Origin of the sequence: Kitasatospora sp. NPDC086009 (genome assembly GCF_044540385.1) — a bacterium.
GTDB lineage: Bacteria > Actinomycetota > Actinomycetes > Streptomycetales > Streptomycetaceae > Kitasatospora.
The window spans coordinates 115,344-170,098 of record NZ_JBITSA010000010.1; the positions used below are offsets into that span (position 1 = coordinate 115,344).

Here is a 54,755-nt window from a genome sequence, read left to right on the forward strand (position 1 = left end):
TACCCCCACCCGCTCGGAGATCGCGGTGAAGTCCCGCAGAACGACGCCCGGCAGCCGGGTGAGCCGCAGCGCGGTGAGGACGGAGGGCGCGTCGGCGTTGGTGAGCCAGAGCCGCCGGCGCGGGCGCCCGGCCGGCCGCCACTCGCCGAGCAGCAGCATCCGCTCCCCGCGGGCCGGCGAGGTCACCACCGGGATCGCCACCGCGGTCGTCGGGCCGTCGCCCGGATTCACCTGCCGGCGCAGCCGAGGGAGCGACTCGGCGAGCTCGCCCGCGGTGTGCTCCCGGCCGCTGTAGCTGGGCAGTTCGGTCCGGTCGAGCCAGAGCTGGGCCTGCGGGCCGACCCGCACCACGAACGCGACGCCCAGGGCCGCCAGGTGCCGGGCGACCGCCACGGCGTCCACCTCCCCGACGTCCACCACGACCGGCCCGCGCAGCACCCCGCCGATTTCCCGGATGTCGGCCACCGCGGCCCGGACGCAGTCCTCGATGGTGGCGACCGCGGCGTCGGCGGGGACGCTCGCCCGTTGCCGCAGCGGATCGGTCAGCCAGCGGTCGGAGAGCCGCAGCTGCCAGTCGACGGGGACGGCGCAGTGTCCGGAGGCCAGCCAGGCCCCCACCGCGTGCTGGCCGTTGACGATCCGTCCGAGCGGCAGCAGTTGCTGGTCGATGCCGACCGAATGGGAGCCGGCCTTGGGTATCAGGATCGGTCTGATCACCCAGGCCTGCGGTGCCAGGGCCCGCTGCACCTCGCGGGCCAGGGCGTGCCGCACCGGCATCCAGTCCCAGGGCGACGCGCTGATGAAGTGGTGGACGCTCTGCTGCGCCGCGGCGCCGTCGAACTGCGCCGCGATGCCGCGCAGGGTCTTGCGCCCCTCCAGCGCGAGCAGGCCGCGGACGTACTGCTCGGCCTTGAGTCGCTGGCCGCTGCGCCGCAGCGAGCCGAACAACTGGGCGCTGAGCTCGGGGTCGAGCGCCGTGTCGGCGGCCGGTTCGCCGTCCGTCGCGCCGACGGATCCGTGCAGGTGCCGCATGGTTGATCCCCCAGTGGTCCGCCACCCCAGCCGACCGGACGGACCGCCGCCCCGCATCGGCGTCGTCCGGGTCGGACTCCCAAAAGAGGACTGCTGTCCTGTTCTCATTTATACAGGCCGGCGCGGACGGTGGCTGCCCCGTCGTGCCGCGTGGACACGGGAATCGCAGGTGCGAATTCCGTGCCGGCCGGCCGGCACGGTCGCCGGGGCGAGGCTGGTCGGGCGGTGGTCCGGACGGTCGGTCAGTCGACGGGGGACGGCGCCCCGGCCCGGCCGGCCTCCTCCAGGAGGCGCTTCGCGCGGTAGGGGGAGGAGTCCAGCCTGGCCAGCACGCCGGCGCTGGCGACATTGGGGAGGACGAGTGCGAACAGGTTCGAGATCTCCTGGGAGAGGGTCCGCTCCGGCAGGGTCTCGGTGATCAGCTGGACCCCGGTCCACGCCCCCACGAACAGCCGGGCGGTCTCGGCCGGGTCGACGTGCGCGAGCAGTTCGCCGCGCTCCTTCGCCTCCGTCAGCAGTCCCTGCCCCACCTCGATCCAGTCGGGCCAGCGGGTGCCGAACAGGCCGCGGGACTTGACGTCCACGGACAGCCGGATCGCGGCGCTCAGCATCGGCTCCCGGGGCAGCCGGTGGGCGAGCAGCAGGGCGAGGTCCACCCACTCCTGCAGCTTGAAGGCCTGCGGGGCCAGCCCCTCCATGGTCACCGCCTCGGCCAGCACGCCGCGGGCGAGCTGCTCCTTGGTGGTGAAGTGGAAGTAGAGGCCACCGCGGGTGAGTTGGATGCGCTCGATGAGGCCGCCGATGGTGGTGGCGTCGTATCCGAGCTCGTTGAACATCTCGGCCGCGGCCTCCAGGATCAGCCGGCGGGTATGGATCGCGCGCTCCTGCCTTGACACTTTATGCCTCCACTGCATTCTCTTTACCATTGCTTGAACTAGACTTGCTCATGGTTCGAAACCGACCGGAGAGCCGGTACTTGAATAGCACAGTCCACTGAGCTGTGCCGACCCGTCAGACCAAGGGGGGGCCTTGCAAGACGTCACGCTCGCACCACGTTCATCCACTCCTTCGCCCGCTCTCGTAGGCGCCTACGCGCACCTGCGGCGGGGCACGTCCGTCCTGGTCACCGGCTGGGAGCGGCTGGGGGCCGACGAGTTCGGGGTCGGCGTCCGGTGGCCGGCCGTGCAGGTGGGCCTGCCGTACGACCCGCGGATACTCGCCCAGACCATCCGGCAGAGCGGCCTGGTCGTCGCGCACGCCGAGTACGGCGTCCCGCTGACCCATCAGACCGTGTTGAGCACCCTGGACTACACGATCGACCCGGACTTCCGCGTGCCACGCGGCCGGAGCGCGAGGCTGGACGTACGGGTCACCGTGGCGGGCGCCGTGCGGAACCGACGGTCCGTCAGCTCGCTGCGGATGGGCATTCTGATCCGCTGTGACGGCGTCGTGGCGGCCCGGGCGGACTCCGAGTTCGGCTGGATCTCCCCCGCCGCCTACCGGCGGGTGCGGGGAGACGGCCTCGGGGTCGGCTGGGGCGCCTGGCCGTTACCGGAGCCGATAGCCGCCGACCTCGTGGCCCGGCCGCGCGCCACCGACGTCGCCCTCGCGCCGGGCGACCGGCCGCACCGCTGGCTGCTGCGCAACGACATCGACAACCACCTGCTCTTCGACCACCCCGTGGACCACGTGCCGGGGCTGGCCCTGCTGGAGGCCGCGGCCCAGGCCGCGCAGGCCCTCCGGGGCCGGTCGTCCTTCCTGCCCCTGCGGGTCACCACCAGCTTCCGGCGGTACGTGGAGTTCGACCGGCCGTGCTGGATCGAGGCGGAGGAGACACCGGCCGGCCACCCCGCCCGGTGCGCCGTCCGGGTCACGGGCACGCAGGGCGGGGAGCCGGCCTTCCGGGTCGAGTTCAACGGTCTGCGGCGGTGACGGTGCCACCACCGGGCGGCCGGGGGCGGCTCACCGGTTGACGAAGCCGCCGTCCACCGGCAGGACGGTGCCGGTCAGGAACGGGCAGCGGTCGCTCAGCAGCCAGGCCGCCGCCTCCGCGATCTCCTCCGGAGCCGCCGTACGCCCCTGCGGCGTCAGCGAGTTGGCCAGATCCTCCAGGCCGGGATTGCGGCCGAACCAGTCGGCCGTGATCTCGCTGCGGGTGGTTCCGGGGGCGACCGCGTTCACCCGGATGCCCTGCTTGGCGTACTCGTCGGCGGCGGCCCTGGTGAAGCCGATGACCGCGTGCTTCGAGGCGATGTAGGGGGCGGCGGCGGGGATCGACACCAGGCCGCCCACACTGCTGTTGTTGACGATGGTGCCCCCGCCGGATTGTTCCAGCATCGCCGTTATCTCGTACCGCAGGCAGTTGAAGACGCCGCGCACATTGGTGTCCATGACGGTGTCGTAGACGTCGTCCGACATCAGGTGCAGCGGGGTGCGGTCGCCGCCGATCCCCGCATTGTTGAAGGCCGAGTCGAGCCGCCCGTATTCGGCCACGGCGAACTCGACCGCCCTCGCGGCATCTCGGGCGACGGATACGTCACCGACCACGTACGCGGCGCGGGCTCCCTTTTCGCGTAGTTCGGCGGTCAGTGCGGCCAGGCGTTCTTCCCGGCGGGCGGTGAGCACCACGGTGGCGCCCTCCCGGGCGAACACGTGGGCCGCCGCGGCGCCGATGCCGCTGCTCGCGCCGGTGATGAGGACGATTCTGCCGGAGAGGAGGTCGCTGTTCATGGCCCGAAGTCTCGCAGGCCCCCGTCCGGACGTCACCAGGTCGGCCTGCCCTCCTGCTGTCAGCATGATTTGACGGCGATTCAGTTCGTCGAGCCGGCATCGGAGCCCCGTCGAACCGGTGCGGCCGCCGGCGGTGCTACGTGCCCGTAGCGACCTGATGGACTATTCGGCACCTGACGGAGTAGCGGTCACCTGACGAAGTGCCGGTCACCTGACGAAGTGCGACGACGAACGTTGGCCGGCACTCCGTTCTGTTCCATGATTTGGGCGGTGGCGGAGGCCGCCGACGGTTCGGCGCCCACCGTCGCGGTGCGGCGGTCCGGCCCGACCTCCGCGCCCACAGCCCTCGTGTTCCATCGACGTTCACCCAGGACGAACGAGAAGTTCCCCGGTCCCGCCGACGGTGCGGCGACCGCGCCCCCGGGCCTGTGTGGATTCGAATTCCGGCTCCGTTGACAGCCGCGCACGACGCTCGCCTGCTCGGCCGTGGGGCGACCGCGCCCATCGCCCGTTCGCGATTTGGAGAAATCGGTGGAAAGTACTCTGCTCGATATCCGGCTGGAAAGCGCGTTGCAGCAACCACCGTGGGAGGACACCGCGCTGGTCCGCCAGGTGCGAAAGGAACTGGCGACCCGCCCCGCACTGGTCGAGGCGGAGGACGTCCGTACCCTGCGCGCGCTGCTGGCCCGGGTCGCCGCGGGCGAAGCCCACGTGGTGCAGGCGGGCGACTGCGCGGAGGACCCGGCCGAGTGCACCCCCGGCTACGTGGCCCGCAAGGTCGGCGTGCTCGACCTGCTCGCGGGCGCGCTCCAACTGGACACCTGCAAGCCGGTGATCCGCGCCGGCCGGATCGCCGGACAGTTCGCCAAGCCCCGCTCCCACCCCACCGAGCGGGTCGGGAACGTCGAACTGCCGGTCTACCGGGGGCACATGGTCAACAGTCCGGAGCCCGACCCGGAGCTGCGGCGCCCCGACCCCTTGAGACTGCTGACGGGCTACCAGACCGCCTACGACGTCATGGGACACCTGGGCTGGCGCAGCCGCGGCGGGCCCCTCTCCATCGGGACGCCCGTCTGGACGAGCCACGAGGCACTGCTGCTCGACTACGAAGTCCCCATGCTGCGCCGGGACGACGAGGGGCGGCTGCTGCTCGCCTCCACCCACTGGCCGTGGATCGGCGAGCGGACCAGGCAGGTCGACGGCGCCCACGTCACCCTGCTCGCCGAGGTGATGAACCCGGTGGCCTGCAAGGTCGGTCCCACCATGGCGGTCGACGACCTGCTGGCCCTGTGCGAGCGGCTCGACCCCCGGCGCGAGCCGGGCCGGCTCACCCTGATCGCCCGGATGGGGGCCGAGGCGGTGGCCGGGCGGCTGCCCGTCCTCGTCGAGGCGGTGAAGGCCGCGGGCCACCCGGTGATCTGGCTCACCGACCCGATGCACGGCAACACCGTCAGCACGCCGGACGGCCTCAAGACCCGGTTCGTGCGGGAGATCTCCCGCGAGGTGCGGGAGTTCCAGCACGCCGTCCGCAACGCCGGCGGCACGGCGGGCGGGCTCCACCTGGAGACCACTCCCGACGACGTGACCGAATGCGTCCAGAGCGAAGCCCGGATCGACGAGGTCGGGGCCAAGTACACGAGCTTCTGCGACCCCCGGCTCAACCCGGGCCAGGCCCTCTCCGTGGTCTCGGCCTGGTGGCTGACCGGCCGGTCGACCCCGGTGGGCGCCGCCGCGGCCCAGGGCTGAGCCCACCCGCCGCCCCGGCGCCGCGTACCCGCGGCGCCACCGTGCCCCGGTCCGGCACCGCGGACGCCACCGCCCCCGGCGGCCGCGGCGCGGACCGGCCCACCGGCGCGGCCGCCCGCACCACCCGCCCGGCGGCCCGTCCGGTCCCGCTCGACACCGCTCGGTCCCACCAGCCCCACCAGCGATTCGACCCAGGAACCCAGGAGAGGAAGGCCATGGCGGGCATACCCCCCATCGCGCCGTACCCGATGCCGACCGCGGCCGACCTGCCCGGCAACACCGCCCGGTGGACCGTGGATCCGGACCGGGCGGTGCTGCTCGTGCACGACATGCAGCGCTACTTCCTGCGGCCGTTCCCGGCGGCCGTCCGCGACCACCTGGTCGGCAACGCCGCCCGGTTGCGCGAGCGCAGCGCCGCCCTGGGGGTCCCGGTCGCCTACACCGCCCAGCCCGGCGGCATGACCGAGGAGGAGCGCGGCCTGCTGAAGGACTTCTGGGGGCCGGGCATGCGGGTCGACCCGGTCGACCGGCAGGTCGTCGAGCCGCTCGAACCGGCCCCGGCCGACTGGGTGTTCACCAAGTGGCGGTACAGCGCCTTCTTCCGCTCCGGCCTGCTGGACCGGATGCGCGAGCAGGGCCGCGACCAGCTCGTCCTCTGCGGCGTCTACGCGCACGTCGGGGTGCTGATGTCCGCGGTCGAGGCGTTCACCAACGACATCCAGCCGTTCCTGGTGGCGGACGCCGTCGCGGACTTCTCCGAGGAGTACCACCGGCTGGCCCTGGACTACGCGGCGCAGCGCTGCGCCGTGGTCGTCACCACCGACGACGTCCTCGCCGGGCTCCGGCCGGCCGCCGTCGCGGCCGGTGGCCCGGGGGAGGCCGGCGCATGACCGGGGCCGGGGCGGCGCCGTACCCCGTGGACCTGCTGGACCGCGTCCTGGGGCTGCGGCCGCCGCCCTTCGCCCTCATCCACCGCCCGGAGTCGACCGGGCCGGACGCGCTGGACGTGCTGGTCGGCACGGTGTCGACGCCGGGGACGCTCGCCGAGCTCCCCGTCCCTGCCGGGGCCGCCGCCGGGGACGCCCGTCACGAGGTGCTGGCGATCGTCCCCTACCGGCAGATCGCCGAGCGCGGCTACGCCTGCGCCGACGACGGCGAGCCGCTGATCGCGATGACCGTCACCGACCAGGGCGTGCTGCCGCTGGCCGAGGTGCTGCGACGGCTCCCGGACGTGCCGATCGAGCTGGCCGGCGGCCACTTCGACATGGACGACGAGACCTACGCCGGGACGGTGCGCAGGGTCGTCGCCGACGAGATCGGCCGGGGCGAGGGCGCGAACTTCGTCATCAAGCGCTCGTTCCTCGCCGACATCACCGGCTACACCACGCACAGCGCGCTGTCGTTCTTCCGGCGGCTGGTGCGGGGCGAGTCGGGCGCCTACTGGACCTTCATCGTGCACACCGGCGCCCGTACGTTCGTCGGCGCCACCCCGGAGCGGCACCTCAGCCTCGCCGGCGGCAAGGCCGTGATGAACCCGATCAGCGGCACCTACCGATACCCGCCGTCCGGCCCCACCCTGCCCGGGGTGATGGACTTCCTGGCCGACCGCAAGGAGGCCGACGAGCTGTACATGGTGGTGGACGAGGAACTCAAGATGATGGCCCGGATCTGCGCGGAGGGCGGCCAGGTGGTGGGCCCGTACCTCAAGGAGATGGCGCGGCTGGCGCACACCGAGTACTTCATCGAGGGGCGCACCGACCGCGATCCGCGGGAGATCCTGCGCGAGACGCTGTTCGCCCCGACCGTCACCGGCAGCCCGCTGGAGAGCGCCTGCCGGGTCATCCGCCGGTACGAGCCGCAGGGCCGCGGCTACTACAGCGGGGTGGTCGCGCTGATCGGGCGCGACGAGCACGGTGGATCCGCGCTGGACTCGTCGATCCTGATCCGCACGGCCGACATCGACGACGCGGGCCGGGTCCGGATCGGGGTGGGTGCCACCCTGGTGCGCCACTCCGACCCCGAGCAGGAGGTGGCCGAGACCCGGGCGAAGGCGGCGGGCCTGCTCGCGGCCCTTCAGGCGGACGGCCCGGCGGCGCCGGCCCCGACCCCGGCCCCGACCCCGACCCCGGCCCCGACCCCGGCCGTCTACGGCGCGCACCCGGACGTCCGGGCCGCGCTGGAGCGGCGCAACGCCGGCATCGCCGACTTCTGGCTGGCACCGGTGTCCGCGCGCTCCCGGCCGACGCCCGCCCTGACCGGTCGCCGGGTGCTCGTGGTGGACGCGGAGGACACCTTCACCGCGATGATCGACCACCAGCTCCGCTCGCTCGGCCTCGCGGTGACGGTCCGCCGGTTCGACGAGCCGTACGCGCCGGACGGGTACGACCTCGTCGTGATGGGCCCCGGCCCGGGAGATCCGCGCGGCGCGGGCCACCCCAAGATCGCGCGGCTGCGGTCGACGATCGACACGCTGCTCCGGGAGCGGCGGCCGTTCTTCGCGGTCTGCCTCAGCCACCAGGTGCTCGGCCTGCGGCTCGGCCTCCCGCTGGTCCGCCGGGAGGCGCCGAACCAGGGCGTGCAGCGGGAGATCGACCTCTTCGGCGTCCGGGAGCGGGTGGGCTTCTACAACACCTTCGCGGCCCGCAGCGTCGAGGCCAAGGTCGAGTGCGAGGGCGTCGGCCTGGTCGAGGTGAGCCGCGACGCGGACACCGGCGAGGTGCACGCGCTGCGCGGCCCGCACTTCGCCTCGCTGCAGTTCCACGCCGAGTCGATCCTCACCGAGGACGGCGTCCGGCTGGTCGGCGGGCTGCTGACCGAGGTACTGGCGGGCTGAGGGGCCGCCGGACGGCTACGGCTCCCCACCGGCGCCCGGGCGCTCCGGGAGGGGGTCCAGACCGGCCGAACGGGCGGCCTCGCGGAGCAGCTCGCGCAGCATGACGGTGCTCAGCCGGCCGGTGTTCGTGTTGCGCGGGCTGACGTGGTAGCACCCGTACAGCTCCAGTGGCGGTCCGCCGTCAGCGGCCGGCAGGGTGACCCGGGCGCCGTGGCCGAAGACCGGCCGGGGCCGGGGCACCTGCCAGCCGGCGGCGGCGACCGCCGGGAGCAGCGCCTGCCAGGCGAAGCCGCCGAGTGCCACGACGGTCCGCACGGTCGGCCGCAGCAGCTCCAGCTCGCGGGTGATCCACGGGCGGCAGGTGTCCCGTTCGGCGGTGGTCGGCTTGTTGTCGGGCGGCGCGCAGCGCACCGGGTCGGTGATCCGGACGCCGTGCAGGCGCAGGCCGTCCCCGTGCCGGACCGACTCGGCGCGGTTCGCCAGCCCGAGCGCGTGGAGCGTGGCGTAGAGCAGGTCGCCGGACGGGTCGCCGGTGAAGATCCGGCCGGTGCGGTTGCCGCCGTGCGCGGCGGGGGCGAGGCCGACCAGGACCAGCGGCGCGTCGGGCGGGCCGAAGCCGGGGATCGGGCGGCCCCAGTAGTCCCAGTCCAGGTAGGCGCGGCGCTTGGTGCGGGCCGTCGCCTCGCGCCACTCGACCAGGCGGGGACAGGCGCGGCAGCCGGTGACGACGGCGTCCAGCGCGGGGACCGTGGCCGTGCGGGCGGCGGCCGCGACGGGGTGGCCCGGGTCCTCGGGGTCGGTGGCCGGGCCGTCGGCTGCGGGCTGGGACATGGGGACGATCTTAGGCGCGGCGGCCGACGGTCGGCGGCCGACGGGCAGCGCGTTCCGGCGGCGCCTCCGCAGGCGTAGCGTGGAATCGGCTGCTCCGGCGGCCCCCGGCCGGGCCGGGGCGGCGACCGCCGGGGCGGTGGTGCGCGCGAGGAGACCGCGATGCTGATATTCGATGCGGTGCTGGCGGCCGTCGTACTGGTGGCCGTGTGGGCCGGGCTGAGCGTCCGGGTCGTGCAGCAGTTCCAGCGGGGCGTGGTGTTCCGCTTCGGCCGGGTGCGCGAGCAGGTGCAGGGCCCCGGGCTGGTGCGGCTGATGCCGGTGGCGGACCGGCTGCGCAAGGTGAACGTCCAGATCGTGACGATGCCGATCCCCGCCCAGGAGGGCATCACCCGCGACAACGTGACCGTCCGGGTGGACGCGGTCGTCTACTTCCGGGTGGAGGACCCGGTGAAGGCGACCGTCAACGTGCAGGACTACAACTTCGCCATCTCGCAGGTCGCCCAGACCTCGCTGCGCTCGATCATCGGCAAGAGCGAGCTGGACGACCTGCTGGCCAACCGGGAGCCGATCAACCAGGGACTGGAGCTGATGATCGACAGCCCGGCGCTGGGCTGGGGCATCGAGATCGACCGGGTCGAGATCAAGGACGTCGCCCTGCCGGAGTCGATGAAGCGCTCGATGTCCCGGCAGGCGGAGGCCGAGCGGGAGCGCCGGGCGAGGATCATCACGGCGGACGGCGAGTACCAGGCCTCGGCGCGGCTGTCGGAGGCCGCGGCGGTGATGAGCGCGACTCCGGCGGCGCTCCAACTGCGGCTGCTGCAGACCGTGGTGGAGGTGGCGGCGGAGAAGAACTCGACGCTGGTGCTGCCGTTCCCGGTCGAGCTGCTGCGGTTCCTGGACAGCGCGGCGGAGGTGAACCGCAGGACGGCGGGCGACGGCGGCGAGCAGGCGGGCGCGGAGCCGCCACCGGCCGAACCGCCGCGGCTGCCGGAGGTGGAGCAGCTTGAACTGCCGCCGCTGGAGGAGGTGCTGGAGCAGTCGCCGGTGGGCCGGCTGAACGGCCCCAACCACCCCGCGCCGGGCCCGGTGGCGGCGCCCCCGGGCCCGGACCACGATGGAGGGACGGGAGTGGCAGGCACGTCAGGAGGCCGATCATGACCAGAGCCAGCGACATCATGCACCCGGGCGCGGCGTGCGTGGGTGAGCACGAGACCCTCGCCTCCGCCGCCCGGATCATGCGGGAACGCGACGTCGGGGCGTTGCCCATCTGCGGTGAGCGGCAGAAGCTGCTCGGCATCGTGACCGACCGCGACATCGTGCTGAAGTGCGTCGCCGAGGGCCGCGACCCCGAACAGGTGACGGCGGGCGAGATCGCCCAGGGCCGGCCGATGACGGTGGAGGCGGACGAGGACGCCGAGCAGGTGCTGCGGATGATGGAGCAGTACCGGGTGCGCCGGCTCCCGGTGATCAACCACCCGGAGCACGAGGTGGTCGGGATGATCAGCGAGGCGGACATCGCGCGCGGCTTGCCGCAGGCCCGGCTGGCGGAGTTCGTCTCGGCGGTCTGCGCGGAGGAGCCGCCGCGGTCGACGGAGGTGCAGGAGCCGCAGGCGGTGTAGGGTCGCGCGCCGCTCCCACCGGGCGGTCAGCGCTGCTCCCGGAGGCCCCGTTGCAGCAGTTCGGCGAGGTGGAGGGCCTGGCGGCCCTCGGCCAGGTGGGCGATCTGGGTGCGGCAGCTGAAGCCGTCGGCCAGCACGACGGTGTCCGGGTCCGCCGCGCGCAGCTCGGGCAGCAGCACGCGTTCGGCGATCGTCACGGACACCTCGAAGTGGCCCCGCTCGAAGCCGAAGCTGCCGGCCAGCCCGCAGCAGCCGGAGTCGAGGACGCGGTTGCGCAGACCGGTGCGGGCCTCCACCCGGCGGTCGGCGGCGGTGCCGAGGACGGCGTGCTGGTGGCAGTGGGTCTGGGTGACGGCGTCCAGCGGGAGCCGGGGGAGCGGGGCGTCCGGCGCGTACTGGTCGATGAACTCGGCGAAGGTGCGCGTCCGTTCGGCGAGCGGGCGGCCGTCGGCGCCGAGCAGGCGGGGCAGGTCCTCGCGCAGGGTGGCGGTACAGCTCGGGTCCATGCCGACCACCGGGGTGTCGGCGGGCAGCCCGGTGGCGGCGAGCGCGCGCAGGCTGCGCCGCATCACCCGCCGGGCGGTGCCCAGCTGGCCGCTGGAGTACCAGGTGAGCCCGCAGCAGACGGGGCCGTCCGGCAGCCGGACGTCGAAGCCCAGGTGGGAGAGCACCTCGACGGCGGCGCGCAGCACGTTCGGCTGGAGGTGGTCGGAGAAGGTGTCCGGCCAGAGCAGGACGGGGCGGGCGCCGGCCGGGGCCGGGTGCGTGGCGCGGTGACGGCGGTACCAGCGGGTGAAGGTCTCGGGCGGGAACACCGGGACCGGTCGGCGCCGGTCCACCCCGCCGAGCCGCTTCAGCGGGCCGGCGGCGGCGGACCGGGCGATCAGGTTGGCCGCGCCGGGGGCGAGTGCGACGGCCCGAAGCCAGAGCGGCAGCCACCCCATCGAGTAGTGCGACAGGGGCCTGGGGCGGTGCCGGTAGTGCTGGTACAGGAACTCTGTCCGGTAGGTGGCCATGTCGACGTGGACCGGGCAGTCGCCGGCGCAGCCCTTGCAGCCGAGGCAGAGGTCCAGCGCCTCCCTGACCTCCGGTGAGCGCCAGCCGTCCGGGATCGCGCCCTCCGCGCCGCGCAGCATCTCGGCGAGCAGCCGGGCGCGGCCCCGGGTGGAGTGGCGCTCCTCGCCGGTGGCCATGTAGCTCGGGCACATCACCCCGGTCTCGGGGTCCACGCACTTGGCCACCCCGACGCAGCGGTGCACGGCCTTGGCGAGGCTGCCGTCGTCCTGCGCGTACGGGAGGGCGAGCGGGAGCGCGCGTACCGGCCCGGCCAGCCGCAGGTCGGCGTCGAGCGGGCGCGGGTCCACCAGGGCACCCGGGTTGAGCAGGTTGTCGGGGTCCCAGATCCGCTTGAACTCGCCGAAGAGCGCGATGATCCTGGGCGGGTACATCCGGGGCAGCAGCTCGGCGCGGGCCTGCCCGTCGCCGTGCTCACCGGAGAGCGAACCGCCGTACGAGACCGCGAGGTCGGCGGCCTGCTCCAGGAACTCCCGGAACACCGCCGGCCCGTGCGGCGCGGTGAGCGGGAAGTCGATCCGCAGGTGGACGCAGCCCTCGCCGAAGTGCCCGTACGGGACGCCGCGCAGGTGGTGGCGGCGCAGCAGCGCCCGCAGGTCGCGCAGGTAGTCGCCGAGCCGCTCCGGCGGGACGGCCGAGTCCTCCCAGCCGGGCCAGGCCTCGCCGCCGTCGGGCAGCCGGGTGACGATCCCCGCGCCGGCCTCGCGCACGCCCCAGAGCTGGCGCTGCTCGCCGGGGTCGGTGACGACGGAGGTGGTGGCGGAGCGCTCCTGGCGAACGGCGTCGGCGAGCCGCCGGGCCGCGTCGAGGGCCTCGGCGGGGGTCGCGCCGGCGGTCTCCAGGAAGAGCCAGCAGGCGCCCTCGGGCAGCCGGTGCAGTGCGGGCGGGCGCGGTCCGGCGGCGAGCAGCGCGGCGATCAGGTCGGCGGCCATGCCCTCGACGGTCAGCGGGCGCAGCGGCAGCAGGGCGGGGACGGCGTCGGCGGCGGCCGTCTCGTCCGGGTAGCCGGCCACCACCAGGGCACGGGCGGGCGGCTCCTCGACCAGCCGGACGGTGGCGCCGAGCAGCAGCGCGCAGGTGCCCTCGGTGCCGGTGAGGGCCCGGGCGAGGTGGTGGCCGCGTTCGGGGAGCAGGGCGTCCAGCGGGTAGCCGGAGGTGCGGCGCGGCAGGTCCGGCATGCCCTGGCGGATCACGGCGAGGTTGCGGTCGGTGAAGTCCTGGAGGTCGCGGTGGAGTCGGCCCGCGCGCCCGGGCAGGGCGCGCAGCGCCGTGCGTTCGGCGGGCCCGAGCGGGCCGCCGACGGTGAGTTCGGTGCCGTCGGCGAGCAGCAGGTCGAGGGACTCCACGTTGTCGGAGGTGCGCCCCCAGACGACGGAGTGGGCGCCGCACGAGTCGTTGCCGATCATGCCGCCGAGGGTGCACCGGCTGTGCGTGGACGGGTCCGGCCCGAAGCGCAGGCCGTGCGGGCGGGCGGCCCGCTGGAGGTGGTCCAGCACGGCGCCCGGCTCGACCCGGGCGGTGCGGCGTTCCGGGTCCACGCCGTGCACCGCGCCCAGGTGGCGCCGGAAGTCCAGGACGACCGCGCCCGGGCCGATCGCCTGCCCGCCGATGCTTGTGCCGGCCCCGCGCGGCACCACCGGTACGCCGTACTGCCGGCAGAGCGCGACGGCCGTCCGGACGTCGTCGAGGTCGGCCGGCTTGACCACGCCGAGCGGTAGGTGGCGGTAGTTGGACGCGTCGTGGCTGTAGACGGTGCGCTCGGCGGCGCCGAAGCGGACGTCGCCGCGCAGGGTCGCGGCGAGCTCCCGGGCGAGGTCGGCGCCGGGGGCGGCGGACGGTCGGCTCACGTGGGTCCTCCCGGGGGTGGGCTCGGCGTACCGCCGCCGATCATCCCAGCCGGACGGCGCGCCCGGTACGGGCCACCCCGGTGTGGGGGCGGCGGGGGGGGGGGCCCCCCCCCCCCCCGGGCGCGCGGGGGGGGGGGGCGGGGGGGGGGCCCCCCCGGGGCGGGGGGGGCGGGGCGGCGGCGTGCGGGGGCCCCCGGGGGGCCCCCGGGGGGGGGGCGCGGGCCCCCCCCCCCCCCCCCCCCCCCCGGGCGGGCGGGCGGGGGGGGCCCCCCGGGGGGGGGGGCCCGCGGGGGGGCCGCCCCCACACCGGCTCCGGCTCTGCCGGACGGACGTCCGGTCTCCTGCCGCCGGGATGCCGTCCCGGTCAGGCCGAGGCCCGGCGGCGGGCCGAGCCGGTGAGGGTGCCCTTGGCGATGTGCGAGAGCTTGGCCATCTCGAAGGCCGGGTAGGCGCCGCCGGCCAGCAGCGAGAACTTCACGCCCTCGCGCCCGCCGGGCCGCCGGTGCCCGGCCGGCTGGAAGCGGCGGTGGTGCTCGGCGGCGCGGTGGAAGAACTGGGGCCGCTCGGCCCGCGCCACGCACCCGGCCAGGTCGAACACGAACAGGTAGTGCCGGACCATCCGGGTGAACAGGGCGTCGCGGACGGCCTCCAGCTCCGGCTGCCGGGCCGCCACCTCGTCCAGCAGGGCGAAGCTGCGCTCGTACTGGTCGAAGATGTCGAACTGGCTGCTGCCGGGCGAGCCGGCCGGGTGGACGGTCTCCCGCCGCCGCAGCTGGACGCAGGCGCGCGGCAGCACGGCGATCCGCCCGGCGGTCAGCATGGCCCGGTGCACGGCCGGGATCTCCTCGTAGCGGCCGTCCGGGAAGGCGAGCGCGCGGCCCTGCCAGAAGTCGCGCCGCAGCAGCCGGTCCCAGATCAGCGCGGGCGCGCCGAGCAGCTCGGGACGGGCGGCCGGCCCGGTGACCTCGGGCCCGGCCTCGGCCAGCACCGCCTCCGCGCCGCCCGGCCAGTCGCGCCCGCCGTGCCGCCGGGTGTGCCCGAACAGCAGCACGTCCACCGGGCCGGTCTGCTCCAGCCGGTCGGCGAGCGAGCGCAGGCCGTCCCGGGGGAGCAGGTGGTCGGCGTCGAGGAAGAGCAGGTACTCGCCGGTCGCCCGGGCGGCGCCCGCGTCCCGGCTGACGCCCACGCCGACGGCGGCGTTGAGGTGCAGCGCCGAGACCTGCGGGTGCCGCGCCGCGTACGCGTCGGCGAGGTCGGCCGAGGTCTCGGGGGAACGGTCCGCGACCAGGATGACCTCGAAGTCGCGGAAGGACTGCGCGAGGAGCGAGTCGAGGCATTCCGCCAGCTGTTTCTGCTGGTCGTAGGCGGGGAGCACGACGCTGATCAGGGGAGAGGGCATGAGGCCGGAGCGTAGGAGCGCGGCCGGAAGGTGGCAAAGCCCTGACGGTCGGTAATTCTGATCAATCCGCGTCAAATCGTACGAGCGTGCGCCATATCTTCACCCGTCATGCCGGGCGTGTCCACGTCGAGCGGCGCCGCCGGCCCGATCCGACGACGGCGCCGGTGCCCGCGCGGACGGGCCGGTCGCGGCGCGGTCCCGGACCTCGCGGTGCGGAAAGGCCGAGGACCCCGCGCGGGTCTGCCGCGCGGGGTCCTTGGGGCTGCTACCGGCCGGGTCGGCTCAGTACCAGTGGTGGCTCTGCCAGAAGGACCAGGCGCCGCAGGGGCTGCCGTACCGGGAGTTCATGTAGTCCAGGCCCCACTTGATCTGGGTGGCGGGGTTGGTGCGCCAGTCGGCGCCGGCCGAGGCCATCTTGGAGCCGGGGAGCGCCTGGACCAGGCCGTAGGCGCCGGAGGAGGCGTTGACGGCGAGGTGGTTCCAGCTGCTCTCGTGGGACACGATGTTGCTGAAGCACTGCAGCTGGCCGGCCGGGACGATCTGGGCGGCGATCTCACGGGCGCTGCCGGAGTAGGTGGGCTTGGCGTTGAGCGCGGCGCGCTCCTGCGAGCGGGAGGCGGCGGCCTCCGCGTCGGCCTTGGCCTTGGCGTCCGCCTGCGCCTTCGCCTCGGCCTGGGCCTGCGCGGCGGCCTGCGCCTGCGCGGCGGCGTCCGCCTCGGCCTGTGCCTGTGCCTGGGCCTGGGCCTGCGCCTGGGCAGCGGCCGCAGCAGCGGCGTCGGCCGCGGCCGGGTCGGCCTGGGCGGCCACCGGCTGCCCGTCCACGGAGACACCGGCCACCGGGGCGGCCGCCTCGGCGACGCTGCCGCCGCTCTGCGGGACGGCGAGGGCGGCGGTGGCCGCACCCGCCACCACGAGGGTGGTGATACCGGTGATCAGCGAGTTGCGGCGGGCATGGCTGAGCTGCATGGAGCGGACGATCCTTTTCCGTCGGGGGCCGTACCGGGGAGCACGGGGGCTCCGGCACGAGGACACGGGCGGACAGGGCCCGCGATGCCGTCCGGGACGGCCATGGCACCCCGGCCGTGACGGCGGGGCGGGCGGGACGCGCGGCGGACGGACCGGTTCGCGCTGCCTGGCGACTGGCCATTCTTCGCAGAGCCCGGCGGGGGCGGCAAAGGCAGTGGCTACTACGGCGGGTAGTGGGTGGGGCGGCCCGAACGGCGAAGCGCCCGGCCGCGGCCGGGCGCTTCGAGGTGGGGGGTCCGATCCCGTCGACCGACGGCCGGTCGACCGCCGGTCCGACGGAGCAGGGGGTGAATCGGCGCGGTGGCCTGCGTTCTTCGCGGTCCGCTCCGGGGCCGGCCACTGGGCCGGCACGGCCGGGCGGCGCCGCTCCGCGGCTGCGTGGGCGGACCGCGGCCCGGCGACAACTATCGAGGGCAGTAGCAGCGCGGAGCCGTGTGGGCGGCTTCACAGCGCGGCGGCCCCGGTGCGACGTGCGGTGACCGGACGGTCACCGCTCCGCGCCCCCGGCCCTCAGCGGGAGGAGTACGGGTCCGGCCCCCCGTACGGCCGGACCGGCTCCGGGCCCGTCGCGTACGGGTTCCCCGGCACCGGCCGCTGCTCGCCGTACCCGGGCCCGTACCCGGGCACCCCGGGTGCCCCGCCCGCGTCGTCCGCCTGGTCCTGCCGGTCCTGCTCGTCCCGCTCGTCCTCGGCGTCCTCCACCGGCACCAGGTCGCGCGCCAGCAGGGTGGCACCGGCCACCGCGCCGGGCATCGCGAGGACGGTCACCAACGGGACGAGGAAGCCCAGGATCAGCGGCACGCCGAAGCCGAACGCCAGCCCGAGCCGGGAGCGCAGCAGCCGGATCCGCTCGCGCTGCGGCACGCCGCGCCGCTGCAGGGCCACCGCCGTCAGCTCGACGGTGAGGAAGAAGCCGGACACCAGGAACCCGGCCACCGGCACCAGCGTCTGCCCGACCACCGGGATGAACCCGCAGGCGAACAGCAGGACGCCGAACCCGGCCACCCGGACCAGCACGTAGAGGCTGTCCCGCGCCGAGACGGCCAGCTCGCGCCAGAGCGGCACGTCCGGCGGGGTGGGCGCGCCGCCCTCGGTCTCGTCGACCTTCTCGCAGAGCGACTCGTAGAACGGCTGGCCGACCAGCAGCGTCACGGCGGTGAAGGTGATGACGGAGATCAGCAGCCCGCCGCCGAAGACGATCGCGGCGAGGGCGGTGCGCAGCAGGCCCTGCCAGGGCGAGCCCCAGCCGTCGGCGAACGGGGTGGCCCACTCGGCGAGCTCCTCCGACCAGCCGCCGAGGAACACCAGCGCCACCACGTACCCGACCAGGGTGATCAGTGCGGGCAGCATCCCGAAGCCCCACCAGCGGCCGTGCCGGCCCACCCACTTCTGGCCCTTGGCCAGGTACCCCAACCCCGCTGCAAGATCTCGCATAGGGGGAAGGGTAGGGGCTGGGCGTCGGCGGGTCATCTCCGTCCCGTCCTGATCCGGTACCGGGGGCGGGCCCGCCGGGCACCGGGCCGGACATCGCACCGCGCGCCGGAGACGGGCCCGGCCCCCGGGCGCCGGGCCGGAAAACGCCACCGGGCCCGGGAGCCTCCGCAACGGCTCCCGGGCCCGGCGTGCGGGCGGCGCGACGGCTCAGGCAGCCGGCGTCACTGCCGCAGCCCGTCGCCTGCGGCCCACCACGGCCGATGCCGTCAGCACGATGGCTGCGGCGACCAGCGACAGGTACATCTGCTTCCGCCCGTCGGCGTCGGTGAACATGTACGCCATCACGAAGCCGATCATGCCGATCGCGGTCCAGGTGAGGTAGGGGTACAGCCACATCCGGACGGTCAGGCGCTCGGGCGTCTCGCGCTCGATGATCTTGCGCATCCTCAACTGGGAGAAGCAGATCACGAGCCAGACGAAGAGCGCCACCGCGCCGGAGGAGTTGAGCAGGAAGGAGAAGACGGTGTCGGGGGAGGTGTAGTTGAAGAACACCGCCACGAAGCCGAAGACCACCGAGACGAGGATCGCGATCCGCGGCACGCCGCGGCTGGTCACCGAGGCGAAGGCCTTGGGGGCGTCGCCGCGCTGGCCCAGCGAGAAGGCCATCCGGGAAGCGGTGTACATCCCCGAGTTGAGGCAGGAGAGCACGGCGGTCAGCACGATCACGTCCATCACCTGGCCGGCGCCCGGGATGCCGACGTGCTCCAGCACGGCGACGTAGGGGCTGCCCTTGACGGCCGCCGAGTCCCACGGGAGCAGGGTCACGACCAGCAGGATCGAACCCAGGTAGAAGATGCCGATGCGCCAGATCACACTGTTGGTGGCCTTGCTGACCGCCTTCTCCGGGTCCTCCGACTCGCCGGCGGCCAGGGTGACGATCTCGCTGCCCATGAAGGCGAAGACCACGGTGAGCATGCCGGTGAAGACCGCGCCCACACCGTGCGGGAGGAAGCCGCCGTGGCCGGTCAGGTTCTCCGTGCCGACCGGGTGGGTGCCGGGCAGCAGCCCGAACGCGGCGAGCGTGCCGATCACCAGGAAGGCGGCGATCGCCACCACCTTGATGCCTGCGAACCAGAACTCGAACTCGCCGTAGGAGGCCACCGAGAAGAGGTTGGTGGCGGTCAGCACCGCCATCACGATCAGTGCGAACGCCCACTGCGGCACGCCGGGCACCCAGTTGTTGAGGATCTTCGCCCCGGCGGTGGCCTCGACGGCCAGCACCACGACCCAGAAGAACCAGTACAGCCAGCCGATCGAGAAGCCGGCCCAGCGGCCGAGCGCCCGGTCGGCGTAGGCCGAGAACGATCCGCTCTGCGGATCGGCCGCCGCCATCTCACCGAGCATCCGCATGACCAGGACGACCAGCACGCCGGCGAGGGTGTAGGAGAGCAGGATGCCGGGGCCGGTGGCCGCGATGCCCGCGCCGGAGCCCACGAACAGGCCGGCGCCGATCACGCCGCCGATCGCGATCATCGACAGGTGGCGGTTCTTGAGCCCGGCCTTCAGGTGCCCGTCGGCGCCCTGACCGTGCTGGAGCTGCTTCTGCTGCTGCGGAGCGGCATCGGCCGGCGGCGAGCCGGCCGAGGTGGTGGTTTCCGCACTCATCGAGGGTGCCCTGTGCCTTTCCCGCGCGGCTGCCCCTCGGCTCGAACGCCGGAGGGTGGGGGACGGACCCGCGCATTGCGGTGCAACTTAACTTCTACCTACGAGTATCGGAACAAGGCCTTCGGAAATGTTCGCTCAGCGGACACAAAGCGCCAGGTCAGAGCGGGTGGACCGGGGTGGTGGAAAGCTCAAATCTGACACAGCGCCAGCCGGTCCGGCGGCCTCGGGGGCCGTCGTCGGCGCCGGCCGGGCGGGCGTTCATACTGGCGGCGTGATGATCGTCCTCGTGGTGATCGGCGTCCTCGCCGTCCTGGCCGTGCTGGCCCTCGCGCACTGGTACCTCTGGCGGCGCCTGGTGCGCGACGTCTCCGCTCCCGGCGGTCGGTGGCGCCGGGCGGGCACCGTGCTGGCCGTCGTGCTGCCGCTGCTCTCGCTGGGCGCGCTGGTCGGCGGGCGGGGGTTGCCGATGTCCGTCGAGCGCTGGCTGGCCTGGCCGGGCTACCTCTGGCTGGCGGTGCTGCTCTACCTGCTGATGGCGGTGGCGGTCGGCGAGGCCCTCCGCCCGCTGCTGCTCCGGCTGCCGCGGCCGCGAGCGGTGACCCCGCCGGAGCCCGTGGCCGCCCCCGCATCCGCGTCCGCCCCCGCATCCGCGTCCGCCCCCGCGGCGGCGGACGGCGACGGAGCCGAGCCGGCCGCCGCCGAGCCGGTGCCGACCACCGCGCCCTCGCCCGGGCGCCGGCTCTTCGTCGCCCGGACGCTCGCGATCGGCGCCTCCGGCGCGGCGGCCGCCGTGGTCGGCACCGGCACCTACGGGGTGCTGCGCGGGCCGCGTCTGAAGCAGGTCACCGTGCCGCTGGCGAAGCTGCCCGCGCGGGCGCACGGCTACCGGATCGCCGTGGTCAGCGACATCCACCTGGGCCCGATCCTCGGGCGCGAGCACACCCGGCGGATCGTCGACACGATCAACGGCGCGCAGCCCGACCTGATCGCGATCGTCGGTGACCTGGTGGACGGCTCGGTCGCCGAACTCGGGCGTGCGGCGGAGCCGCTGGCGCAGCTGCGGGCGCGGGACGGCGCGTACTTCGTCACCGGCAACCACGAGTACTTCTCCGGCGCGGCCCCGTGGGTGGACTTCGTCCGCGAGCTGGGCGTCCACCCGCTGCAGAACGCCCGGGTGGAGCTCGCCGGGTTCGACCTGGCCGGGGTCAACGACATCGCCGGGCGCACCGAGGGCGACGGCCCGGACTTCGACAAGGCGCTCGGCGACCGCGACCGGGCCCGCACCTCGGTGCTGCTCTCGCACCAGCCGGTCACCATCCACGACGCCGTCCGGCACGGCGTCGACCTCCAGCTCTCCGGCCACACCCACGGCGGCCAGCTCTGGCCGGGCAACTACCTGGCCGAACTGGCCAACCCCACCGTCGCCGGCCTGGAGCGGTACGGCGACACCCAGCTGTACGTGACCCGTGGGGCCGGGGCATGGGGCCCGCCGGTCCGGGTCGGCGCGCCGTCCGACATCACCATCGTCACGCTGGCCTCGCTCCAGGCCTGATCCGGGCGGCCCGGCCCGCCCGCCCCGCCACCCTCAGGCCCGCTCGCCCTCGCCCTCGGTGTCGAGGTGCGGGAGCACCCGGTCCAGGAAGCGGGGCGTCCACCAGGCGGCGGGGCCCAGCAGGGTCATCACGGCCGGGACCAGGAGCAGCCGGACCACGGTGGCGTCGATCAGCACGCTGACGGCCAGCCCGAGGCCCATCATCTTGATCACGATGTTGTCGCTCACGATGAAGGCGGCGAACACGCTGACCATGATCAGCGCCGCGCAGGTGATCACCCGGGCGGTGATCTCCAGGGCGTGGGCCACGCTGCCCCGGCTGTCCCCGGTGCTCAGCCAGGCCTCGTGCACCCGGGAGAGCAGGAAGATCTCGTAGTCCATGCTGAGGCCGAAGACGATGGCGAACATCATCATCGGGACGTAGCTCTCGATCGGGACCGTTCCGGCGACCCCCAGTGCGGGCCCGCCCCAGCCCCACTGGAAGACCGCCACCAGGACGCCGTAGGAGGCGGCGATGGAGATCAGGTTGAGCACGGCCGCCTTCACCGCGATCAGCAGGCCCCGGAAGACGGCCAGGATGATCAGGAAGGCCAGGCCGACCACCACCGCGATGATCGGCAGCAGCCGGGCGGCCACGATGTCGGCGAACTCCACCTGGGCGGCCGTCGTGCCGGTCACATAGGTCTTGGCGCCGCTCCCCGCCACGGCCTGCGGCAGGACGGTGCCGGAGAGGTGCCCGACCAGCTGGGTGGTCTGCTCGTCCTGCGGCCGCTGGGCGGGGGTGACGGTGTCGAACAGCACGTCACCGTCGGAGCTGGTCTGGAGCGGGGTGACGCCGGAGGCGTCGGGCGTGCCGGCCAGCGCCTGCTGCACGGAGCTCAGCAGCGCCGGCCGGGCGTCGGCCGCGACGGCGCTCTGGTCGACGACCACGGTGATCGGGCCGTTGGAGCCGGGGCCGAAGGCGTCGGACATCAGGTCGAAGGCGCGCCGGTCGGTGAAGGTGGTCGGGTCGGCCCCGTCGTCGATGTGGCCGAGCTGGATGGAGAAGAGCGGGATGGCGAGGACGCCGACGACGACCACCCCGGCGGCCAGGAACCACCACGGGCGGCGCTCCACCCGCTGGGCGTAGCGGTGCCACGTCCCGGTGATCTCCTCGCCGGGCGCGACCCCGGTCTCGGCGACCGGCGAATGCACCGTCCAGCGGTCCATCCGGCGGCCGATCAGGCCCATCAGGGCCGGGAGCAGGGTGAGTGCGGCGAGGACGGCGGAGATCACCGTCACCCCCGCGGCGGCGCCGAGCTTGGCGATGAAGTTGACCCGGGAGACGACCAGACCGGCCAGCGCGATCACCACGGTGCAGCCGGAGACCAGCACCGCCCGGCCGCTGGTCGCCACGGCGTGCCCGGCGGAGGCCACCGGGTCCTTGCCGTCCATCAGGCCCTGTCGGTGCCGGGTGAGCAGGAAGAGCGCGTAGTCGATGCCGACGCCGATGCCGATCATGGTCGCCAGGGTGGGGGCGACCGTGGCGAAGGTGGTGGCGGCGGCCAGCAGGCCGAGCACCCCGAGGCCGACGACGGCCCCGATCAGGGCGGTGACCAGCGGCAGGCCGGCCGCGATCACGCTGCCGAAGCCGATCAGCAGAACGACGATCGCGACCCCGAAGCCGATCAGCTCGCTGACCCGGTCGTCGGCCACCGGGCGCGCCAGTTCGCCCAGCGGCCCGCCGTACTCGACCTCCACCCCGGCCGCCCGCAACGGGGCGACGGCGGTGTCGACGCCGTCGAGGTAGTCGTCGCCGAGGGTCGTGGGGTTCACGTCGAAGCGGACGGTGAGGTAGCCGGTGAGGCCGTCCGCGGCGAGCGGTCCGCCGGGCGGGGAGGGCTGGCCGGCGGGCGGCAGCGGACTCTGCGCGGACTGCACGTGCGGCAGCGCGCTCAGCGAGCCGACCACCTGGTCGATCTGGCTCTGGAACCCGGTCAGTGACTGGCTGTCGTGGAGCACCACCTGGGAGCTGGTGCCGCCGGCCGCCGGTTCGTGCGCCTGGAGGACGTTGCGGCCCTCCTGCGCCTGGGTGTCCGAGAGCGAGAAGTCGTCCGAGAACGTCCCGCCGACCGCCCGGTCGATCACCTGGACACCGGCCAGGGCGACCAGCCAGAGCACGATCACCAGGACCGAGTGGCGCGCGCACCACTCGCCCAGTCGCCGCAGGGCGCCGCGCCGGGGCGGTTGCGGGGGGCGGGCCGGGCCGGGGATGCGGGCGGGGCCGCCCGAGGACGAGGGCATGAACGCTCCTGGGGCCGGGGGTGACGTTCCGTCACGCCTGGTCGGGCGGGACCACGGAGTCCCGATGCTAGGGAGCGGTGCCGGGCGATCCGGGGCGATCACCCGCTGACACGCCCCGGTGCCTCCGTTCGGCGGGTCCAGCCCGGGCCCGTCGGCCCGCCCCCGCGCCCGGCCGGAGCCTCAGGCCGGGCGCAGCTCCAGCAGGACGATCCGCGCGCCCTCCGGCCGCCCGGTGAGGCGGGCGGCGAGGATCCGCGGGATGTCGCTCTCCTGCGAGTACCCGGGCACCACCGTGACCTCCGCCCGCCGGACCCCGGGCTCCCCGGCCACGGCGTACGACACGACGTACGTGGTCCGCTCGGACGGCGGGGGCGGGCGCGTCCCCGGCATGGCGCCACCTCCTCGGCTCCCGCCCATTGTCCGCCGGTCCGGCCCGGTCCGGCCCGCCGCGTCGGCCCGGACCGGGACCGTGTGGCCGATCGGGGTGAATCCGGGCACAGTGGAAATCTCCGGGAGGGGGACCGTCCGGGAAGGGGCGACACCCCATGCAGACCACCTGGAAGGGGACGATCAGCTTCGGGCTGGTCAGCATCCCCGTCCACCTGTACTCCGCGACCCAGGAGCACGACGTCCCGCTGCACCAGGTGCACGCGAAGGACGGCGGCCGGGTGCGGATGAAGCGGTACTGCGAGCAGGAGGGGAAGGAAGTCCCCTACGCGGAGATCGCCAAGGGCTACGAGTCACCCGACGGGCGGACCGTCACCCTCACCGACGAGGACCTCGCCGAGCTGCCGCTGCCCAGCAAGAAGGTCATCGACGTGCTGGCGTTCGTGGACGCGGCCGAGATCGACCCGCTGATGTTCTCCAAGGCCTACTACGTCGGTGTCGCCGACAAGGCCGCCGCCAAGCCGTACGCGCTGCTGCGCGACGCGCTCACCGAGTCCGGCCGGATCGCGGTCACCAAGATCGCGCTGCGGACCAGGGAGTCGCCGGCCGTGCTGCGGGTGCACGACGGGACGCTGGTGCTGCAGACCTGCATCTGGCCCGACGAGGTCCGCCCGGCGGCCGGGATCGCGCCCGACGAGCAGGTGACCGTGCGGCCGCAGGAGCTGAAGATGGCCCGCTCGCTGATGGACACGCTCTCCGAGGACTTCGACCTCTCCCAGCTCCACGACGACTACCAGCAGGCGCTGCAGCAGGTCATCGAGGCCCGGATCCAGGGCGTCGAGGTGCCGCACGAGGAGGAGTCCGGCGAGGCTCCGGACAACGTCATCGATCTGATGGCGGCGCTGCGCAGCAGTCTCAAGGAGGCCAAGGGCGCCCACCGCGGCCGCCGGGCCGGGCCGGGCGCCGAACCGGAGGCCGGCCCGGCGGTGGAGGAGCCGCCCCCGGTGGTGGCCCCGGCACCCCGCAAGCGCGCGCCCGCCGGGAAGGCGCCGGCCGAAAAGGCGGCGGCCAAGAAGGCGGCGGCTCCCAGGACGGCCACCGGCCGGGCCACCGCGGACCGGGCCGCCACCAGGGCCGCCACCAGGGCCGCGGCCGGCACCGCGAAGCCGGCCGCGGCCGCGAAGAAGACCACCAGCAGGAAGTCCGCAGCTCCCCGCAAGGTCTCGTGAGGCCTTGGTGAGCTGATCACCGGCAGTCCCCGACGTCCGGAGGCGATCCCAGATGGACCTACTGACCTACAAGGCGCTCGACACCGGCCCCGACGCGCCGCGGCACCCGAGCCTGGCGCACCGGGCCTGGCACGGCCTGCTCAGCCTCGGTCCGACGGCCGTGGTGCTGATGCTCGCGCTCTCGCTCGGCCTCGGCGCCGTCGGGTCCCAGGTGACCTCGCTGCCCTGGCTGATCGTCTTCAGCATCGTGTGGGGCGTCACGCTGATCGCGCTGTGCGGCATGGTCGCCCGGTGGATGACGCCCGGCCAGGGCAGGCACCGGATGGCCGCCTGACCCGGGCCGGGGCGGGGCCCGGACGGCCCCGCCCCGGCCGCCGTCAGGCCACCCAGACGGTGGTGATGTTGCAGAACTCCCGGATCCCGTGGCCGCTCAGCTCGCGCCCGAAGCCCGAGCGCTTGACGCCGCCGAACGGCAGGGCCGGGTGCGAGGCGGTCATGCCGTTGAAGAACACCCCGCCGGCCTGGATGTCCCGGACGAAGCGCTCCTGCTCGGCCGGGTCGGTGGTCCAGACGTTGGAGCTGAGCCCGAAGGGCGTGTCGTTGGCCAGCGCCACCGCCTCGTCCAGGTCGGCGGCCTCGTAGACGGTGGCGACCGGGCCGAAGGTCTCCTCCAGATGGATCCGCATCGCCGGGGTGATGCCGGTCAGCACCGTCGGCTCGTAGAACCAGCCGGCCTCCCGGCCCGCGGGGCGGCGGCCGCCGCACTCCACGCCGGCCCCGTGCGCCCGGGCGTCCTCGACCAGCTCCTCCAGGTCGTCCCGCCCCTGGCTGCTGGCCATCGGGCCGACCTCGGTCGCCTCCTCCATCGGATCGCCGACGGTCAGCGCCCGCATGGCCGCGGTGAACGCCTCGGTGAACGGCCGGTACACGGCGGTGTGCACGATGAAGCGCTTGGCGGCGATGCAGGACTGCCCGTTGTTCTGCACCCGGGCCCGGACGGCGGTGGCCACGGCGGCGTCCAGGTCGGCGCTCGGCAGGACCACGAACGGGTCGCTGCCGCCCAGCTCCAGCACGGCCTTCTTCACCTCGTCCGCGGCCGTCGCCGCCACCGCCCGCCCGGCGGGCTCGCTGCCGGTCAGTGTCACCGCCGCCACCCGGCGGTCGCGGATCACGCCCTCCACCGCGCCCGAGCCGATCAGCAGGGTCTGGAAGCAGCCCTCCGGGAACCCGGCCCGGCGGAACAGCTCCTCCAGGGCCACCGCCGTCCGGGGGACGTTGGACGCGTGCTTCAGCAGGCCGACGTTGCCCGCCATCAGGGCCGGCGCGGCGAACCGGATCACCTGCCAGAACGGGAAGTTCCACGGCATCACGGCCAGCACCGCCCCGATCGGGCGGTAGCGGACGTAGGCCCGGGCGGCGCCGGAGTCGGCGACGTCGGCCGGGGCGGGGTGCTCGTCGGCGAGCAGCCCCTCGGCGTTCTCGGCGTACCAGCGCATCGCCTTCGCGCACTTGGCGGCCTCGGCGCGGGCGGCCGCCAGCGGCTTGCCCATCTCCTCGGTCATCGTGCGGGCGACGGACTCCAGGTCCGCGTCCAGCAGGTCGGCGGCGCGGCGCAGCAGCTCGGCGCGGTACGCGAAGGAGGTGGTGCGGTAGGACTGGAACGCCGCCTCGGCGCGGGCCAGCCGCTGCTCGATGCCGGCGGCGTCCAGCGCTTCGAAGGTCTCCAGGGTCTCGCCGGTCGCGGGGTTGACGCTTGCGATGGCCATGCGGTGGGCTCCCAGGTGTCCGTGGGGGATTGCTCCGGAGTCGTTGCTCCACCCTGGCCGACACCCCGCCCCGAGCGCACCACCGCCGCCCGGCGTGTCCCGCCGGACGCCGGCCGCCGCGGCCTCACTCCGGCAGCGACTCCACCCGCGCCGCGGCCTCCCGGGCGCGGGCGCCCGCCCTGGTCCGGCCGGCCGTGACCAGCCGGTTCGGGAACCGGTGCAGGTACTCCGCCTCCAGCTGCCCGGTCCGCAGGGTGTGCCGCTTCAGGGCCTCCTCCGACCCGTACAGGAAGGTCTCGTGCCTGGTCCGGTGCAGCTGCTCCAGCTCGCGCAGCAGGGTGTCGTTGCCCAGGGCGTGCGGGGAGATCCCCGCGGGCCTGGTGTGCGGAGCGTCGTCCGGGTGCCGCATGGTCCACTACCTCCTCGGCGCGAATCCCCCCGTACCCGGGTGCCCCCGACCGCGGCCGGTACACCGGCGTGCCGAGGGGACTCCCGTACCGGCAGTGTCGTCGCCCCCGGGGGCTTTCGCGAGGCGTGCGGCCCGGCCGCCGCCCCACGGGGGCCCGGCGAGGTGGTGATCGGGTGACCGGATCGTACGATGACTATCCCGACGTCCCTTTCTTTCCCTCCCAGAACTCGGAACGATCACCCATGCCGCTGCCCAAGGCCGAACTCCACCTGCACATCGAAGGCACCCTGGAGCCGGAACTCGCCTTCGCGCTCGCCGCGCGCAACGGCGTCACGCTCCCGTACGCCGACACCGAGGAGCTCCGCCGGGCCTACTCCTTCAGCGACCTGCAGTCCTTCCTGGACCTCTACTACGCGCTGATGACGGTGCTGCGCACCGAGGCGGACTTCGCCGACCTCGCCGACGCGTACCTGGCCCGGGCCGCCGGGCAGGGGGTGCGGCACGCCGAGATCTTCTTCGACCCGCAGGCGCACACCGCCCGCGGGGTGCCGCTGGACGTGGTGGTGGAGGGCCTCGGGCGGGCCCTGGACCGCGGCGAGGAGCGGTACGGCGTCAGCACCCGGCTGATCATGTGCTTCCTGCGGGACGAGTCCGCCGAGTCCGCGCTGGAGACCTTCGAGGCCGCCCGGCCGCACTTCGGCCGGATCACCGGGATCGGACTCGACTCGGCGGAGGTCGGGAACCCGCCGGCCAAGTTCCGCGAGGTCTACCGGCGCGCCGCCGAGGCCGGGCTGCACCGGGTCGCCCACGCGGGGGAGGAGGGCCCGGCCTCGTACGTCACCGAGGCCCTGGACGTCCTCGGGGTCGAGCGGATCGACCACGGTCTGCGCTGCCTGGAGGACCCGGCGCTGGTCGACCGCCTGGTCCGCGAGCAGATCCCGCTCACCCTCTGCCCGCTCTCCAACGTGCGCCTGCGCTGCGTCGACACGCTGGCCGACCACCCGCTGCCGGCCATGCTCGCGGCCGGCCTGCTGGTGACCGTCAACTCCGACGACCCGGCGTACTTCGGCGGCTACGTCGACGACAACTTCCGTGCGGTGGCCGGGGCCCTCGCGCTCGCGCCCGAGACGCTGCGCCTGCTCGCCGCCAACTCCTTCCGCGCCTCGTTCCTGGACGAGGACCGCCGGGCGGCGCTGCTGGCCGAGGTGGCGGCCTACGCGTTCGAGCCGGCCGGCGTCTGAGCCCCGACTCCGGGGGCATCGAATCCGGAGGCACCGGCTCCGGGCCGCGACGGGCCCGGAGCCGGTGGGAGGCTCAGACCAGCGTGCGCCAGTAGTACCAGGAGTGACGTGCCGCTGGCGTGACCAGCGGCTAGGTAACGGCGCGTGGCGATGACCTGTGATGACGCGACCGTTGACTGTCAGCGTCGCGCAGTGCTGGGCACCCTCGTACGGCCCACAGACGGCCCAGAATGGGGACACCTCGTTGGGGCCGGTCGTATCCGCCTGCGCGTACGAGTGATCGTCCGCGAGGAGGACACCCGTAGCACTCATGCCCGCAGATCTCACCGGAGAGACCAGGAAACTGGTTCACCACGGAGGGGTTGCCTCACGGCTGTCACTGCGTTGTCACAGCCAAACTCACTGCTCAGGACCTGTGCAGTGACAGAGTGACAGCTGTGACAGTGAGGGTATATAGGGCTGTCACACGGCACCTGCAATCGGCACGGTGTGGCGCTACCGCCATGAGTCGGCTGGCGCTGCGGCCTCCCACCCCGGCCCGGTGTGGAGGGGCCAGCCGGGCTCGAGCCGGGCCGGGGTGGGACGTCATCGGAGTCGGACTCGTCTCTCTATCGCGAACCAAGTTGGGCATTCGGTCGCTCTGGCGAGTAGCACCGCCAATCTGAGTGAACAGTCCCCGAAGGTCCGTGGTTGTCCGCCAGCGGGCGGGGCCGTTGTAGCGCAGTCAGACACTCAGTCCTGTGCCGGGTCTGCTGGAGCTGTCTCCTCGACCTTCGGCGATGTGCCGGGCCAGGTCGTCCATTACGCCCGAGATGACCGGTTCGACGTGCTGGTCTGCCAACGCCTGTACGAGTTGCCTTCGCGCACCGTTAACGGAGCGCGGTAGCAACATCAACCCCTGCTCTACAAGGCTTGGCGTGGGGTACCGGCTCTGACCTGCATAGTGCCTGGCATGCCCGTTCCCCGGCCACCGCACCGCCGACGCCCGAACTGACCGCCGCGTACCGTCCGATCTGGCACGCCTGTGGCACGCCCAGCTAGGAAGGCGAGCAGGGCACAGCAGGGCTCACAACCCTGGTACCACACACCTCTAGCTATGACGCGTACGGCCCTGAGAAGGCCGACTGACCCCGCACAGAGGTGCGACCGCGAGGGCTGCCACCGCCGAGATAGCGGTCGGCAGGAGGTCCGCAGGCACTCGCAGGACGACCAGAACCACGACCACCATCACAACCGCCGGCCAAGCACGAGCAAGTTCGGTTGACAGCGAACGCGAGACAGATGCCAAACTCATGGGGTGCTCCTCTTGGGCATGCGTCGCCCCCATCGGTTACCAGCCACGGGGCGACGCTCTCTTTGTTGAAGACTTGCGGCCTGTTAGCGGCGCGATCTGAACGTTAACGGACCCCAACCCGCTGGCCGCACCCATGCGGTCGTTACAGGCCGCCGCGCGGATTCTCTATTGCGCGCGCAATAGAGAATGCCCAGCTCAGGGGCCCCAGAGGGGCGTTTAAGCTGGTAGCCGCAGCGAAACTGTAACGCCCGAGCACCGCCGTACCAGTACGACGCATTGCGACGCTTCTAGCTATTGCGAGATCCTGCGAGGTGAGACTGGATCGGAATTGGCCTGATCTCGCTGGTTCATCAGAGATGAGAGACGAGCCGCCGCTCAGCGCGCGGGTGGTGGAGTCTCAATGGCTGACGTCAAGCCACGCCGAGCACGCCCTGAGCTTGGGAATCTCATCCACTGCGGCAGCCGACAGCGCCTCCCACGTGCAGTTATGGGCTCGGCGACCCCTCGTAACCAGCATCCGACCGGGCTCACTGTTGACCGCCATCTACCGCCTGCCTCCGCCCCTTAAGACATGGCTGGGGCACGGCAACAGGGTGGCGAGGCGTCGTCAGATCGCGGTCAGGCCGGGAGGGGTAGTCGTCGGGTCGCGGGTCACAAACGGACTCAACGAATCGCTCTTCGCAGGCGCCCGCACAGGGTCACCATGGCTACATATTGCCCGATCGGGGGTGCGGTCGCCGACTTATCCTCGCGGGCAGTTCAGCAGTAAGGCAACAGCTAACATGAGACGGTTTCTATCACGGAGCGCATATAGGCAGCTGCGACAACTGATGCATAGATCTGCCAATCGTCATTCTTAAATGAGTCACAATAGTCGACCACCCCGCGCACCACTAGATATCCAGTGCCGGCCGCCCCGTCGGAAATCCCAGAGGATTCCATTTCTACTGCGCGAATGTCGAGCTCGTCTCGCAATAGATCGCGGACTAGCGGGTCCTTCAACAGGATATTCGACGACGCTATCCGCCCATAATACAGCTTGGGGAATCCAGGTTTCCGAGCCACATCCGTGGGGTGCTGCTGCTTTCGGTAAGGGGATCTGGATCTATGAAGCACATCTTTGAAGATTTCCGGGCGGTCCACCCCAGGAATGTCAGCTGCCCGCTTCATGTGAGCTTCCCAGGGATAGCTGCCAGCCAACCTTCCGGCCTCCAGATAGCTCACAACGGCTAGCAAGGCCTGCGACGGAGGCTGCGACACTCCCCTGAGCTGGACCCCCTTGGAGGTAAGGCTAATATTGTCGTACTGAACTATGCCATAATGACTCGATACGACAATGTCGCCGAGGCGAACATGCTTCCCAGGATCGCGATGATTGGGAACTCCCCCAGCGATCCCCACCATTAGAACGTGCTCCACCGATGGAAAGCTTCTGCGGAGATTTGTTATGGTTGCAGCCGCTATGTTATTGCCAGGCTGCGTCTGAAGCGTCACTGCCGCCAGATGCGTACAGTTCCCAGACAGCGAGGGAATAGCCCCTATCTCATATATATTATGATCCCCAGAGGGTGGGTCTACCCTTCTCGGGCCGTCGAGCATAGATTTTACAGCGGCAAACTCCCTTGGCAGTGCGGTGATGATTCCGAACTTAGGATTATTGGTCACAATGCCCGCATCTATATCCATGGTCGACATCCCGGACTGTCATACGGATAGATACTTCAAAATGAATTGTCCCATGGCGTGATGTGCTATGCGACTCGAAAGCTCGTCGCGACACAATACGCTCGAAGCGCTAGAATTCGCTGATCGGTGTAGCGCGTCACTTCAGGACGGTGAGCGGGCCATGCGGGTGGTGGAGCGGTTTTGGCCGGTGTCCTGTCTGGTCTGGGTCCGAGCATGATCGGGGGGCCGTAAGCTGCTGCGACTCGGTCAGGGCTCTTCGGGCCTGACCGCAATTTGGCCGAGTGGCCCCCCGGTCTTGCTCGGTGCGGGTCCCAGTCCTGGCAGGTGGGTAAAACCGTGGAGCCTCCCGCCCCCAGCCCCGGCCGGGTTCTGGGGTCAGCCCATCTCTGCCGTCCGTCCGCCGGCGCGCCGTGCGCGCCTTGAACGCGTAGAGAAGGTCTATGCGCGTACTGCAGGGTTTAGTCCGCCCTCAGGGTTCGTGGCTGGCCGGCAGTCGGCCCGCAGGCTGGCAGCGACCCCCAGCGATCGTTCATCCTGGCTACGTATCTGCCTAAAGAACGGAGTGGCTAGTGGCTGAGCGGAGCCCGCGTGGTACCTACCTGCGGATCGCCGAGGCGATCGAGAAGGAGATCAACGGCGGCCCAACGGCGATGTTGCTCCCGTCAGAAGCTGAGCTGATGGAAACCCATGGCGTGGCGCGTACCACGGTCCGTCGCGCCTTGGACTCCCTCGCGGCCAAGGGACTCATCAGGTCACGCCCCGGAGCCGGATGGGTCGTTGTGGAGGCCGAGCACAGGCCTTCGGTGCTCGACCAGCTCACCGCCCTGGCGCGAGCACTCGCCGTCGGTGCGGACTTCCCCTCGGAGAAGGAACTCACAGCGAAGACCGGCGCGGCACGGGGCACGGTTCGACGGGCCCTTGCCCAACTGGAGGGCGCCGGCGTTCTCGAAGTGCGCCATGGAAAGGGCCGACGCGTCCGTGCCCTTCCCGCCGATCATGCCTGATCACAACCACCAAGGAGCAGCTGCAACTGTGTGGGCCTACGACCTTGCCGAGTCTCTTCTGTCCGCCGACCTTCCCCGTCGCTGGTCCCACTCGAAGGGGGTGGCGAGCAAGGCGCGCGCTCTCGCTGGCGTTCTCGGCCCGGACGCGGAGCTACTGGAGTCTGCCGCTGTCCTGCACGACGTGGGCTACTCGCCGCGGATCGTCGACACCGGCTTCCACCCGCTCGACGGCGCGCGGTTCCTGCGCGCGGAGAACGTGGACGAGCGTGTCGTGCGACTGGTCGCCCACCACTCGTGCGCGCTGCTTGAAGCAGAGGAGCGAGGTCTGAGGCGCGAGCTGGAGGAGGAGTTCCCGCTTGAGGAGCCGCATCTGGTGGACGCGCTGATCTACTGTGACATGACCACGACGCCGGACGGGATGCCGACGACGACTCCCGCCCGGATCGCTGAGATCGTGGGCCGGTACGGAACTGACAGCGTGGTCGGCCGGTTCATCCGCCGCGCCGAGCCGGAGATCGGGGCGGCCGCGCGACGGGTCGAAGGTCGGTTGCTCCAGGCTCGCATGACGGCCTAACCGATGTAGGGCTGCCCCCGGCCGGGCTCCAAGCCGTGTGTGATCCGCAGCCGCATCGAAGGGTGAATGTCCAGCTCGTTGAGGTCCGCTGGGTCTACCCAGCGGACCTCTTTCGACTCCGAACTCGTCCGCAGCTCACCGCTGACTGGTCGGGCCTTGAAGCAGATGGAGAACTGCTGCCGAACCTCTCCGTCGTCGTACGCCATGACGTGACCCGGGTCCGTGTACAGCCCCACGACGGATTCGACCTCGACCTCGATCCCCGTCTCCTCGCGCACCTCGCGGACTACCGTGTCCGCGACGGATTCCCCGATGTCGTGTCCGCCGCCGGGAAGTGCCCAGAGGTCGTTGTCGGTCTTGTGGATCAGCAACAATCGTCCCCTCTCGTCGGTCACTACTGCGGTGACCGACGGAACGACGGAGTTCGCCGGCGGGGCGGCCGGGTCGTGGAAGTAGTCGGTCCGGCTCATGCGGCGGCGTCACTTTCGAGTTGGGGCGAGGTGATGGTCCGGGATTCCTCCCAGATGCGTTCGATACTCGCCGCGTACGTGCTGAAGAGTTCCCCGCCGGGCACCTGCGAGAGGTGCAGGACCGGGGCCAGGTAGGCGCCCACACCGTAGACGTGTCCATTGACGAGCAGGTCGTCGTCGGCGCGGTAGAGCGAGTTGTAGAGCGTCGTCGAGTGGAGTCGAAACTCGACTCCGGAAATCCCGAACAGTGGCGCGTAGTTGGCCAGCGCGTTCCGGATTTTGCCTGCCATGGCAGGTCCGATTCCCTCCTCCTCGCCGCGCTGGGCAACGCCGGAACTGCTGGGATCGCCAAGCATGAGGCGGACGGGCACTCCGGCCTGGGCCTTCTCGCGGATGAGCCGAAAGAACAGTGGATCCTCGGAAAGCCAGAAGCCGGCATAGACCACCAGGTCGAAGTGCTGCGTGGCCCTCGCATAGAGCGAGGTCCACAGCTCCTTCGGTACAACGGCCCGGTGCGGGTAGAGCGTCACCAACTCGGCCCGACCAGCCTCGGCTGTGGCGCTGCTGGTCTGTTCGTCCGACCACAGATCTGACAGATCCCGCTGCAACAGATTGGCGAGCGCGTACTGGAAGCGCCGGTAGGGCCGGCGCCCGTCCTTGGCCTCCACCCAGCGCTCGACGGTCCGGGGGCTCGTTCCGAGTCGCTCGGCAATCTGCTCCATCGTCAACTTGCTCGCGAGGATCGCCCCTCGCAGCCTTTCGTTCGCCATCGCGTCCTCCCTGGACGACGTTGTGGCACTTGGACGATCTGGGACGACTCGACCGTAGCGAAGTCGGAGCGTAGTCGTCCAGGTGCGCCGTGTTCCGCCAGGCCCGGAGGGCCGAATCTAGTGATGCGCGGTCGGGGGTCTTCGGCCGAATCTCACGGAGGACTTGACGAAGCGTCGGCTTGTCGGCATCGTAAGAGACATGTTCAACATGTCTCGCATGCCGAGGCGAACGAACTGACGACCCTTCTTTGGGTTGCCTGATCTGCGCGAATGCGCCCGGAGGGGTGGCGTGACAGCCCCCTGAAGGCAGCGCCTGTCTGTTGAGAACTGAAGAGTGATCGTGCGGGACCGACGCGAGGGCGGCGGTTTGCGGTAGGCACCTAGGTTGCGTAGGTAGGCCGGGGAGTTGAACCACCGCGACACGTGCTCTCCCCCTACGCAGTGGCGTGCCACCCCTTCAGGGGTGTGGGGAAGTGCAGCGGAGTCCCAACGCACGTGGCGGATATGAGAAGACCGCCCCCGTGGTGACCGGGTGATGTCGCCGGCGGCTGCGAGCCACGCGCCACGCCCCTTGCTGGGGCGTGTGCCGCCCTGCTGGTGCTGAGCAGAGAGAGGCACCGGACCAGGCCCGAGAGACCTGACGCCCGTAGGACGGGCAATCCCCAACCGCTCGCCCCGTCAGGGGCTTTGACGCGAGGAGCCTGCCATGTGCAAGGCCCGAACCCATACCCGGCCCCGCCGCTGAACAGCGCGGTGGGGCTTGCCGAACCTTCGGTCGCATTACCAGCGATCACGGCTCCCGGCGCGCGCCACCCGCCCCGACGGGCGGCGGGTGCGCGTCGGGTTCCGCGGCTGCTCGTCGAGCGCCGATTCCCCATGCGGCTGCGGCCCCGGTGCTGTAACACCGGGGCCGCTCAGGGCCGCCCAGTCCCGTTTCGTCGAAGGGAACCACGACCCATGCGCACTATCGTCGCAGGCCAGCACGCGGCCTCCAAGGAGGAGTTCGCGGAACTGGCGCTCGGTGTCGACACCGAGCTGTTCACCGGTCCCGCCGGCCCCGAGTCCCTGACCGAGCGCGCCGCGCGGCTGGCCGCCGCCGAGGACATCCTCGATGTCCTGCGCCGGGAGGACCCGGAGCTGGCCGCCCACGCCGAGAACCTGATGCTCCACGCCGCCCAGGCGGCCGCCCCGACCGTCGAGCTGGGCCGCCTGCGTCTGGTCGTGGACGGGAACACTCGTTCGGGCAAGTACCTGCCGGCGTCGGTGTTCGGACAGGTGGCGGCATGAGCCTCACCACCGAGCGCGAGCGCGAGATCCGCGCCCTCGCGGACGACGAGTCCCGCACCACCTTCACCCTGGACGACGCCGTCGAGGACCTCCTCGCCGCGCTGGACGCGGTGCGCGACCGAATGCGGTCCATGGCCGCCAAGGTCCGCGCCGTCGCCGACGACATCGAGGCCGGCCGCACCCCCGAGGTCGCCGGCCTGCGCCGCGCCGCCCAGCTGGCCGCGATGGACGGGGTGGAGCGGTGAGCGCCCACATCGTGCGCCGCGGCGTTCGCGGCACCGTCCGTCCCACGCTGACCGGCCGCCCCGCCGAACTGGTCGCCAAGGTCGTGCTCTCGCAGGAGGGCGCTCTGCCGGGCGCCGCTTGCACCGACGTGGACCCGGACCTGTTCTTCCCGGCCGACGACGACGAGTTCTCCGAGCGCCGGGCCCGGCAGATCTGCGCCGGGTGCCCGGTGCGGGAGATGTGCCTGGCGCTGGCGATGAAGCGCCGCGAGCCCCACGGCATCTTCGGCGGCCTCGACGAGACCGAGCGCCAGGCGCTGGCCCGCAGGCAGCGCCGCGCGAGGAGGGCCGCGTGATGGCCCACACCAAGCGCCTCGGCTTCGCGGCGGTGCTGCTCGCCGTGGCCTTCCCGACCGCCGCCAGGTCCGTCCTCGTCTTCGTCTCCTCGCTCGTCGCGCTGCTGCTGGCCCACCCCTCGGCCGTCTGCGCGCTGGGAGCCGGGTTGCTGCTGGCCAGCCTGCTGCCCGCCCTGCGCCGGCGCGTCTCCCGTGCCCGCCGCCGCCGGGCGCTGCGTGGCGTGATGTCCACGATCCGTTTCGACCTCGCCGGAGGTACCCGATGAGCGTCACCGAGTTGCGGCCCAACGGCCGCTCGCGTCCGCCGGCGAAGTCGGCGTCGAAGGAGGCGGCCGAGGCCGAGGCCCTGCGGGCCAAGACCGAGGCCGCCAGGGCCGCCGCCGAGATCGGCAACCAGCTGAAGGCCGCGAAGGCGGCCGCCGAGATCGCCAGGGGCGAGGCCGAGGCCGAGGAGATCCGGCGCCAAAGCGCCGAGCGCGCCGCCGAGACCGCTCGCCGACAGGCCGAGGCCGAGGCCGCCCGCGAGAAGGCCCGCCACTCCGCCGAGCAGTGGAGGAAGTACGCGAGGGCCATCGCGATCACCTGCGTGATCGTGTCGCTGCCGCTCCAGCTGATGGCGTTCTGGTCGCCGGACGCCCCGTTCCTGCTGGCCGCGCCGCTGGTCCTGGAGGGTCTCGCGTGGGCGCTCCTCAAGGGCGCCGAGGCCGCCATCGACGAGGCCCGCCCGTCCTGGCACTACCGGGCGCTGGCGGGTGCGGTCGCGCTGTTCGCCGCCGCCGTCAACTACATGCACGGATCCGCCGAGTTCGGCCTCGGTACCGGGCTGGGCGGGGCGTTCTGCTCGCTGGCCGGCCCGATGGTGTGGGACCTGCACGAGCACGGCCGCATCCTCAAGCGCGACGGCCGCAAGTCCCGCCGCGAACGCCGAGAGGAGGCCCGCCGCCTCGCGGCCGAGGCCATCGAGAGGAAGGCCGCCGAGCAGCGCGAGGCCGACGACCGCGAGGCCCGCGAGGTGAACCGCTCCGTGCAGTGGCCGCAGGTGTGGGAGCGCGCGGTCGCCCTCGCCGCCGCGCTCGGCGAACTCCACCCCAGCGACGCCACCTGGAAGCGCGCGTGGGACGACGTCGAGGGCGCCACCCTCGGCGACACCGCCGCTTCCATCGCCACCCGCGTGGCCGCCAAGGCCGCCGTGAAGGACGCCGCTAACGACCCGGCAAAGCAGACCGAAAGGGTCGAAAAGCCGCAGGTCGAATCCCAGGTGGTCACCCCCGCGAAGAGCACGCGCGTGCGGACGCCGGACGGGCGCCGCAACAACGGCGGGACCCCGCCGGTGCGCCGCGCCGGCGACACCCTCGGCTACTCGCCCGTCGCCCGCCGCGCCATGTCCCTGGCCGCCCGCAACCAGCGGCAGACCCGCGCCGCCGGCTGACCTCCGCCACCACCCGAACGCGACCGACCAGGAGACCACCCGTGTCCGACCGCGCCGCCCGCTTCGCCGCCTCCTACGCCCTGATCCGCGCCGCCGCCGACGTCGCGGACCACTGGATCCAGACCGACCACCAGGCCACCACCAAGGGCCAGCACGACCACAACGACGGGCAGTCCAGCGCGGTCGGACGCCGCGCCTGCGCCGCCCACGTCGCCGCCTACACCGCCGCCCAGGGCGCCGTCTTGCTCGCCGGGACCCGCCTGCTCGGCATCCGGCTCCGCCCGATCCCGGTCGCCGCCGCCCTCGCCCTGTCCGCCGTGACGCACTACGTCGCCGACCGGCGCGAGCCCCTGCGGACGCTGGCCGACGCCACCGGCAAGAGCCGGTTCGTGCGCCTCGCCGACCACGGTATGAACGGCGCCTACGCCCTCGACCAGGCCTGGCACCACGCCTTCGAGACGTGCGCCGCCCTCATCGCCACCGCCTGACCAGCCATCGAAGGAGTCACACCATGACGTTCGCCGCCGGCGACGAGGTCTTGATCGTGTCCTGTGAGGACGACCCCCGGGCGGTCGGGCGGACCGGCCGGATCGTGGACGAGGTGCCCCCGGGCCCGCTCACCAACGGCCGGTGGACCGTCAACCGGATTAGTTGGCTGATCGCCCCGGTGCTCTGCCACGCCCACGAGCTGCGGCCCACCGGCAACTAGCAGCCTGCTCCGCCCGGGACGGCCGTCCAGCCGCCAAGCATCGGCGGCCGTCCCGGGCCCCTTCACCCGCGCAACTACCGCTGTGAGGAAGGACCGCCAGTGAACCACGAGGAGCACACCCCCGACCTGCCCGAACCCGAGACGGCCCCGGTCGTCGAGGGCGGCGAAGCGAAGATCCTCCCCTTCGACCGCCTCACCAAGACCGCCCCGCCTGCCACCCCCGCCCTGCCGCCCCAGACCGTCCCGGTGGCGCCGGACGAGTCGGTCTACCTGACCGATGACAGCCCGGCCGAGACCGTGGCGGACGTCCCCGCGGTGGTCTCGGCGGCCGCGCGGGAGGATCTGGCCGGGGACCGGCCGCTGATCCCGGGATGGATCCGCACCAGCGAGGGCCGGCGCACCCTGGCCCGTGCACGCGCCAAGCAGACGCGCCGCGCCGCCCGCCGCTGGGCCTCCCGGCAGGCCACCCCCCGCGGGCACGCCGCCCAGGCCTGGCGCGGGATACGGCGTTCGGCCCAGTGGACGGCCGGGTTCGAGGGCGCCCACGTGCAGGCCGCCGCCCACCAGGCCCACATCGCCACCCGCGAGGCCCGCGACCTGGCCCGCCGCGCCCGCTTCACCCTGCTGCCCGGCGAGCGGGCCCTCGCCCAGAAGAACAGCGCCGCCGCCGTCGCCGTCGCGGTGGCGGCGGTCGCCGCGCACAAGAAGGCCAAGTCCAACCGGCGCCGCGTGCGCTTCCTGCGCGCCTTGGTCGCCTACGGGATCCCGATCGCCGCCGTCCTGACCGCCTACATCGCCCTCGGCGCCACCGGCCTGGCCCTCGGCGCGCTGACGGTGTTCTCCGTCGAGGCGTTCCTCGGCCGTCACCCGGACCGCGAGACCGAGTGGGACGCCGACGTGCGCTCGCTGTCGGACGGCGACCCGATGACCGAGACCATGCTCGACCGGGCGTTCAAGGCCGCCAAGGTCATCGGCGAGTCCCAGCGCCTCACGATGGTCACTCCGTGCGCCGTCGACCCGGCCGTGCCCGACGCCTGGCACGCCGTCATCGACCTGCCCGACGTCACCGTCAAGAAGGCCCGGGACAAGGTCGACGAGATCGCCGCCGCGATGGGCATCGACCGCACCAACCTCGACATCCGCCAGGTCGGCTCCAACGGACGGCGCATGGCCGTCTGGGCCTGCGGCCAGGACCCGTTCCTGGCCACCCGCCGCAACCCGCTCGTCGCCACCGGCGCGAAGTCCGTGAACACCTGGCGCGACGGCTTCCCGCTCTCCTTCGACAAGCGCGGCACGATCCTGCGCCCGACCCTGTCGGACTACTCGTTCCTGTTCGCCGGCGCCACCCGCTCCGGCAAGGGCATGGGACTGGCGAACCTGCTCGCCGCCGCGATGCTCGACCCGCGCGTGCGGATCCGGCTGTTCGACGGCAAGGGCGCCGGCGAGTACGTCCCCCACGCCCGGGTGCTGGCCACCTTCGTGCGGCGCAACCCCAAGCGCCTGGTGAAGTTCCTTCGCCTCATGGCCGAGGAGATGAACCGCCGCACCGAGATCCTCGTCGAGGCGGCCCTGTCCAAGGCCAGCGAGTCCCTGATCGACAAGCTCGGCGGCATCGAGCTGGTCATCATCGACGAACTCGCCACCTACACCGCGAAGAACGGCCCCAGCGGCAAGTACGCGGAGGAGATCACCGAACTCCTCGCCCAGATCGCCGCCGTCGGCGCCTCCGTCGGCATCGTCCTCGCGCTCGCCACCCAGTACCCCGAGGCCGAGATCGTCACCCCGCGCCTGCGGGGCAACCTGGCCGCCCGCATGGCCATGCGCGTGGAGTCCCCCGGCGCCTCCAACGTCATCCTGGGCGACGGCATGGTCGGCCAGGGCTACGACGCCTCGAAGATCCCGATCGAGAAGACCAGCCGCGGTCGCGGCTGGCTGACCACCCCGGACACCGGCGTCATCGAGGTCCGCTCCCTGTTCATCGACGAAGCAGCCGGGGAGATCCTGCCGCTCATCGAGCAGGGCGTGAAGCTCCGCGCGGCGGCCGGATGCCTGCCCGGCCACTACGACGACCCGGTCGAGGCCGCCATGACCGTCCTCACCGGCGTGAGCGCCGCCGCCGGCGGCGAGGACGGCCTCGGCACCGTCATCCGCCGCACCGTCCTCGACCACATGCTCACCGCAGCCGAGGCCACCGGCCACGGCTGCGTCTCCAGCTCCGACCTCCTCGCCCACCTCGCCACCGTCGACCCCACCCGCTACGGACGCGGCCCCACCGAGACCGACGCCGCCTGGCTCTCCCGCACCGGCAAGACCCTCAAGGCCGACCTCGCCGACCTCGGCACCCCCGTCGAGGCCACCCGGATCACCCTGCCGGACGGCTCCCGCCCCAGCGGCTTCGACCTCGCCACCCTGCGCACGGCCGCCGCCACCCTCGACGACGACTAGCCGAAACGCCCGATTCGCCCCGCATCACACCCCCGACAGACCCCTGCCGCCGCCGGGAAACCCGCAGGTCACAGCCCTGCGACCCCGGGCGTGACCCCTGCCCGCCCCTGCCACCCGGAGCACGATCCGGGCAGGGGTCGGCAGGGGTCCGCCACCAACCGGCACCCCTGTGACCTGCGGTTTTCCAAGCCCGGCAAGGGTCCGTCAAGGCGCCCCACGCCCCCCGAACCACCCCAAACCACCCACTCCGCAAGGGAGTCGCCCCGTGCTGCTCACCGTCTCCGCCGCCGCGTTCTTCGGCGCCGTCCTCGTCGTGATGCTGCGCCAGAAGGCCGTCGGTGTCGGCGGCGCGCTCGTCGCCGCGCTGTTCGGCTTCTACCTCGCCTCCACCGGCGTCGCGCCCGCCGTCAACGACGCCATCGCCAACCTCTTCCACGCGCTTCCCGGCGCTCACTGACCCGGACGGAGAATCCGCGATGACCACCACTCTCGCCGGACTGCTCGCGATGCCGGACCTGGCGTTCGTGGCCGACGGCGGCGTCCTCGTCCGCGAGGTCGAGCACTACCTCGCCACCCTCCCCGGACCCGCCCGCCCGATCGCCGTCCCGCCGATCTGCGCGCTCGGCCAGGCGCCCATCACCTGGGACCTCGGCATGCCCCGCCCCCACGCCACCCTGCTGGACCGCGCCAGGCGTCGCCCGCCGGCACCGGTGGCCATCGACACCGCCACCCACCTGCGCCTGCTCTCCCGCTACCTCACCGTCCACGGCTGGTGCCAGGGCGCACTGTGGGACGAACGCGGCCGCCGCTGCCTCCTCGGCGCCCAATTCGCCGTCCTGACAGCCGGATACGGCACCCAGGCCACCGTCATGGACGCCCGCCGCCACCTCATGGAGCAGTTCACCGCCCTCGACCGGTCGGTGCGCTCCGTCGACCAGTGGAACGACACCCCCGGCCGCACCCCGGCCCAGGTCCACCGCCAACTCGACATCGCCGCCGCCCGCGCAACCCACCGCTGACTCAAACCCGAAAGGCCGCCCATGGACGACGACTTCGTCGCACTCGACTACGCCGACCAGCCGTCCCGCGAGGAAGAGAAGGGCGCCGAGATCGCCCTCGACCTCGCCGAGGAACAGCGCCACCTTGAGGAGGAGCAAGCCAACCCTCGGCCCGGCCACACCGAGTTGTGCGAGGGCTGCCACGGCACCGGCGGTGGCTACGAGGACGAAGCCTGGGACGACGAGGCCCAGGACTACGTCCCCATCGACTACGACAACTGCCCCGAGTGCGGCGGCTGCGGCTACTACGACTGCGACGGCACCTGCGACTTCGCCCAGAACCCCAACGAGATCTGATCCGGCCTGTGCCGACCGCCGTGCCCCCCGGGCCGCCGCCGCTGACGGTGGCAGCGGCCCGGGTGGTGCGGGGGACGGGCAGACCCCGCTCCCGACACCCCACCGCCTTGGAGGCACCGTGTCCGTGGGAGAGACCCCGATCACCGTCGTCGGCAACCTCACCGACGACCCCGAACTGCGCTTCACCAACACCGGCGTGGCGATGGCCCGCTTCACCATCGCCTCCACCCCCCGCAGCTACGACAAGACCAGCGGGCAGTGGAAGGACGGCACCGCGCTGTTCCTGCGCGCCACCGCCTGGCGCGAGGTCGCCGAGCACGCCACCGAGACCCTGACCAAGGGCATGCGCGTGGTCGTCACCGGCCGTCTCGTCCAGCACAACTGGCAGACCCCGGAGGGCGAGAACCGCTCCATGCTCGGCCTCGACGTCGACGACATCGGACCCAGCCTCAAGTTCGCCACCGCCAAGGTCACCAAGACCCAGCGCACCGGCACCGCCCCCGGCGCCCAGACCGACCCGTGGTCCACCGCCACCCCCGGCGGCGCTCCCGCCGCTCCCGCCTCGACCGGCGCGGGCACCTGGAGCGGTGCCCCGGTGGGCGCCTCGCCCGAGCCCCCGTTCTAGCCACGCGCCACGCGCAGCACGAAGCCCCGCAGCAGACGGCCATCCCGGCAAGGTCGTCCGGCTGCTGCGGGGCCTCTTCGATCCCATCTCAGAGATCAGGACTTCAGCATGCCCGAGTTCGACCACAACACGCTCGCCGTCATCGACGAAATCCGCGACCGGGAGCAGGCCTCCGACGGCCACTCCCGGTACGGCGCCTACCTCGCCAAGAGCGCCGACTGCTTCCACTACGACGGCGAGCCGCTGCCCGCCGCCCAGTTCGCCGTCATCGCGTGGCGCACCGCGGCCGCCCCGGTCATGGCCCCCGGCTACGTGAGCGTGCGCCCCGACCTCCTCGACCTCGGCCCCGTCACCGGCCCGGACGGCGGCCTGAGCCTGCGCGCGCGTGTCGCCCTGCACCACCGCCACCTCGCCCAGCGCCCCGCGGGGCTCGCAGGCCGGCAGCTCAACCCCTGGCACGACCACGAGCACCGGCCGGTCCTTGGCGCCCCGGACGCCACCGAGAAGCCCGTCCTGCTGGTCACCGCCGAGGTCTTCGTCCCGGTGCCCTCGCACCTCCTCGCCCGGCCGAGCACGGCGCGGCCGGGCCGCACCCTCACCTACGAGGCCAAGGCGGCCGTCGCCACCCTGACCTGGCAGGCCAACCGGCACCTCGCCCCGCTCCTCGACGAGCTGCTCGGCGGTGCCCGGTGACCGCGCTGCCGCGTGTGGTCGGCCCCGAACGCGCCGCCGCCCACACCCTGGGCCTCGCCCGCCACATCGCCGCCCTCGACCACCTGGCCCCGGCCGCCGCCCTTCGGCTGGCCCGCGACCGGGTCGAGGCCGGCGACCCGCTCGCCCTCGCCGCTCCCGGCCAGATCTGGGCCCTGCGCCCCGACGTCGAGGAGGACGACGCCCCGGCGTGCGCGCTCGGCATCCTCGCCCGCCACGCCGAGCCGCCCGCCCTCCTCGCGCAGGACGAGCACGGCACCGTCGAGACCCTACCCCTGGACGTCCTCGACCTGTTCCACCTCACCACCTGGACGGAGGAACCGTGGGCCTGACCTACATCGACTTCTTCTGCGGCGCCGGCGGCAGCAGCACCGGCGCCGCCGCCGTCCCCGGCGTGACCCCCGTCCTCGCGGCGAACCACTGGGACAAGGCCATCGCCTCCCACTCCGCGAACTTCCCCCAGGCCGACCACTTCCTCGGCGACCTCCACGACGCCGACGTCGCCAGCTTCCCCGCCGCCGACCTGTTCTGGGCCTCCCCGGAATGCCCGAAGTGGTCCAACGCCCGCGGCAAGAAGCGCGACTTCGACAAGCAGCCCGACCTGTTCGGCGAGACCCTCCCCGACGCCGCGACCGACCGCTCCCGCGCCCTCATGTGGGACGTGCCGCGCTACCTGGAGGCCATGGCCGCGCGCGGCAGGCCGGTGCTCGCCGGTGTCGTCGAGAACGTCATCGACGTCCGCGCCTGGGACCTCTGGTCGGCCTGGGTCGGCGACATCCGGGCCCTCGGCTACCGCACCCGCCTCATCGCCCTGAACTCCATGCACGCCCGCCCCGCCACCACCCCCGTCGCCCCCCAGTCCCGCGACCGCCTCTACCTCGCCTACTGGCGCGCCGACCTCGGCCGGGGCCCGGACTGGGACAAGTGGCTGCGGCCCATGGCCTGGTGCGAGGGCTGCGACCGGGCGGTGCGGGCCGTGCAGGTGTTCAAGAAGCGCGGCGCCGACATGGGCCGCTACCGCCAGCAGTACGTCTACCGCTGCCCCAACGTCACCTGCCGCAACGCCGTCGTCGAACCGCCCGTCCTCCCGGCCGCCGCCGTCATCGACTGGTCGCTGCCCGGCCGCCGCATCGGCGACGGCAAGCCCACCAGGAAGTTCACCCCCTACGCGCCGGCGACCCGCGAGCGGATCCGCGCCGGAATCCTCAAGTACGGCGTCCCGCTGCTCGCCCCGGCCGGCGGCACCTGGCGCGAGAACGCGACACCGCTCACCCACCCGGCACCCACCCGCACCACCCGCGAGAACGACGGACTCGCGGTACCGCCCCTGCTCGTCCCCACCGAGGGCCGCGACGGCAAGAGCGCCGGACCCGCGACGGACCCGCTGCGCACCCAGACCGCCCGCAACGAGACCGGCCTCGCCTGGGCCCCGTTCATCACCGAACTGCGCGGCGGCTCCTCCGACGCCCGGCCCGTCCTCGACACGCTCGCCACCGTCACCGCCTCCGGCAACCACCACGGCCTCACCCTGCCGCCCGCCTCCGGCACGGCCGACTGGCCGGCGCTGCTGACGCCGTACTACGGCACCGGCACCGCCCGGCCCGTCGGCGAGCCGGTCGCCGCCCTCACCACCCGCGACCGCTACGGCCTCGCCGCAGGAGGCCGGCGGGCCGGTACGGACGTGGACGAGGTGCTGTTCCGGATGCTGGAGCCGCACGAGATCGGCGCCGCGATGACCTTCGCCCGCGACTACGTGGTGGTCGGCAACAAGCGCGAGAAGGTCCGCCAGTACGGCAACGCCGTCACCTCCAACGTCGCCGAACTCCTGCTCGGCGCCCTGGTCGAGGCCGTCACCGGCCAGGACCTGCCCACCGGATGGACGTCGTGACCCGCCGGGCCGCGCCGCTCGCCGACAGCGGCCTGTGGCAGGCCGTCACCGCGGCCGCCGCCGGCCGCTGCCAGTGCCGGGGCACCTGCGGCAGGTCCCACGACAAGGACGGCGGCCGCTGCAAGACCGCCCACGGCGACCACCCGCGCCACGGCCACGGCCCCGTGCGCCTGGTCGCCGCCCCCGCCGCCCCCGCCGACCTGCTCCTGCCCCCGCACCGCACGGCCGCCCTGCCCAAGGCCGCGCTGGCCGCCTGGTGCCCGGCCTGCCTCGACGCCACCACCCGCGCCACCCGCAAGACCCACCAGGCGGCCAACCCGCCCGCCGAACCCGACGCCCTGTTCTGAGCCCACCCGAGGGGAGCCTCACCGTGTCCGTGACCATCACCGACCTGCCGCACCTGGTGCGCCAGCTCACCCCGCACATCGCCACCGACGACACCCTGCCGTCCATCCACGGCATCTACCTGGAGGCCACCGGCACCCACCTGTTCGCCGCCGCCACCGACCGCTACACGTTCGCCCTCACCCGCCGCGAAGCCACCGAGGCCGCCGCCCCGTGGAAGGCGTTCATCGCCCGCACGGACCTCACCGCCCTGCGCGCCCTCTTCCCCACCCGCAACCGACCCGCCGCCCTCTTCCTGACCTACACCGCGCCCAAGGCCGTCGACCGTTCGGACGCCCGACTGGCGGTCGGCGACGGCACCCGCTCGCTGAGCCTGTCCGCCCACACGCCGCTCGCCGCGAAGTTCCCGGCCTGGCGGCCGCTGTTCGCGGACGCCCTCGCCGCCGAACCCCGCCAGGACACCGAAGCCTGCTACAACGCCGACTTCCTCGCGCGCTGGGCCAAGGCCGCCCACCGGTACCAGCCGCTGACCACCTGGTCCGCCGGACCGGGCAAGCCGCTGCTGATCGCCGCCGGGCCCGACTTCCTCGGCCTCCAGATGCCCGTCCGCGCCGCCGAGCACAAGTCCGGCACCCCGGCCCGCGAGCGCCACGACCGCGCCGCCCTGCGCTCCACCTGGACCGACACCCTGACGGCCGCCCCCGGCCGCCGTCTCAAGGCCGCCTAGGAGATCCCGTGATCCGCGCCATCACCTTCCACATCGTCACCTGCGACGTGTGCGGCGACGAGGACACCGACGACTGCGTGCTGCCGCTCTTCGACACCCCGCGGATCGCCGCCGACAACGCCCGCCGCTGCGGCTGGCTCGTCACCGCCGACCAGCGCACCATCTGCCCCGACACCGACCGCCGCCACCGCGCCGCCCTCGACGCCCTCATGCCCCCCGAGCCCGGCACCGCGACCGACGGCCAGCTGCCCCTCCATCCCGACCCGGCCAACTAGCCGACCACCCGTGCCCGGGGCGAGCCGCCACCCGCCCGCCCCGGGCACCCTCCCGGAAGGAGAAAGACCGGTGAACCCGAACCCCCTGCTGGCCGCCGCCCTCGCCGCCGCCGACCGCGGCCGCCACGTCCTTCCCGTCACGCCCGGAAGCAAGAAGCCCCCGGCCGTCAAGGACTGGGAGAAGCGCGCCACCCTCGACCCCGAACGCATCCGGCGCTGCTGGAGCGCCGGGCCCTACAACATCGGCATCGCCTGCGGCCCCTCCGCCCTGCTCGTCATCGACCTCGACATGCCCAAGAACCCCGACGACCGGCCGCCCGAGACCTGGGCACTGCCCGGTGTCGTCAGCGGCCACGACGTCTTCGCCCTCATCTGCGAGCAGCACGGCCAGCCCTACCCCGACGACACGTTCACCGTCACCACCCCGAGCGGCAGCACCCACCTGTACTTCGCCGTCCCACCCGGCACGGGCCTGCGCAACACCAGCGGGGACTGCGGGCGCGGCCTCGGCTGGAAGGTCGACACGCGCGCCGGCGGCGGCTACGTCGTCGCGCCCGGAAGCCTCATCGCCGGCCGCCCCTACACGGTCGTCCGCGACACCGACCCGGCCCCGCTACCGCCCTGGCTCCTGACCCTTCTCACCCCCGCCCCCTCCCACCCCGCCCCCCTGGCGTCCGGGCTGGCCGAACGGGGCAGGCGCAACCGCCCTGCCTACGCGGACGCCGCCCTGCGCAGCGAGGCTTCCAACGTCGCGAACGCCCCCGAGGGCACCCGCAACTGGACCCTGACCCGGGCCGCCCGCGCGCTGGGCCGGTTCGTCGCCAGCGGCCAGCTCCACCGTGGCGACGTCGAACAGGCTCTTAAGGCGGGGGCAGAACGGGCCGGACTGCCCCCGCGCGACGCCGCCGCGACCATCACCAGCGCCCTCAACTGGTCCATCGCCCACAACCCCGCCCACCCCTCTTAAGAGCACCAAGACCCCGCCGCTCGGCACCTGCCGCCGATCCCGCCCCGACCCGAAAGGCCCCACCATGACCGTTCCCCCGCCGCCGGCCGCCACCTGCCCCCGCCCGGGCGTCGCGTGACCCGCCCGGCCGGGCCGGGGGACGCACCGCCCGGCCCGCGGCTGCGAATCGTCGGCGACGACGAGCCGGACATCCCCTGGCCGGACGAAGCGGCCCCTCACGCGGACCCCTGGCCGACTCCCGACCCCGGGCCCCCGACCGCCCCCGTCGAGGCCGTCATGGCCCCTTCCCGGCCCCGCACGGTGTGGTCGGCGGCCGACCTCATGGCCACCGACTTCCCCGAACCCCGCTGGGCCGTACCCGGGTTCTTCGCCGAGGGCGTCAGCCTTCTCGCCGGACCGCCCAAGGTCGGCAAGTCCTGGCTCTCCCTCGGCCTCGGCCTCGACGTCGCCGCCGGCCGCCCCGCCTTCGGCAGCATCGACGTCGAGCCCGGCCCCGTCCTCTACCTCGCCCTTGAGGACACCCCACGCCGCCTCAAGACCCGCATGGGCAAACTCCTCGCCGGACGCGACGCCCCTAAGGCCCTCACCCTCGTCACCGAGTTCCCGCCCCTGCCCCAGGGCGGCGCCGACGCCCTCGACGGATGGCTCACCCGCAACCCCGGCGCCCGCCTGGTCGTCATCGACGTCTTCGCCAAAGTCCGTGGCAACTCCGCGCCCGGCACCGCCGCCTACGACGCCGACTACGCCGCCATCGGCCACATCAAGCAGGTCGCCGACCGCCACTCCGTCGCCACGATCCTCGTCCACCACGTCCGCAAAATGGCCTCCGACGACTTCCTCGCCGAGGTCTCCGGCACCAACGGCCTCGCCGGCGCCGCCGATGCCACCCTCGTCCTCAAGCGCTCACGCGGCAAAGCCGACGGCGTCCTCCACATCACCGGCCGCGACGTCGACGAGAACGAACACGCCCTCGAATTCCAACCCAACACCGGCAGCTGGCTCCTCCTCGACGGACCCGCCAGCGACCACACCGTCGGCGACACCCGCGCCCAGATCCTCGCCCACGTCCGGGCTTACCCCGGCAGCAAGCCCAAGGACATCGCCACAGCCACGGGCCTCGATTACGCGAACACTCGTCAGACCTGCACTCGCATGGTCAAAGACGGCCAGCTTCGTACTGACGCCAGCGGCGCGTACGTCGCGCCACAGACCGTGTGACAGTCACGGTCATGCTCGAACTGTCACAGCTGTCACAGCTGTCACTGCAAGCCGTTGACCAGGTCCGATGTCGGTGACATCGCTGTGACAGCGGCCTGCGGTCCGCCATCGCTTCCTCACGACTGCCACGGGCGCCGAAACCGTCGAAACCGTCTCCTCGACTCTGGAGCAGACATGCCCAAGAACTCAGCGTTGCCCAGCGGCGGGCAGACCGACCCCCGCTTCGTCGTCCTCACCTGTGAGGAACTGGCGGAGTTTCTCAAACTCCCCTCGGTCGAAACCGTCTACCAGTGGCGCCGGAAGCGCACCGGACCGCAGGGATTCCGCGCTGGGCGCCATGTTCGTTTCACCCTGGCTTCCGTCCTCGCGTGGATGGACAGCCAGGCCCGCCAGGACGCCGTCTGAAGCTCACTGATCGCTCGGCAGAAGGCCCGTGACGCCCAACGTCACGGGCCTTCGCCGTGCCCTACCGAAAGGAGGCCAGCTAAGTGGCTGGTCACGTTCAGGACCGCTGGTACAAGACCGAGACCGGCTCCGACGGTAAGGACCGTCGGGTGAAGTCCGAGCGCTACGGCACGGGGATGCGCTACCGCGCCCGGTACATCGGGCCCGACGGGAACGAGAGGAGCAAGAGCTTCCCTGACCGCAAGAAGCGGGAGGCGGACCTCTGGCTGGCGCAGACGCGAGCCGACATGGAGCGCGGGCAGTACTTGGACCCCAAGGCCGCACGGACGACCTTCCAGGAGTACGCGATTCGCTGGCTGGCTTCCCAGACGACGGACGCCGTCACACAAGAGGGCACCGAGAGGCGGCTCCGTCTGCACGTGCTCCCGTACATCGGCTCCCGTCCCATGGGGACATTCCAGCCCATCCACATCCGTGAATGGCTCAAGCGGTTGGAAGGCACCGGCCTGGCGGCGTCGTACATCGGGATCATCTACACCGACGCCCGCGCGGTGCTCTCCGCCGGCGTGGACGACGGCTTCCTCGTGCGGAATCCCTGTGCTTCCCGGTCAGTCCGTCAGCCGACGTCACAACGGGAGCGCGTCGTCCCATGGACGGCCGACCGGCTGTTCGCGGTGCGGGCAGGGCTCCCGGAGTCTCTTCGGCCGGTGGTGGATCTCGGGGGAGGGTGCGGCCTCCGACAAGGGGAGATTCTGGGTCTGGCTGTCGACGCGATCGACTTCGAGGCGGAAACTCTTCGCGTTGTCTCGCAGGTCAAGGGTCTCCGGCAGGGGCTGGTCTTTGCGCCGCCGAAGGGGAACAAGACGCGTGACGTACCACTGCCGGCGGCCGTCGCGGCGATTCTCAAGGAACACATCGCGGCCTTTCCTCCGACTGCGGTGACGCTCCCATGGCGAACGTGGGACGGCCCCAAGGTCACCAAAGTGCTGCTCTTCACCGATGGGGCTGGGCGGACCTTTCGCCGGTCGACGTTCAACCAGTCAGTGTGGAAGCCCGCGCTGGTGACCGGGGGAGTGATTCCAGCCCCACGGCCGGGGGAGCGGCCCGCGAGCGCGCCCCGGGACGGGATGCATGCCCTCCGCCACTTCTACGCCTCGGTGCTGCTCGACGTCGGCGAGAACATCAAGGCCCTGAGTGAGTACCTGGGGCACGCGGACGCGGCCATCACTCTGCGGACCTACACGCACCTCATGCCGAGCAGTCCGGAGCGGACCCGCCGGGCCGTGGACGCCCTCTACCAGGACCCCGCCCAGCGGTACGACGGCCCATAGACGGCCCGGAGAGGACATGCCGATGGCTCCCACCCGGGAAACCGCAGGTGGGAGCCATCATGGGGGCTCGATTAGACCAGCGTGCGCCAGTAGTACCAGAACCGGTCGAGGATCAGCAGCACGATCACCGCGTACCAGAGCGCCGGCGCCGCCCAGTGGTAGCGGGCGGCCTCCCGCACCACCGGGCGCAGGGCGCGCGGGGTCGGGATCACGCCGGTGCGCAGATTGTGCAGGGTGGTGTACCAGAACAGCGGGATCATCGTGGCCCAGACCACCATGCAGTACGGGCAGAGCGCGCCGATCCGGTACAGCGCCTGGTACATCAGCCAGGTCACGAAACCGATCCCGAACACCGTCCCGGCCTGGAGGCCGAGCCAGAACCAGCGCCGGTACGTCGCCCCGGCCAGCAGGCCGGCGCCGATCGCGATCACCATGGCGAAGCCGACCAGGCCCAGCAGCGAGTTGGGGAAGCCGAAGGCCTCGGCCTGGTCGCTGCGCATGATCGAGCCGCAGCTGATGATCGGGTTGATGTTGCAGTTGGGGACGTACGACGGGTCCTCCAGCAGCCGGATCTTGTCCAGTGTGAGGACGGCCGAGGCGAAGATCCCGATCGTGCCGCCGATCAGCAGCAGGAGCGCGAACGGCCGGCTCGCGCCGTGGCCGCGCGCGGGTGCGGCGACCGTACCGGCGGGCGTCACCCGGTCACCTGCTTGACCATCGCGGTGAAGCGCTCGGGAGTGACGGGCGCGCCGTTCGTGAAGACGTCGAGCTTGGTACCGTCCAGCTTCACCGTGGGGGTGCCGGTGACCCCGCTCTTGTCGAAGGCCTTGTTCACCTGGTTGGCCCACGGGGCGTAGGTGCCGTCCTGGACGGCCTTCACGAAGGCGTCCGTCTTCAGCCCCGGGACCTGTTCGGCGAGGTCCAGCAGCCGGTTCGCGTCGGCGAAGCCGTCGTTGCGCTCGTCGGGCTGGTTGGCGTACAGCACGTCGTGGAACTGCTTGAACTTGTCGACGCCCTCGTTGAGCGCCGCCCCGGCGGCGGCCAGCGCGGTGCGCGAGCCCTTGCCGCCCAGGCCCTGGTCCAGGAACGTCGCCAGGTGGTACTCGATCTTGTAGGTGCCGTCGTCGGCGAGCTGCTGGACGGTCTTGCCGTTGGTGGTCTCCAGCTGCTCGCAGTACGGGCAGCGGAAGTCCTCGTAGATCTCCAGGGTGTGCGGGGCGTCGGCCCTGCCGTAGGTGATCACGGTGCCGTCGGCGCCGCCCGCGTTGGCGGGGACGACCAGCGGCCCGGCCGCGGCGGTGTCGGCCGGGCCGGAGGAGCCGCCGACGGCGAAGGCCACACCGGCGGCCAGCGCCAGCACGGCGGCGGAGGCGGCGCCGACGATCGTCCGGCGGCGGATCCTCGCCGACCGCTCGGTGCGCTCGCGCTCCTCGCGCATCCGCTCGGTGGCGGCGCGCCGGGCCTCGCTCCTGGCGGCCCGGGTGTTCGTCGTCCTGGCGTTGATCGGCTGGGGCTTCTTGCTCATGGCGGGTGTCGTCCTGTGCTCTCGGTCGGTGACGGGCGGGCGCGCACGGGCGCGCGGCGAGAACGACCGGCCGGGAAACGCTCGGGAGAGTGCTCTCAGCAGGCCGGGACGGGCACCGGAGGCCCACGCCGGACGGCGGGGCTGAGCAGGACGTCCTCGACGGGGACGCGCACGCGGCTGGCGCGCGGGAACGGCATCCGCACCAGCGGCCGGGCCGGGACGGGCGCCGCGAGCAGCAGCAGCCAGTGGCCGGCGGCGGCCGGGAAGCGCCGGGCGAAGTCGCCCAGCACCCGGGCGGAGGCGGCGAACGCGCTCAGCGCGGCGTCCGCGCGGCGCAGCCAGAAGGCGGCGGCCAGGGCGATCGCGCCGTGCAGTGCCAGCAGCACCAGCAGGCCGGCGGACCGGGAGGCACCGTGGCCCAGCAGGACCCCGCCGAGCGAGCCGCCGCCGCACAGCAGCGGCTCGAAGCCGCGCGCGGAGCCGGGCGGGAGCGAGGGGCAGGTGCTCTGGGCGAAGTCGAACAGCGCGCTCAGACCCAGCTCCAGCGGCAGGAAGACCGCCGCGATCGCCGGGAAGCCGCGCTCGGATCCGGCCAGGGAGAACGCCACCGCGAAGACGGCGCCGCCGGCCACGGCCAGCGTGCCGAGCGGCAGCGGGCGTCCCGTGACCAGCACCTGGCCGAGCCCGGCGAGCAGCACGACCAGCGCGGCGAAGATCGCCGCGCGAAGCGTCCTGGTGGCCGGGCCGGTACTCATGGCATCCGAGTCTGCCACAGGTTGAACGGTGGACGACCTGGCCGACGGACTCCTGTGAAGATCCTCACCACCGGCTCTGAGCTGGGCTTATTCGATCCTTATCGAGGGCTCTCGGCAGCCGGCCCGGGGCGGGCGGCGGCCGTCCGGGCCTCGACGATCTCCCGAAACAGCTCCAGGTCGGCACGGACCACCCGCTCGATCGCACCGGCCTGGGCGAAGCCGCGCGGCCCGCCGAACACCTGCTGCACCGTCTCCGGGTCGTACTCGACGCGGATCTGCAGCCGGGTGTGGCTCCGGTCGAGCGGGAGCAGCGCGAACGCGCCGTGCAGCCGCGGGCCGTTCAGCGTCCGCCAGGCCATCACCCGGCCCCGGCCCCGGTCGGTGATCTCGGTCTCGACGTCGCGCTCGGTCCCGCCGATCTCCACCCCGAGGTGCGCGAGGCTGGTGCCGTGCGGGTAGGCGCTGCGCACCCCGCCCACGAACCGCGGGTAGTCGTGGACCCGGTGCAGCTGCTCCCAGGCCGCCAGCACCGGGGCATCGATGTCGATCTGCTCTTCGAGCGTGCTCATGAGGGGGCCGGACCTTTCCCGGGCTCGGGCGCTGCGGTGGTGCGGGGCACCTCCAGCCTGCGCCCACCGGCCGCCGCGGGGCAACGAGAGCGGCGGTAACCGGACAACCGGACGACCGGGACGACCGGGAGGACCGGACGACCGGGAGGCGACCGGCGGGCGGGGGCCGGAGGTCTGCGCGAGACTGGGCGCATGCCGGAGCTGCCCGAGGTCGAGGCCCTCAGCGCCTTCCTGTCCGAGCGGTTGACCGGGCGGGTGATCGCCCGGGTGCAGCCGGTGGCCATCAGCGCCCTGAAGACCTACGACCCGCCGGTGACGGCGCTGGAGGGGCGGACGGTCGGCCCCGTCACCCGGCACGGGAAGTTCCTCGACATCGAGGCCGGCGGCCTGCACCTGGTCGTCCACCTGGCCCGGGCCGGCTGGCTCCGGTGGAAGGACAGCCTGCCGGCCGAGCCCCCGCGCCCGGGCGGGAAGAACCCGCTGGCCCTGCGGGTGCGGCTGGAGGGGCTCGACGGGGACGGCTTCGACCTCACCGAGGCGGGCACCAAGAAGGGGCTCGCGGTGTACGTGGTGACGGACCCGGCGGCCGTCCCCGGTGTCGCCCGGCTCGGCCCGGACCCGCTGGACCCGGGCTTCACCCTGGCGGACTTCACCGCCCTGCTGAGCGGCGAGCGCCGCCGGCTGAAGGGCGTGCTGCGGGACCAGGGCGTGCTGGCCGGGGTCGGCAACGCCTACTCGGACGAGGTGCTGCACGCGGCCCGGATGTCGCCGTACAAGCTGGCGTCGAGCCTGACGGAGGACGAGAGGGCCCGGCTGTTCGAGGCGCTCGGCGCCACCCTGCGCGACGCGGTGGAGCGCTCCCGCGGGCTGGCGGCGGGGGACCTCAAGGCGGAGAAGAAGCTCGGCCTGCGGGTGCACGGCCGGACCGGGCAGCCGTGCCCGGTCTGCGGGGACACCGTGCGCGAGGTGTCGTTCGCCGATTCCTCGCTGCAGTACTGCCCCACCTGCCAGACCGGCGGCAAACCGCTCGCGGACCGGCGGCTGTCGAGGCTGCTGAAATAGCGGGGCCCCCGGGGCCGGTCCGCCCCGGGGGGTGCCGACGGGCGCGCCTACGGCTTCCGGGCGACGCCGCCCCAGTAGTAGGCGGCGGTCGGGTCGGCCGGCGGCTCGCCGTCCGGGCGCCAGCCCATCACCGGGGCGACCCCGGGCTCGATCAGCTCCCAGCCGTCGAAGAAGGCGGCGACCTCGTCACGGGTGCGCGGGACGAGGGTCATCCCGCCGGCCCGGGCCGCCTCCGCGACCTTGGCGACGCTCGCCGGGTCGAAGTCCTGGGTGGGGTGGGTGAGCGCCAGACAGCTCCCGCTGGGCAGCGCGTCGCGCAGCGCGGCGACCTTGGCCCACGGGTCGTCCTCGTCGGCGACCAGCATCAGGACGGCGATCATCAGCAGGCCGACCGGCCGGTCGAGGTCCAGCGTGGAGGTGAGCGCCGGGTCGCCGAGCAGTTCGGCGGGCTTGCCCAGGTCGGCGTGGATGTAGGTGGTGCGGCTGGCGGGCGTGGAGACCATCAGTGCCCGGGCGTGGGCGAGCACGATCGGGTCGTTGTCGACGTAGACCACCCGGGTGCCGGGGCTGACCGCCTCGGCGATCTCGTGGGTGTTGGGCGAGGTGGGGATGCCGGTGCCGAGGTCGAGGAACTGCCGGATGCCCT

The 54,755-nt window shown here is 72.9% G+C and carries 56 protein-coding genes (2 of these 56 cut by a window edge); 35 read left to right on the forward strand and 21 right to left on the reverse strand.

Going from position 1 to position 54,755, the window contains the following annotated elements:
- Together ACIF6L_RS23565 and ACIF6L_RS23570 are read right to left on the reverse strand one after the other, a co-directional pair.
- Positions 1-1,032, reverse strand: partial view of an IS701 family transposase gene (locus ACIF6L_RS23565; protein ID WP_396486681.1) — the 5' portion only. It extends 126 nt beyond the left edge of the window; only the first 1,032 of its 1,158 coding nucleotides appear in the window; its start codon is at positions 1,030-1,032; its stop codon lies off the left edge, out of view.
- Between the two features lie 242 nt (positions 1,033-1,274).
- Positions 1,275-1,928 (reverse strand): ScbR family autoregulator-binding transcription factor, encoded by a 654-nt coding sequence (locus ACIF6L_RS23570; RefSeq protein ID WP_352288776.1) that lies wholly within the window; start codon positions 1,926-1,928, stop codon positions 1,275-1,277.
- Positions 1,929-2,061: 133 nt separating this feature from the next.
- Here ACIF6L_RS23570 and ACIF6L_RS23575 point away from each other — a divergent pair, with 133 nt between their 5' ends.
- On the forward strand, positions 2,062-2,964 hold the full coding sequence (locus ACIF6L_RS23575) for a ScbA/BarX family gamma-butyrolactone biosynthesis protein (RefSeq protein WP_396486680.1): 903 nt from the start codon (positions 2,062-2,064) through the stop codon (positions 2,962-2,964).
- Between the two features lie 30 nt (positions 2,965-2,994).
- On the opposite strand, the gene ACIF6L_RS23580 is transcribed toward ACIF6L_RS23575, so the two are convergent.
- Complete coding sequence (locus ACIF6L_RS23580; protein ID WP_329486488.1) at positions 2,995-3,762, reverse strand: glucose 1-dehydrogenase; 768 nt, start codon at positions 3,760-3,762, stop codon at positions 2,995-2,997.
- Between the two features lie 531 nt (positions 3,763-4,293).
- On the opposite strand from ACIF6L_RS23580, the gene ACIF6L_RS23585 reads away from it, so the two are divergent.
- From ACIF6L_RS23585 to ACIF6L_RS23595, 3 genes are all read left to right on the forward strand, one after another.
- A complete protein-coding gene (locus ACIF6L_RS23585) occupies positions 4,294-5,508 on the forward strand; it encodes a 3-deoxy-7-phosphoheptulonate synthase (RefSeq protein WP_396486679.1) in 1,215 nt (404 codons plus the stop codon).
- Between the two features lie 215 nt (positions 5,509-5,723).
- On the forward strand, positions 5,724-6,398 hold the full coding sequence (locus ACIF6L_RS23590) for an isochorismatase family protein (RefSeq protein ID WP_352288788.1): 675 nt from the start codon (positions 5,724-5,726) through the stop codon (positions 6,396-6,398).
- Positions 6,395-8,341, forward strand: coding sequence for an anthranilate synthase family protein (locus ACIF6L_RS23595; RefSeq protein ID WP_396486678.1), 1,947 nt, complete (start codon positions 6,395-6,397; stop codon positions 8,339-8,341). The genes ACIF6L_RS23590 and ACIF6L_RS23595 overlap by 4 nt, the downstream gene beginning before the upstream one ends.
- A 15-nt stretch (positions 8,342-8,356) precedes the next feature.
- Here ACIF6L_RS23595 and ACIF6L_RS23600 read toward each other — a convergent pair whose 3' ends face one another.
- Entirely contained in the window at positions 8,357-9,172 is an 816-nt protein-coding gene (locus tag ACIF6L_RS23600) for a uracil-DNA glycosylase (protein ID WP_359833819.1), read from the reverse strand.
- Between the two features lie 159 nt (positions 9,173-9,331).
- Between ACIF6L_RS23600 and ACIF6L_RS23605 the strand changes: the two genes are divergently transcribed.
- Both ACIF6L_RS23605 and ACIF6L_RS23610 read left to right on the forward strand, forming a co-directional pair.
- Positions 9,332-10,330 (forward strand): slipin family protein, encoded by a 999-nt coding sequence (locus tag ACIF6L_RS23605; RefSeq protein WP_396486677.1) that lies wholly within the window; start codon positions 9,332-9,334, stop codon positions 10,328-10,330.
- A complete protein-coding gene (locus ACIF6L_RS23610) occupies positions 10,327-10,791 on the forward strand; it encodes a CBS domain-containing protein (RefSeq protein ID WP_329486479.1) in 465 nt (154 codons plus the stop codon). The genes ACIF6L_RS23605 and ACIF6L_RS23610 overlap by 4 nt, the downstream gene beginning before the upstream one ends.
- A 26-nt stretch (positions 10,792-10,817) precedes the next feature.
- On the opposite strand, the gene ACIF6L_RS23615 is transcribed toward ACIF6L_RS23610, so the two are convergent.
- The 5 genes from ACIF6L_RS23615 to ACIF6L_RS23635 form a co-directional block, all read right to left on the reverse strand.
- A complete protein-coding gene (locus tag ACIF6L_RS23615) occupies positions 10,818-13,712 on the reverse strand; it encodes an FAD-binding and (Fe-S)-binding domain-containing protein (RefSeq protein WP_396486676.1) in 2,895 nt (964 codons plus the stop codon).
- Positions 13,713-14,076: 364 nt separating this feature from the next.
- On the reverse strand, positions 14,077-15,111 hold the full coding sequence (locus tag ACIF6L_RS23620) for a glycosyltransferase family 2 protein (RefSeq protein WP_396486675.1): 1,035 nt from the start codon (positions 15,109-15,111) through the stop codon (positions 14,077-14,079).
- Positions 15,112-15,393: 282 nt separating this feature from the next.
- Complete coding sequence (locus ACIF6L_RS23625) at positions 15,394-16,077, reverse strand: lytic transglycosylase domain-containing protein (RefSeq protein ID WP_396486674.1); 684 nt, start codon at positions 16,075-16,077, stop codon at positions 15,394-15,396.
- Positions 16,078-16,647: 570 nt separating this feature from the next.
- Positions 16,648-17,571 carry an EI24 domain-containing protein gene (locus tag ACIF6L_RS23630; protein WP_396486673.1) on the reverse strand — a complete coding sequence of 308 codons (924 nt, stop codon included), beginning with the start codon at positions 17,569-17,571 and terminating at the stop codon, positions 16,648-16,650.
- Between the two features lie 207 nt (positions 17,572-17,778).
- Positions 17,779-19,236 (reverse strand): amino acid permease, encoded by a 1,458-nt coding sequence (locus ACIF6L_RS23635; protein WP_396486672.1) that lies wholly within the window; start codon positions 19,234-19,236, stop codon positions 17,779-17,781.
- Between the two features lie 274 nt (positions 19,237-19,510).
- Here ACIF6L_RS23635 and ACIF6L_RS23640 point away from each other — a divergent pair, with 274 nt between their 5' ends.
- Positions 19,511-20,788, forward strand: coding sequence for a metallophosphoesterase (locus ACIF6L_RS23640; RefSeq protein WP_396486751.1), 1,278 nt, complete (start codon positions 19,511-19,513; stop codon positions 20,786-20,788).
- A gap of 33 nt (positions 20,789-20,821) precedes the next feature.
- Here the strand turns inward: ACIF6L_RS23640 and ACIF6L_RS23645 are convergent, their stop codons facing one another.
- Both ACIF6L_RS23645 and ACIF6L_RS23650 read right to left on the reverse strand, forming a co-directional pair.
- Positions 20,822-23,071 (reverse strand): MMPL family transporter, encoded by a 2,250-nt coding sequence (locus ACIF6L_RS23645; protein WP_396486671.1) that lies wholly within the window; start codon positions 23,069-23,071, stop codon positions 20,822-20,824.
- A 180-nt stretch (positions 23,072-23,251) separates the two neighbouring features.
- Positions 23,252-23,461 carry a hypothetical protein gene (locus tag ACIF6L_RS23650; RefSeq protein WP_329486472.1) on the reverse strand — a complete coding sequence of 70 codons (210 nt, stop codon included), beginning with the start codon at positions 23,459-23,461 and terminating at the stop codon, positions 23,252-23,254.
- Between the two features lie 155 nt (positions 23,462-23,616).
- Between ACIF6L_RS23650 and ACIF6L_RS23655 the strand changes: the two genes are divergently transcribed.
- The gene (locus tag ACIF6L_RS23655; protein ID WP_396486670.1) at positions 23,617-24,687 is read left to right on the forward strand and encodes a Ku protein; all 1,071 of its coding nucleotides are present in this window, start codon (positions 23,617-23,619) and stop codon (positions 24,685-24,687) included.
- 52 nt (positions 24,688-24,739) lie between these two features.
- Positions 24,740-25,021, forward strand: coding sequence for a hypothetical protein (locus ACIF6L_RS23660; RefSeq protein ID WP_329486470.1), 282 nt, complete (start codon positions 24,740-24,742; stop codon positions 25,019-25,021).
- A gap of 43 nt (positions 25,022-25,064) precedes the next feature.
- On the opposite strand, the gene ACIF6L_RS23665 is transcribed toward ACIF6L_RS23660, so the two are convergent.
- Positions 25,065-26,453: an NADP-dependent succinic semialdehyde dehydrogenase gene (locus ACIF6L_RS23665; RefSeq protein ID WP_359803878.1), complete on the reverse strand. Its 1,389-nt coding sequence runs from the start codon at positions 26,451-26,453 to the stop codon at positions 25,065-25,067.
- A gap of 124 nt (positions 26,454-26,577) precedes the next feature.
- Positions 26,578-26,862: a DUF6158 family protein gene (locus ACIF6L_RS23670; RefSeq protein ID WP_396486669.1), complete on the reverse strand. Its 285-nt coding sequence runs from the start codon at positions 26,860-26,862 to the stop codon at positions 26,578-26,580.
- A gap of 242 nt (positions 26,863-27,104) precedes the next feature.
- Here ACIF6L_RS23670 and ACIF6L_RS23675 point away from each other — a divergent pair, with 242 nt between their 5' ends.
- A complete protein-coding gene (locus tag ACIF6L_RS23675) occupies positions 27,105-28,103 on the forward strand; it encodes an adenosine deaminase (protein WP_396486668.1) in 999 nt (332 codons plus the stop codon).
- Positions 28,104-30,174: 2,071 nt separating this feature from the next.
- On the opposite strand, the gene ACIF6L_RS23680 is transcribed toward ACIF6L_RS23675, so the two are convergent.
- Positions 30,175-31,092 (reverse strand): hypothetical protein, encoded by a 918-nt coding sequence (locus ACIF6L_RS23680; RefSeq protein ID WP_396486667.1) that lies wholly within the window; start codon positions 31,090-31,092, stop codon positions 30,175-30,177.
- Between the two features lie 560 nt (positions 31,093-31,652).
- On the opposite strand from ACIF6L_RS23680, the gene ACIF6L_RS23685 reads away from it, so the two are divergent.
- Together ACIF6L_RS23685 and ACIF6L_RS23690 are read left to right on the forward strand one after the other, a co-directional pair.
- Entirely contained in the window at positions 31,653-32,087 is a 435-nt protein-coding gene (locus tag ACIF6L_RS23685; protein WP_396486666.1) for a GntR family transcriptional regulator, read from the forward strand.
- Positions 32,080-32,661, forward strand: coding sequence for an HD domain-containing protein (locus ACIF6L_RS23690; protein ID WP_396486665.1), 582 nt, complete (start codon positions 32,080-32,082; stop codon positions 32,659-32,661). Before ACIF6L_RS23685 ends, ACIF6L_RS23690 begins: the two co-directional genes overlap by 8 nt.
- On the opposite strand, the gene ACIF6L_RS23695 is transcribed toward ACIF6L_RS23690, so the two are convergent.
- Both ACIF6L_RS23695 and ACIF6L_RS23700 read right to left on the reverse strand, forming a co-directional pair.
- A complete protein-coding gene (locus ACIF6L_RS23695; RefSeq protein WP_396486664.1) occupies positions 32,658-33,131 on the reverse strand; it encodes an NUDIX domain-containing protein in 474 nt (157 codons plus the stop codon). The genes ACIF6L_RS23690 and ACIF6L_RS23695 overlap by 4 nt on opposite strands.
- Positions 33,128-33,901, reverse strand: a complete 774-nt coding sequence (locus ACIF6L_RS23700) for a helix-turn-helix domain-containing protein (protein ID WP_396486663.1) — start codon at positions 33,899-33,901, stop codon at positions 33,128-33,130. The genes ACIF6L_RS23695 and ACIF6L_RS23700 overlap by 4 nt, the downstream gene beginning before the upstream one ends.
- Positions 33,902-34,858: 957 nt before the next feature.
- On the opposite strand from ACIF6L_RS23700, the gene ACIF6L_RS23705 reads away from it, so the two are divergent.
- From ACIF6L_RS23705 to xerC, 22 genes are all read left to right on the forward strand, one after another.
- Positions 34,859-35,188 carry a hypothetical protein gene (locus ACIF6L_RS23705; protein WP_359803415.1) on the forward strand — a complete coding sequence of 110 codons (330 nt, stop codon included), beginning with the start codon at positions 34,859-34,861 and terminating at the stop codon, positions 35,186-35,188.
- Positions 35,185-35,433, forward strand: a complete 249-nt coding sequence (locus ACIF6L_RS23710; RefSeq protein WP_396486662.1) for a hypothetical protein — start codon at positions 35,185-35,187, stop codon at positions 35,431-35,433. Before ACIF6L_RS23705 ends, ACIF6L_RS23710 begins: the two co-directional genes overlap by 4 nt.
- Positions 35,430-35,768: a WhiB family transcriptional regulator gene (locus ACIF6L_RS23715; protein WP_396486661.1), complete on the forward strand. Its 339-nt coding sequence runs from the start codon at positions 35,430-35,432 to the stop codon at positions 35,766-35,768. Before ACIF6L_RS23710 ends, ACIF6L_RS23715 begins: the two co-directional genes overlap by 4 nt.
- Positions 35,768-36,034 carry a hypothetical protein gene (locus ACIF6L_RS23720; protein ID WP_396486660.1) on the forward strand — a complete coding sequence of 89 codons (267 nt, stop codon included), beginning with the start codon at positions 35,768-35,770 and terminating at the stop codon, positions 36,032-36,034. The genes ACIF6L_RS23715 and ACIF6L_RS23720 overlap by 1 nt, the downstream gene beginning before the upstream one ends.
- Positions 36,031-37,197 (forward strand): hypothetical protein, encoded by a 1,167-nt coding sequence (locus tag ACIF6L_RS23725; RefSeq protein WP_396486659.1) that lies wholly within the window; start codon positions 36,031-36,033, stop codon positions 37,195-37,197. The genes ACIF6L_RS23720 and ACIF6L_RS23725 overlap by 4 nt, the downstream gene beginning before the upstream one ends.
- Positions 37,198-37,238: 41 nt before the next feature.
- On the forward strand, positions 37,239-37,685 hold the full coding sequence (locus ACIF6L_RS23730) for a hypothetical protein (protein WP_396486658.1): 447 nt from the start codon (positions 37,239-37,241) through the stop codon (positions 37,683-37,685).
- A gap of 23 nt (positions 37,686-37,708) precedes the next feature.
- A complete protein-coding gene (locus tag ACIF6L_RS23735) occupies positions 37,709-37,906 on the forward strand; it encodes a hypothetical protein (RefSeq protein ID WP_396486657.1) in 198 nt (65 codons plus the stop codon).
- Between the two features lie 99 nt (positions 37,907-38,005).
- Positions 38,006-40,351 carry an FtsK/SpoIIIE domain-containing protein gene (locus ACIF6L_RS23740; protein ID WP_396486656.1) on the forward strand — a complete coding sequence of 782 codons (2,346 nt, stop codon included), beginning with the start codon at positions 38,006-38,008 and terminating at the stop codon, positions 40,349-40,351.
- Between the two features lie 265 nt (positions 40,352-40,616).
- Positions 40,617-40,808 (forward strand): hypothetical protein, encoded by a 192-nt coding sequence (locus ACIF6L_RS23745; protein WP_396486655.1) that lies wholly within the window; start codon positions 40,617-40,619, stop codon positions 40,806-40,808.
- Positions 40,809-40,827: 19 nt separating this feature from the next.
- Positions 40,828-41,370 carry a hypothetical protein gene (locus ACIF6L_RS23750; RefSeq protein WP_396486654.1) on the forward strand — a complete coding sequence of 181 codons (543 nt, stop codon included), beginning with the start codon at positions 40,828-40,830 and terminating at the stop codon, positions 41,368-41,370.
- A 21-nt stretch (positions 41,371-41,391) separates the two neighbouring features.
- Positions 41,392-41,706, forward strand: a complete 315-nt coding sequence (locus tag ACIF6L_RS23755) for a hypothetical protein (RefSeq protein ID WP_396486653.1) — start codon at positions 41,392-41,394, stop codon at positions 41,704-41,706.
- A 118-nt stretch (positions 41,707-41,824) separates the two neighbouring features.
- Positions 41,825-42,331 carry a single-stranded DNA-binding protein gene (gene ssb / locus ACIF6L_RS23760; RefSeq protein ID WP_396486652.1) on the forward strand — a complete coding sequence of 169 codons (507 nt, stop codon included), beginning with the start codon at positions 41,825-41,827 and terminating at the stop codon, positions 42,329-42,331.
- Between the two features lie 108 nt (positions 42,332-42,439).
- Positions 42,440-43,024, forward strand: coding sequence for a hypothetical protein (locus ACIF6L_RS23765; RefSeq protein WP_396486651.1), 585 nt, complete (start codon positions 42,440-42,442; stop codon positions 43,022-43,024).
- The gene (locus tag ACIF6L_RS23770) at positions 43,021-43,374 is read left to right on the forward strand and encodes a hypothetical protein (protein ID WP_396486650.1); all 354 of its coding nucleotides are present in this window, start codon (positions 43,021-43,023) and stop codon (positions 43,372-43,374) included. The genes ACIF6L_RS23765 and ACIF6L_RS23770 overlap by 4 nt, the downstream gene beginning before the upstream one ends.
- Positions 43,365-44,930, forward strand: coding sequence for a DNA cytosine methyltransferase (locus ACIF6L_RS23775; protein WP_396486649.1), 1,566 nt, complete (start codon positions 43,365-43,367; stop codon positions 44,928-44,930). Before ACIF6L_RS23770 ends, ACIF6L_RS23775 begins: the two co-directional genes overlap by 10 nt.
- The gene (locus ACIF6L_RS23780) at positions 44,918-45,277 is read left to right on the forward strand and encodes a hypothetical protein (protein ID WP_396486648.1); all 360 of its coding nucleotides are present in this window, start codon (positions 44,918-44,920) and stop codon (positions 45,275-45,277) included. Before ACIF6L_RS23775 ends, ACIF6L_RS23780 begins: the two co-directional genes overlap by 13 nt.
- Positions 45,278-45,300: 23 nt before the next feature.
- On the forward strand, positions 45,301-46,002 hold the full coding sequence (locus ACIF6L_RS23785; protein WP_396486647.1) for a hypothetical protein: 702 nt from the start codon (positions 45,301-45,303) through the stop codon (positions 46,000-46,002).
- Positions 46,003-46,010: 8 nt separating this feature from the next.
- Positions 46,011-46,277: a hypothetical protein gene (locus ACIF6L_RS23790; RefSeq protein WP_396486646.1), complete on the forward strand. Its 267-nt coding sequence runs from the start codon at positions 46,011-46,013 to the stop codon at positions 46,275-46,277.
- A 70-nt stretch (positions 46,278-46,347) separates the two neighbouring features.
- Complete coding sequence (locus ACIF6L_RS23795; RefSeq protein WP_396486645.1) at positions 46,348-47,244, forward strand: bifunctional DNA primase/polymerase; 897 nt, start codon at positions 46,348-46,350, stop codon at positions 47,242-47,244.
- 276 nt (positions 47,245-47,520) lie between these two features.
- On the forward strand, positions 47,521-48,462 hold the full coding sequence (locus tag ACIF6L_RS23800) for an AAA family ATPase (protein ID WP_396486644.1): 942 nt from the start codon (positions 47,521-47,523) through the stop codon (positions 48,460-48,462).
- Between the two features lie 174 nt (positions 48,463-48,636).
- Positions 48,637-48,867, forward strand: a complete 231-nt coding sequence (locus ACIF6L_RS23805; protein ID WP_396486643.1) for a helix-turn-helix transcriptional regulator — start codon at positions 48,637-48,639, stop codon at positions 48,865-48,867.
- 83 nt (positions 48,868-48,950) lie between these two features.
- Positions 48,951-50,198: a tyrosine recombinase XerC gene (gene xerC / locus ACIF6L_RS23810; protein WP_396486642.1), complete on the forward strand. Its 1,248-nt coding sequence runs from the start codon at positions 48,951-48,953 to the stop codon at positions 50,196-50,198.
- Positions 50,199-50,269: 71 nt separating this feature from the next.
- Here the strand turns inward: xerC and ACIF6L_RS23815 are convergent, their stop codons facing one another.
- The 4 genes from ACIF6L_RS23815 to ACIF6L_RS23830 form a co-directional block, all read right to left on the reverse strand.
- Positions 50,270-50,896: a vitamin K epoxide reductase family protein gene (locus ACIF6L_RS23815; RefSeq protein ID WP_396486641.1), complete on the reverse strand. Its 627-nt coding sequence runs from the start codon at positions 50,894-50,896 to the stop codon at positions 50,270-50,272.
- The gene (locus ACIF6L_RS23820) at positions 50,893-51,723 is read right to left on the reverse strand and encodes a DsbA family protein (RefSeq protein ID WP_396486640.1); all 831 of its coding nucleotides are present in this window, start codon (positions 51,721-51,723) and stop codon (positions 50,893-50,895) included. The genes ACIF6L_RS23815 and ACIF6L_RS23820 overlap by 4 nt, the downstream gene beginning before the upstream one ends.
- A gap of 95 nt (positions 51,724-51,818) precedes the next feature.
- Positions 51,819-52,478 carry a hypothetical protein gene (locus tag ACIF6L_RS23825; RefSeq protein WP_396486639.1) on the reverse strand — a complete coding sequence of 220 codons (660 nt, stop codon included), beginning with the start codon at positions 52,476-52,478 and terminating at the stop codon, positions 51,819-51,821.
- 98 nt (positions 52,479-52,576) lie between these two features.
- Positions 52,577-53,047 (reverse strand): SRPBCC family protein, encoded by a 471-nt coding sequence (locus tag ACIF6L_RS23830; protein ID WP_329486456.1) that lies wholly within the window; start codon positions 53,045-53,047, stop codon positions 52,577-52,579.
- 192 nt (positions 53,048-53,239) lie between these two features.
- On the opposite strand from ACIF6L_RS23830, the gene ACIF6L_RS23835 reads away from it, so the two are divergent.
- A complete protein-coding gene (locus ACIF6L_RS23835; protein ID WP_396486638.1) occupies positions 53,240-54,109 on the forward strand; it encodes an Fpg/Nei family DNA glycosylase in 870 nt (289 codons plus the stop codon).
- 47 nt (positions 54,110-54,156) lie between these two features.
- On the opposite strand, the gene ACIF6L_RS23840 is transcribed toward ACIF6L_RS23835, so the two are convergent.
- Positions 54,157-54,755, reverse strand: partial view of an SAM-dependent methyltransferase gene (locus ACIF6L_RS23840; RefSeq protein WP_359803885.1) — the 3' portion only. It continues 256 nt past the right edge of the window; the window shows 599 of its 855 coding nt (coding positions 257-855); its start codon lies beyond the right edge, outside the window — the gene reads right to left on this strand; the stop codon is at positions 54,157-54,159.

Bases quoted from the DNA above. Each gene is read 5' to 3' on its own strand.
- ACIF6L_RS23625 (WP_396486674.1), bottom strand. From the start codon at position 16,077: ATGCAGCTCAGCCATGCCCGCCGCAACTCGCTGATCACCGGTATCACC.
- ACIF6L_RS23640 (WP_396486751.1), top strand. From the start codon at position 19,511: ATGATCGTCCTCGTGGTGATCGGCGTCCTCGCCGTCCTGGCCGTGCTG.
- ACIF6L_RS23600 (WP_359833819.1), bottom strand. From the start codon at position 9,172: ATGTCCCAGCCCGCAGCCGACGGCCCGGCCACCGACCCCGAGGACCCG.
- ACIF6L_RS23595 (WP_396486678.1), top strand. From the start codon at position 6,395: ATGACCGGGGCCGGGGCGGCGCCGTACCCCGTGGACCTGCTGGACCGC.
- ACIF6L_RS23580 (WP_329486488.1), bottom strand. From the start codon at position 3,762: ATGAACAGCGACCTCCTCTCCGGCAGAATCGTCCTCATCACCGGCGCG.
- ACIF6L_RS23690 (WP_396486665.1), top strand. From the start codon at position 32,080: ATGCCTGATCACAACCACCAAGGAGCAGCTGCAACTGTGTGGGCCTAC.
- ACIF6L_RS23630 (WP_396486673.1), bottom strand. From the start codon at position 17,571: ATGCGAGATCTTGCAGCGGGGTTGGGGTACCTGGCCAAGGGCCAGAAG.
- ACIF6L_RS23735 (WP_396486657.1), top strand. From the start codon at position 37,709: ATGACGTTCGCCGCCGGCGACGAGGTCTTGATCGTGTCCTGTGAGGAC.
- ACIF6L_RS23765 (WP_396486651.1), top strand. From the start codon at position 42,440: ATGCCCGAGTTCGACCACAACACGCTCGCCGTCATCGACGAAATCCGC.
- ACIF6L_RS23635 (WP_396486672.1), bottom strand. From the start codon at position 19,236: ATGAGTGCGGAAACCACCACCTCGGCCGGCTCGCCGCCGGCCGATGCC.
- ACIF6L_RS23675 (WP_396486668.1), top strand. From the start codon at position 27,105: ATGCCGCTGCCCAAGGCCGAACTCCACCTGCACATCGAAGGCACCCTG.
- ACIF6L_RS23835 (WP_396486638.1), top strand. From the start codon at position 53,240: ATGCCGGAGCTGCCCGAGGTCGAGGCCCTCAGCGCCTTCCTGTCCGAG.
- ACIF6L_RS23705 (WP_359803415.1), top strand. From the start codon at position 34,859: ATGCGCACTATCGTCGCAGGCCAGCACGCGGCCTCCAAGGAGGAGTTC.
- ACIF6L_RS23700 (WP_396486663.1), bottom strand. From the start codon at position 33,901: ATGGCGAACGAAAGGCTGCGAGGGGCGATCCTCGCGAGCAAGTTGACG.
- ACIF6L_RS23645 (WP_396486671.1), bottom strand. From the start codon at position 23,071: ATGCCCTCGTCCTCGGGCGGCCCCGCCCGCATCCCCGGCCCGGCCCGC.
- ACIF6L_RS23755 (WP_396486653.1), top strand. From the start codon at position 41,392: ATGGACGACGACTTCGTCGCACTCGACTACGCCGACCAGCCGTCCCGC.
- ACIF6L_RS23820 (WP_396486640.1), bottom strand. From the start codon at position 51,723: ATGAGCAAGAAGCCCCAGCCGATCAACGCCAGGACGACGAACACCCGG.
- ACIF6L_RS23695 (WP_396486664.1), bottom strand. From the start codon at position 33,131: ATGAGCCGGACCGACTACTTCCACGACCCGGCCGCCCCGCCGGCGAAC.
- ACIF6L_RS23665 (WP_359803878.1), bottom strand. From the start codon at position 26,453: ATGGCCATCGCAAGCGTCAACCCCGCGACCGGCGAGACCCTGGAGACC.
- ACIF6L_RS23725 (WP_396486659.1), top strand. From the start codon at position 36,031: ATGAGCGTCACCGAGTTGCGGCCCAACGGCCGCTCGCGTCCGCCGGCG.
- ACIF6L_RS23610 (WP_329486479.1), top strand. From the start codon at position 10,327: ATGACCAGAGCCAGCGACATCATGCACCCGGGCGCGGCGTGCGTGGGT.
- ACIF6L_RS23780 (WP_396486648.1), top strand. From the start codon at position 44,918: ATGGACGTCGTGACCCGCCGGGCCGCGCCGCTCGCCGACAGCGGCCTG.
- ACIF6L_RS23655 (WP_396486670.1), top strand. From the start codon at position 23,617: ATGCAGACCACCTGGAAGGGGACGATCAGCTTCGGGCTGGTCAGCATC.
- ACIF6L_RS23720 (WP_396486660.1), top strand. From the start codon at position 35,768: ATGGCCCACACCAAGCGCCTCGGCTTCGCGGCGGTGCTGCTCGCCGTG.
- ACIF6L_RS23825 (WP_396486639.1), bottom strand. From the start codon at position 52,478: ATGAGTACCGGCCCGGCCACCAGGACGCTTCGCGCGGCGATCTTCGCC.
- ACIF6L_RS23660 (WP_329486470.1), top strand. From the start codon at position 24,740: ATGGACCTACTGACCTACAAGGCGCTCGACACCGGCCCCGACGCGCCG.
- ACIF6L_RS23620 (WP_396486675.1), bottom strand. From the start codon at position 15,111: ATGCCCTCTCCCCTGATCAGCGTCGTGCTCCCCGCCTACGACCAGCAG.
- ACIF6L_RS23830 (WP_329486456.1), bottom strand. From the start codon at position 53,047: ATGAGCACGCTCGAAGAGCAGATCGACATCGATGCCCCGGTGCTGGCG.
- ACIF6L_RS23800 (WP_396486644.1), top strand. From the start codon at position 47,521: ATGGCCCCTTCCCGGCCCCGCACGGTGTGGTCGGCGGCCGACCTCATG.
- ACIF6L_RS23590 (WP_352288788.1), top strand. From the start codon at position 5,724: ATGGCGGGCATACCCCCCATCGCGCCGTACCCGATGCCGACCGCGGCC.
- ACIF6L_RS23805 (WP_396486643.1), top strand. From the start codon at position 48,637: ATGCCCAAGAACTCAGCGTTGCCCAGCGGCGGGCAGACCGACCCCCGC.
- ACIF6L_RS23680 (WP_396486667.1), bottom strand. From the start codon at position 31,092: ATGTCGACCATGGATATAGATGCGGGCATTGTGACCAATAATCCTAAG.
- ACIF6L_RS23605 (WP_396486677.1), top strand. From the start codon at position 9,332: ATGCTGATATTCGATGCGGTGCTGGCGGCCGTCGTACTGGTGGCCGTG.
- ACIF6L_RS23670 (WP_396486669.1), bottom strand. From the start codon at position 26,862: ATGCGGCACCCGGACGACGCTCCGCACACCAGGCCCGCGGGGATCTCC.
- ACIF6L_RS23750 (WP_396486654.1), top strand. From the start codon at position 40,828: ATGACCACCACTCTCGCCGGACTGCTCGCGATGCCGGACCTGGCGTTC.
- ACIF6L_RS23710 (WP_396486662.1), top strand. From the start codon at position 35,185: ATGAGCCTCACCACCGAGCGCGAGCGCGAGATCCGCGCCCTCGCGGAC.
- ACIF6L_RS23650 (WP_329486472.1), bottom strand. From the start codon at position 23,461: ATGCCGGGGACGCGCCCGCCCCCGCCGTCCGAGCGGACCACGTACGTC.